Origin of the sequence: Thermanaerothrix solaris (assembly GCF_032334255.1) — a bacterium.
In the GTDB taxonomy this organism is placed as follows: domain Bacteria; phylum Chloroflexota; class Anaerolineae; order Anaerolineales; family Anaerolineaceae; genus Thermanaerothrix; species Thermanaerothrix solaris.
Window position 1 is genome coordinate 518,538 of the sequence record NZ_JAUHMF010000001.1, and the last position, 57,671, is coordinate 576,208.

At 49.7% G+C, this 57,671-nt stretch carries 46 protein-coding genes (2 of these 46 cut by a window edge); 15 read left to right on the forward strand and 31 right to left on the reverse strand.

The window, feature by feature from the left end; all coding sequences use genetic code 11:
- The 3 genes from QYE77_RS02375 to QYE77_RS02385 all read right to left on the reverse strand — a co-directional run.
- A protein-coding gene (locus QYE77_RS02375) for a peptidoglycan DD-metalloendopeptidase family protein (RefSeq protein ID WP_315623745.1) crosses the window boundary here: on the reverse strand, nucleotides 1-143 show its 5' portion. Its footprint begins 1,180 nt before the window's first position; the window shows 143 of its 1,323 coding nt (coding positions 1-143); its start codon is at nucleotides 141-143; its stop codon lies off the left edge, out of view.
- A 73-nt stretch (nucleotides 144-216) separates the two neighbouring features.
- Nucleotides 217-585, reverse strand: coding sequence for a DUF192 domain-containing protein (locus tag QYE77_RS02380; RefSeq protein ID WP_315623747.1), 369 nt, complete (start codon nucleotides 583-585; stop codon nucleotides 217-219).
- Between the two features lie 29 nt (nucleotides 586-614).
- A complete protein-coding gene (locus QYE77_RS02385) occupies nucleotides 615-1,022 on the reverse strand; it encodes a response regulator transcription factor (protein WP_315623748.1) in 408 nt (135 codons plus the stop codon).
- A gap of 206 nt (nucleotides 1,023-1,228) precedes the next feature.
- On the opposite strand from QYE77_RS02385, the gene lhgO reads away from it, so the two are divergent.
- Nucleotides 1,229-2,452, forward strand: a complete 1,224-nt coding sequence (gene lhgO / locus QYE77_RS02390; RefSeq protein ID WP_315623749.1) for an L-2-hydroxyglutarate oxidase — start codon at nucleotides 1,229-1,231, stop codon at nucleotides 2,450-2,452.
- Between the two features lie 8 nt (nucleotides 2,453-2,460).
- Here the strand turns inward: lhgO and QYE77_RS02395 are convergent, their stop codons facing one another.
- The gene (locus QYE77_RS02395) at nucleotides 2,461-3,999 is read right to left on the reverse strand and encodes a M1 family metallopeptidase (RefSeq protein WP_315623750.1); all 1,539 of its coding nucleotides are present in this window, start codon (nucleotides 3,997-3,999) and stop codon (nucleotides 2,461-2,463) included.
- A gap of 162 nt (nucleotides 4,000-4,161) precedes the next feature.
- On the opposite strand from QYE77_RS02395, the gene QYE77_RS02400 reads away from it, so the two are divergent.
- The gene (locus QYE77_RS02400) at nucleotides 4,162-4,806 is read left to right on the forward strand and encodes a 50S ribosomal protein L25 (protein ID WP_315623751.1); all 645 of its coding nucleotides are present in this window, start codon (nucleotides 4,162-4,164) and stop codon (nucleotides 4,804-4,806) included.
- A 41-nt stretch (nucleotides 4,807-4,847) separates the two neighbouring features.
- On the opposite strand, the gene QYE77_RS02405 is transcribed toward QYE77_RS02400, so the two are convergent.
- Genes QYE77_RS02405 through QYE77_RS02425 form a run of 5 tightly spaced genes read right to left on the reverse strand, consistent with a single transcriptional unit; the run spans nucleotide 4,848 to nucleotide 8,956 of the window.
- A complete protein-coding gene (locus QYE77_RS02405; protein ID WP_315623752.1) occupies nucleotides 4,848-5,537 on the reverse strand; it encodes an NUDIX hydrolase in 690 nt (229 codons plus the stop codon).
- A complete protein-coding gene (locus tag QYE77_RS02410) occupies nucleotides 5,515-6,396 on the reverse strand; it encodes a tRNA (adenine-N1)-methyltransferase (RefSeq protein WP_315623753.1) in 882 nt (293 codons plus the stop codon). Before QYE77_RS02410 ends, QYE77_RS02405 begins: the two co-directional genes overlap by 23 nt.
- The gene (locus QYE77_RS02415) at nucleotides 6,393-6,674 is read right to left on the reverse strand and encodes a hypothetical protein (RefSeq protein WP_315623754.1); all 282 of its coding nucleotides are present in this window, start codon (nucleotides 6,672-6,674) and stop codon (nucleotides 6,393-6,395) included. The genes QYE77_RS02410 and QYE77_RS02415 overlap by 4 nt, the downstream gene beginning before the upstream one ends.
- A gap of 10 nt (nucleotides 6,675-6,684) precedes the next feature.
- A complete protein-coding gene (gene mnmA / locus QYE77_RS02420; RefSeq protein ID WP_315623755.1) occupies nucleotides 6,685-7,776 on the reverse strand; it encodes a tRNA 2-thiouridine(34) synthase MnmA in 1,092 nt (363 codons plus the stop codon).
- Nucleotides 7,777-7,783: 7 nt separating this feature from the next.
- Complete coding sequence (locus QYE77_RS02425; RefSeq protein WP_315623756.1) at nucleotides 7,784-8,956, reverse strand: cysteine desulfurase family protein; 1,173 nt, start codon at nucleotides 8,954-8,956, stop codon at nucleotides 7,784-7,786.
- 143 nt (nucleotides 8,957-9,099) lie between these two features.
- Between QYE77_RS02425 and QYE77_RS02430 the strand changes: the two genes are divergently transcribed.
- From QYE77_RS02430 to QYE77_RS02450, 5 genes are read left to right on the forward strand one after another with little or no spacing between them, the layout of a single operon-like run.
- On the forward strand, nucleotides 9,100-10,323 hold the full coding sequence (locus QYE77_RS02430; protein ID WP_315623757.1) for a glycosyltransferase family 4 protein: 1,224 nt from the start codon (nucleotides 9,100-9,102) through the stop codon (nucleotides 10,321-10,323).
- Complete coding sequence (locus QYE77_RS02435) at nucleotides 10,317-12,116, forward strand: glucosyl-3-phosphoglycerate synthase (protein WP_315623758.1); 1,800 nt, start codon at nucleotides 10,317-10,319, stop codon at nucleotides 12,114-12,116. Before QYE77_RS02430 ends, QYE77_RS02435 begins: the two co-directional genes overlap by 7 nt.
- Nucleotides 12,103-12,711: a histidine phosphatase family protein gene (locus tag QYE77_RS02440; RefSeq protein WP_315623759.1), complete on the forward strand. Its 609-nt coding sequence runs from the start codon at nucleotides 12,103-12,105 to the stop codon at nucleotides 12,709-12,711. Before QYE77_RS02435 ends, QYE77_RS02440 begins: the two co-directional genes overlap by 14 nt.
- Nucleotides 12,701-14,422: a sugar phosphorylase gene (locus QYE77_RS02445; RefSeq protein ID WP_315623760.1), complete on the forward strand. Its 1,722-nt coding sequence runs from the start codon at nucleotides 12,701-12,703 to the stop codon at nucleotides 14,420-14,422. Before QYE77_RS02440 ends, QYE77_RS02445 begins: the two co-directional genes overlap by 11 nt.
- 14 nt (nucleotides 14,423-14,436) lie before the next feature.
- Nucleotides 14,437-16,266, forward strand: a complete 1,830-nt coding sequence (locus QYE77_RS02450) for an amylo-alpha-1,6-glucosidase (RefSeq protein ID WP_315623761.1) — start codon at nucleotides 14,437-14,439, stop codon at nucleotides 16,264-16,266.
- Here the strand turns inward: QYE77_RS02450 and QYE77_RS02455 are convergent.
- The 7 genes from QYE77_RS02455 to QYE77_RS02485 all read right to left on the reverse strand — a co-directional run bounded on the left by QYE77_RS02455 (nucleotide 16,241) and on the right by QYE77_RS02485 (nucleotide 31,429).
- A complete protein-coding gene (locus QYE77_RS02455) occupies nucleotides 16,241-18,868 on the reverse strand; it encodes a C25 family cysteine peptidase (protein ID WP_315623762.1) in 2,628 nt (875 codons plus the stop codon). The genes QYE77_RS02450 and QYE77_RS02455 overlap by 26 nt on opposite strands.
- Before the next feature lie 5 nt (nucleotides 18,869-18,873).
- Nucleotides 18,874-24,051 carry a tetratricopeptide repeat protein gene (locus QYE77_RS02460; RefSeq protein ID WP_315623763.1) on the reverse strand — a complete coding sequence of 1,726 codons (5,178 nt, stop codon included), beginning with the start codon at nucleotides 24,049-24,051 and terminating at the stop codon, nucleotides 18,874-18,876.
- Between the two features lie 226 nt (nucleotides 24,052-24,277).
- Nucleotides 24,278-24,607, reverse strand: a complete 330-nt coding sequence (locus QYE77_RS02465; protein ID WP_315623764.1) for a hypothetical protein — start codon at nucleotides 24,605-24,607, stop codon at nucleotides 24,278-24,280.
- A gap of 74 nt (nucleotides 24,608-24,681) precedes the next feature.
- A complete protein-coding gene (locus tag QYE77_RS02470) occupies nucleotides 24,682-25,851 on the reverse strand; it encodes a sigma-54-dependent transcriptional regulator (RefSeq protein WP_315623765.1) in 1,170 nt (389 codons plus the stop codon).
- A gap of 5 nt (nucleotides 25,852-25,856) precedes the next feature.
- Entirely contained in the window at nucleotides 25,857-27,788 is a 1,932-nt protein-coding gene (locus QYE77_RS02475) for an ATP-binding protein (protein WP_315623766.1), read from the reverse strand.
- A gap of 24 nt (nucleotides 27,789-27,812) precedes the next feature.
- Nucleotides 27,813-29,240 carry an RNA polymerase factor sigma-54 gene (locus QYE77_RS02480; protein ID WP_315623767.1) on the reverse strand — a complete coding sequence of 476 codons (1,428 nt, stop codon included), beginning with the start codon at nucleotides 29,238-29,240 and terminating at the stop codon, nucleotides 27,813-27,815.
- 128 nt (nucleotides 29,241-29,368) lie between these two features.
- Nucleotides 29,369-31,429, reverse strand: coding sequence for a cytochrome D1 domain-containing protein (locus tag QYE77_RS02485; protein ID WP_315623768.1), 2,061 nt, complete (start codon nucleotides 31,427-31,429; stop codon nucleotides 29,369-29,371).
- Nucleotides 31,430-31,657: 228 nt separating this feature from the next.
- Here QYE77_RS02485 and trmFO point away from each other — a divergent pair, with 228 nt between their 5' ends.
- From trmFO to QYE77_RS02515, 6 genes are read left to right on the forward strand one after another with little or no spacing between them, the layout of a single operon-like run.
- Nucleotides 31,658-33,034 (forward strand): methylenetetrahydrofolate--tRNA-(uracil(54)-C(5))-methyltransferase (FADH(2)-oxidizing) TrmFO, encoded by a 1,377-nt coding sequence (gene trmFO / locus QYE77_RS02490; RefSeq protein ID WP_315623769.1) that lies wholly within the window; start codon nucleotides 31,658-31,660, stop codon nucleotides 33,032-33,034.
- A 9-nt stretch (nucleotides 33,035-33,043) separates the two neighbouring features.
- A complete protein-coding gene (locus QYE77_RS02495) occupies nucleotides 33,044-33,955 on the forward strand; it encodes a M28 family peptidase (protein WP_315623770.1) in 912 nt (303 codons plus the stop codon).
- Nucleotides 33,956-34,002: 47 nt separating this feature from the next.
- Nucleotides 34,003-35,244 (forward strand): sensor histidine kinase, encoded by a 1,242-nt coding sequence (locus tag QYE77_RS02500; RefSeq protein WP_315623771.1) that lies wholly within the window; start codon nucleotides 34,003-34,005, stop codon nucleotides 35,242-35,244.
- A 7-nt stretch (nucleotides 35,245-35,251) separates the two neighbouring features.
- A complete protein-coding gene (locus QYE77_RS02505; RefSeq protein ID WP_315623772.1) occupies nucleotides 35,252-36,436 on the forward strand; it encodes an LL-diaminopimelate aminotransferase in 1,185 nt (394 codons plus the stop codon).
- A gap of 15 nt (nucleotides 36,437-36,451) precedes the next feature.
- Nucleotides 36,452-37,828: a GTPase HflX gene (gene hflX, locus QYE77_RS02510; RefSeq protein WP_315623773.1), complete on the forward strand. Its 1,377-nt coding sequence runs from the start codon at nucleotides 36,452-36,454 to the stop codon at nucleotides 37,826-37,828.
- Entirely contained in the window at nucleotides 37,800-38,009 is a 210-nt protein-coding gene (locus QYE77_RS02515) for a hypothetical protein (protein WP_315623774.1), read from the forward strand. The genes hflX and QYE77_RS02515 overlap by 29 nt, the downstream gene beginning before the upstream one ends.
- A gap of 71 nt (nucleotides 38,010-38,080) precedes the next feature.
- Here the strand turns inward: QYE77_RS02515 and rpmF are convergent, their stop codons facing one another.
- On the reverse strand, nucleotides 38,081-38,275 hold the full coding sequence (rpmF, locus tag QYE77_RS02520; RefSeq protein WP_315623775.1) for a 50S ribosomal protein L32: 195 nt from the start codon (nucleotides 38,273-38,275) through the stop codon (nucleotides 38,081-38,083).
- 261 nt (nucleotides 38,276-38,536) lie between these two features.
- On the opposite strand from rpmF, the gene QYE77_RS02525 reads away from it, so the two are divergent.
- The gene (locus QYE77_RS02525; protein WP_315623776.1) at nucleotides 38,537-39,928 is read left to right on the forward strand and encodes a GH1 family beta-glucosidase; all 1,392 of its coding nucleotides are present in this window, start codon (nucleotides 38,537-38,539) and stop codon (nucleotides 39,926-39,928) included.
- 80 nt (nucleotides 39,929-40,008) lie between these two features.
- Here QYE77_RS02525 and QYE77_RS02530 read toward each other — a convergent pair whose 3' ends face one another.
- The 6 genes from QYE77_RS02530 to QYE77_RS02555 form a co-directional block, all read right to left on the reverse strand.
- Nucleotides 40,009-41,016 (reverse strand): BMP family protein, encoded by a 1,008-nt coding sequence (locus tag QYE77_RS02530; protein WP_315623777.1) that lies wholly within the window; start codon nucleotides 41,014-41,016, stop codon nucleotides 40,009-40,011.
- 242 nt (nucleotides 41,017-41,258) lie between these two features.
- Nucleotides 41,259-42,224, reverse strand: coding sequence for a 4-hydroxyphenylacetate decarboxylase activase (hpdA, locus tag QYE77_RS02535; protein WP_315623778.1), 966 nt, complete (start codon nucleotides 42,222-42,224; stop codon nucleotides 41,259-41,261).
- Between the two features lie 81 nt (nucleotides 42,225-42,305).
- Nucleotides 42,306-43,610 (reverse strand): MFS transporter, encoded by a 1,305-nt coding sequence (locus tag QYE77_RS02540; protein ID WP_315623779.1) that lies wholly within the window; start codon nucleotides 43,608-43,610, stop codon nucleotides 42,306-42,308.
- Between the two features lie 73 nt (nucleotides 43,611-43,683).
- Nucleotides 43,684-43,950 carry a 4-hydroxyphenylacetate decarboxylase small subunit gene (gene hpdC, locus QYE77_RS02545; protein WP_315623780.1) on the reverse strand — a complete coding sequence of 89 codons (267 nt, stop codon included), beginning with the start codon at nucleotides 43,948-43,950 and terminating at the stop codon, nucleotides 43,684-43,686.
- A 38-nt stretch (nucleotides 43,951-43,988) separates the two neighbouring features.
- The gene (gene hpdB / locus QYE77_RS02550) at nucleotides 43,989-46,727 is read right to left on the reverse strand and encodes a 4-hydroxyphenylacetate decarboxylase large subunit (RefSeq protein WP_315623781.1); all 2,739 of its coding nucleotides are present in this window, start codon (nucleotides 46,725-46,727) and stop codon (nucleotides 43,989-43,991) included.
- Nucleotides 46,728-46,911: 184 nt separating this feature from the next.
- Nucleotides 46,912-47,559: a response regulator transcription factor gene (locus QYE77_RS02555; protein ID WP_315623782.1), complete on the reverse strand. Its 648-nt coding sequence runs from the start codon at nucleotides 47,557-47,559 to the stop codon at nucleotides 46,912-46,914.
- 221 nt (nucleotides 47,560-47,780) lie between these two features.
- Here QYE77_RS02555 and QYE77_RS02560 point away from each other — a divergent pair, with 221 nt between their 5' ends.
- Nucleotides 47,781-49,400 (forward strand): histidine kinase, encoded by a 1,620-nt coding sequence (locus QYE77_RS02560; protein ID WP_315623783.1) that lies wholly within the window; start codon nucleotides 47,781-47,783, stop codon nucleotides 49,398-49,400.
- On the opposite strand, the gene QYE77_RS02565 is transcribed toward QYE77_RS02560, so the two are convergent.
- The 8 genes from QYE77_RS02565 to QYE77_RS02600 all read right to left on the reverse strand — a co-directional run.
- A complete protein-coding gene (locus QYE77_RS02565; protein WP_315623784.1) occupies nucleotides 49,387-51,630 on the reverse strand; it encodes a methyl-accepting chemotaxis protein in 2,244 nt (747 codons plus the stop codon). The two genes, QYE77_RS02560 and QYE77_RS02565, sit on opposite strands and share 14 nt — an antisense overlap.
- 167 nt (nucleotides 51,631-51,797) lie before the next feature.
- Complete coding sequence (locus QYE77_RS02570) at nucleotides 51,798-52,718, reverse strand: branched-chain amino acid transaminase (RefSeq protein WP_315623785.1); 921 nt, start codon at nucleotides 52,716-52,718, stop codon at nucleotides 51,798-51,800.
- Between the two features lie 24 nt (nucleotides 52,719-52,742).
- Nucleotides 52,743-53,804, reverse strand: coding sequence for a 3-isopropylmalate dehydrogenase (gene leuB, locus QYE77_RS02575; protein ID WP_315623786.1), 1,062 nt, complete (start codon nucleotides 53,802-53,804; stop codon nucleotides 52,743-52,745).
- The gene (gene cimA, locus QYE77_RS02580) at nucleotides 53,794-55,371 is read right to left on the reverse strand and encodes a citramalate synthase (protein WP_315623787.1); all 1,578 of its coding nucleotides are present in this window, start codon (nucleotides 55,369-55,371) and stop codon (nucleotides 53,794-53,796) included. Before cimA ends, leuB begins: the two co-directional genes overlap by 11 nt.
- Nucleotides 55,372-55,383: 12 nt before the next feature.
- Nucleotides 55,384-55,974 carry a 3-isopropylmalate dehydratase small subunit gene (gene leuD / locus QYE77_RS02585; protein ID WP_315623788.1) on the reverse strand — a complete coding sequence of 197 codons (591 nt, stop codon included), beginning with the start codon at nucleotides 55,972-55,974 and terminating at the stop codon, nucleotides 55,384-55,386.
- Between the two features lie 12 nt (nucleotides 55,975-55,986).
- Nucleotides 55,987-57,414: a 3-isopropylmalate dehydratase large subunit gene (leuC, locus tag QYE77_RS02590; RefSeq protein ID WP_315623789.1), complete on the reverse strand. Its 1,428-nt coding sequence runs from the start codon at nucleotides 57,412-57,414 to the stop codon at nucleotides 55,987-55,989.
- Entirely contained in the window at nucleotides 57,389-57,604 is a 216-nt protein-coding gene (locus tag QYE77_RS02595) for a hypothetical protein (RefSeq protein WP_315623790.1), read from the reverse strand. Before QYE77_RS02595 ends, leuC begins: the two co-directional genes overlap by 26 nt.
- Before the next feature lie 32 nt (nucleotides 57,605-57,636).
- On the reverse strand, nucleotides 57,637-57,671 hold the end of the coding sequence (locus QYE77_RS02600; RefSeq protein ID WP_315623791.1) for a 2-isopropylmalate synthase. Its footprint extends 1,591 nt past the window's final position; only the last 35 of its 1,626 coding nucleotides appear in the window; its start codon lies beyond the right edge, outside the window; its stop codon occupies nucleotides 57,637-57,639.

Genomic DNA, 57,671 nt, shown 5'->3' on the forward strand with positions numbered 1-57,671 from the left:
CCAGGGATCTTCAGCCTTGTCCCCACACTAATAAAGTCCGGGTTTTCAATTTGATTTACCCGGATGAGATCCTGAGGTGAAACCCCAAAACGGCGGGCGATGGAATTGATGGTATCATTTGGCTGAACAATATATACCGGCAAATCCTCACTTTGTGCCCATGCTATATCACGATAACCCCAAGGATACAGCAGGCTTACCAAGATAAGTACAAAGCTAAAGGAGCGTAATCTCAACCTCATCGTTCACTCGAAAGCAAGTAAGGTAATCGGGGTGGGTTTCTAAAACATACGAAGCCGGTTGCCGCGGCACGTATAATAACGCCCAGGGGTGAGCATGGCAAAGATCCACCACCCGTCGGGCTCGGTTGATCCAAATAACCGCAATATCAAAGCGCATAAATAGCATATGAATTGCCGTCTCCAACCGCCCTTCATGGGGCTCGGCAAGTAGGATCCCCTCATCAGGCGCTAAGTGGGGTCGAAACATCAAACCCCACAATCGTTCCCAATAACTTGAACAGAAGCGCACACGAATGGGATTGGCGAGTGGTTGGGTAAGATTTTGGATCAAAGCCAGGCGCATAAGTATTAAGAACAACCTCGGAGCGCAATTTATACTGATAATTGGTTAGAGACATTATTTAGCACATTTTCAATGCTGTTTACCAACTCCTGTGGATGGAAAGGTTTGGCAATATAATCATCAACTTTGGCAATGTGTAATCCCAGAACCCGATCAATGGGTTGGGCTTTGGCGGTGATCACAATCACTGGGATGTTACGTGTTTGGGCATGATTTTTTAACTGCTGGAATACCTCCCAGCCGTCAATATCTGGCATCATCAGATCCAACAAAATTAAATCTGGCCTTTGCGCAAGGACAACTTCCAAACCAGTACGTCCCCCTTGTGCGCCGATGACCTCATAACCGCGACGACTCAGGATCAACGTGACCAGTTCAATCATTTCCTGGTCGTCTTCGATGTACACGATTCGTCTTCCTTTTTGGTCACCTGTCATACGCTGTCTCCCTCACTTATATTTATTAGTTTACCACACCCCGCTATCAGAAAATCTAATTTTGTAGCAATAAATACCGATGATTGCTTTTTGTCAACGCTAAAACGCGCTATAATCATCTTGCCTGCATTTGTGCCTAAACGACCCTAAATAAGAATATTTTTTGAATTAATTGCCATACCTGACCAAGGAGGAACTCGGCATCCATGACCACACGTTACGACATTGCCATTATTGGCGGTGGAATTGTAGGCATGGCCACTGCCATGGCCCTTACCCAACGCAGTCGCGCCTCACTGATCGTCCTCGAAGCCGAGGACCGGTTCGCTGCCCATCAGACTGGCAATAACAGTGGTGTGATTCACTCTGGAATTTACTATAAACCCGGCTCGTTAAAAGCCCGCAACTGTATTCAGGGCCGCGAAGCCCTTTATCGCTTTTGCGAGCAATATGATATTCCCCATGAACGCTGCGGCAAAATCATCGTTGCCACCCTCCCCGATGAACTTCCACGCTTAGAAGCGCTTTACCAACGTGGATTAGAAAACGGCCTGACCGAAATCCGAAAACTCGGACCCGAGGAGATAAAAGAATACGAGCCTCATTCCACCGGGCTGGCGGCAATTTACGTTCCTTACACCGGCATTGTGGATTACACCCAGGTGACCCAGAAATACGCCGAATTGGCCCAGGCCCAAGGGGCAACCCTTCAGACTCGGGCACGACTGATTGGAGTAAAACAGACAGGAAATGTCATAATCCTTGAAACCACCGCCGGCACTTATGAAACCCGTCACCTTATTAACTGTGCGGGTCTCCACTCCGACCGTGTTGCTCGCATGTGCGGCCTTAAGCCCGAGTTGCAGATTATTCCTTTCCGCGGCGAATATTACGACATTGTGCCAGAACGGCGGTATTTGGTTAAGAATCTGATCTACCCTGTCCCCGACCCGCGCTTTCCCTTCCTTGGAGTCCATTTTACACGCCGCGTTAATGGCAGTGTTGAGGCTGGGCCGAATGCCGTACTGGCCTTCAAGCGCGAAGGCTATCGCATGACGGATGTCTCACTTCGAGATGTTGCAGACTACCTTTTCTTCCCTGGGTTCTGGCGCATGGGATTGAAATATTGGAAAACCGGCTTCGGAGAATTCTATCGCTCCCTTTCCAAGCGCGCCTTTGTCCGTGCTCTCCAACGCCTGCTACCCGAATTACAAGAAACAGATGTAGAACGCGGTGGTGCCGGCGTGCGTGCCCAGGCATTAAATCGCAACGGTGCGCTTCTAGATGATTTTGCTATTTTGGAAACGCCCAATATGATACACGTTCTCAATGCCCCTTCGCCCGCAGCGACCGCCTCGATCAGCATTGGGCAAACCATTGCTGAAACTGCACTGCGAACCTTTGATATTCCCGCCCGCGAAGTTTCTTAGGTCAAAGCCTATTGCGACGCAAAACTGGAAAAATATTGGCGTAGGAGGGGTTCCAAATCGCTCTTCGTTTGCCCTCTAAGAAGATTGAGTAAATCCAAGGGTGAAGCAATTCTGCCATTGTACTGCTGAGCATACTCGCGTAGGGCTGTAAAAAATGCTTCGTCTCCAATCGCCTGGCGCAAGTCTTCAAAGAATTGTGCACCCCGTAGGTAAACTGCGTTACGATAAGCCTGATAACCGGCATAATCATAAATGCTTCGATCTATCCAACCGGCTGGCTGGTAATAGTTGACCCGATAAAACCACCACCATGCCACCAAGTCGGGATAATAATTCTCATAAAAAAGGCGTTCGCTATACGTGCATAAAGCTTCGTCCAGCCATGGATGTAAAGCCTGATCATTCGCCACCTGACCATACCACCATTGATGCGCGGTTTCATGCGCGGCGATCATGGTCAAGTACCCCTGCGGTGTTCCATCGTAAAGGTTGTAAAAACCCTTGCTAAGGAAGTATAGTCCATCATATTCCATTCCATCCAGGAAGTCCGCCTCTACCAAGCTTAACTGAGCCCGAGAATAAGGCGAAAACAGTTTCGAATAAAGTTCTAGCGCTTGTGCCGTGGCCTTGAGCGCAGCCTCACCTGCCAGGGTATTATCTTTGAAGTAATAACTGACTACACGAATATTATTGACGGTGGTCTCATTTATTTGGTAATCGGGACTCAGCGAGAGCACAAAATTACGCGCCCGTTGAAGCCCAAATTGATAACGTCCTTCGGAATCTTTCTCGCCCGCCGCGCTGGCTGCTATCAACCATTCGCGCGAAGAATCTAAAATTTCAAGCACCACCTCATAATCCGACAGAGGATAAACCTGATGCTCACCGAAGTAGCCGGGAGGATGAACCAACCACTCGCCATCCTTAAAGGATGGAATGTAAGGATACCAATCCACCAAATTGATTTGTCGTAAGGTATAACCATAAATTTGAGGTTTAGCAGTGTCTGATGGAGGTGGAATTTCAGGCAAATTGAGGCGATAATGGAGGGTCAATTCGGTCGTTTCGCCCTCAGTCACGGGAGACATTTCTTTGATTTTCCAAACGTTAACCGTCTCTGGCTCAATCGTTAGGCTACGTTCTCCCTGCATAACGGAAAGCCATTCAAACCCTTTCGGATACCTGGCGGCTTCAACAACCAGCGGTAACTCTTCCCGAGGCGCACCGGTATCATTAAACCAACGAATCCTCTCCTCCACTTCCACCGTGTGGCGCTCTGGAAATAAACGAAGCCATAGAAAATAATTTGACACCCCTTCATTCCCTGAACTCGCCAATGTTGGAGTGAGCGTTGCTCCCCCCGTGGGTGTTTCGGTCATTGCAATAGTGGATTGGGATTTGGGAGTAACCGTAGGTGAAGATTGGGTTTCTGTCTTTATCGAGGTCGAAGGTACAAGCGCATCATTGTTCAATTGACAAGCCACTATATTAAGGCATAAACCGAATACAAGGATACTATTTCGAATGACACGCCATGATCGTAGCATGGTGCTCCCTCACTTCCCGCTAAATGAACGTAAACCTTGACGATACCGTCATTGGTGCTTAAAATCACAGCCTGCAAGCCAGTTGACTGGCCTCAATCATACTCCAAATTAGAGCGAAGGTAACCTCAAAAACGAGGTGAGAGGCGCTCGAAGGAAGGGAAAATGGAAAAGGTCGTTTTAAAAGCCACTCGTCGTAACGTGACCGGCAAGAAAGTTGGGGCTTTACGCCGTGCTGGTCAATTGCCCGCTGTCATGTATGGGCATCATTTTGACCCCACCCCTATTACACTTGACCTCCATGAGGCAACGAAAGTGCTCGGCGGGCTCAAACCCTCTGCCCTGGTCACCATTGAACTGGATGGTGCCCAGCACGCAGCCCTAATCCGCGAAAAACAACGTGATTTCATCAAAGGTACTCTTCTTCACGTGGATTTTCAGGTCGTATCTCTAACCGAGAAAATCCGTGCCGACGTCTCGCTTGAATTTGTGGGCGAAGCGCCCGCCGTGCGCGATTTCAACGGCGTACTGATCACCAATCTGGAAGAAGTAAAAGTCTCCTGCTTACCTCAAGACCTGCCCGAAAAAATTGTGGTAGATATCTCCGGATTGGCACGCATCGGTGATGCCATCTACGTTCGCGATTTGGCCTTCCCACCGAACGTGGAATGTTTAGAAGATCCCGATGAGATCGTCGCTGTGATCACGGGTGGTGCGGAAGAAGAGATGGCCGAGGGTGAAGAAGTCGGCTTGGCTGAGCCTGAAGTCATCGAACGCGGCAAGAAGGAAGAAGAGGTTGAGGAAGAATAACAGTCACCTCATCTTTTATGACACAAACCCAAAACTGAATGCTACACCAGCATCCAGTTTTGCTTTTCTTCCGAAGTTCTATCATCAGGCACAATGCCTAATGCCTGGAGCAACAAATAAACAATGCGTGCTGTGATCCCCCATACCTGCTCCCCCCGATAAGGGGCAAAATAAAGAACTTCATGCAATGTTCCTTCCGGTGTGGGTCTCATTTCACGTTCCAGATGATGGGATTGTGCTAACCATACTAGCGGGATGGTAAACACCTTCTCGACTTCTTCCTCCGAGGGATGAATCGTAACCGGCCAGGCCATTTTTCCTACCACAGGATAGATCAAATAATGCGTGACCGAAACCAGGGTGGGTAATTGCCCCAATAAAGTTATATGGTAGGCATCAACTCCAATTTCTTCCCAGGTCTCACGCAGGGCAGCACTTTCAACCGAAGGATCACCGGGCTCAATAGCCCCTCCCGGAAAAGCCACTTGCCCTTTGTGATTTTGAACGCGCGAGGTTCGCTTAGTGAAGAGCAAATGCCACCCATTATCTTTCCGAAGTAGCGGGACTAGGACTGCAGCCGGGCGTAAGTCTGCCCTATGGAACAACGTGGGGACATGACTCTGAATCCAACGGGCCTGAAATTCGGATAGCCGCTCCCGGATTGTGGCATCCGTAAGGTTATTAAGCACATAAATGAAGGCTTCCGGATTATTCGTCTTCTTCCTTGTCATTTTCTTCAAGCGGGATCATACCTGGAACGTCACTACCCACCATTCCCGTGGGTTCTGATATATCCACACTTCCAGGCTGCACGGCTCGCGCAAAGATGAGGAATCCGGTGTGTGCGACCATGCGATCCACCGGACGCAACCGCTCTGGTTCGGGTTTGTAGTGTCGAAGCAAGACTTCACACACCTCGATAAGATCAAATGCCTGTGCTCTTAACGCAGCCACCAAGCGCGTCACTTGATTGGTTGTAGGAAGAATGCTACCGAAGAATCCCCCTGGCTTAAGCGCCTGGCGAGCTTGTTCTACGTAATCTTGTGGATTGGGAACATCGAGGAAAAGCGCATCCACATCTTGCTCATCAAAGCCCTGAGCAATATCTTTGAGTTTAAAGGTAACCCGATTTTCCAACCCCAAGCGCTGTAAATTTTTCAACGCCAAGCGTTGAACATCCTCGCGCACATCATAACTGGTCACTCTACCACCAACGCCTACCGCAAACGCAAAAGCACAGGTCAGAGAGCCTGAGCCGGTGCCCGCTTCAACAATGTGTTGCCCTTCCCCCACGCTCATGTTGATCAGGATTAATCCAATATCCTTAGGATAGAGGATTTGTGTGGTTCGCGGAAGTTCACGGATAAGATCTGCCAGAGAGGGTTGTAACACCAAAAAGGATTCGCCCATATGACTGGTAACCCGCACTCCCCAGGGTTTACCGATAATCTCATCATGTTTAATAATCCCTCGATGACTGTGAAATTCTCCGCCGGGTTCCAGACGTAGAATAAATGTTTTACGTCGCTGACTTACCAAGTACACCAGATCATCCGCCTGGATTTGGGAAGAGCGAAGATTCCAGGTCACGCTTGTCGTCCTCCTTTATGTGAATCAACTCGGGCTAGCCAATAAGCGATGAGCAGGAACAAAATACTGCCTACAGCAGCCCCGGTTAAATTAAGCGGTCCAATCCGGCCCGCATTCCAGGATAATATGCCGGCCATCCAATGACCGACCCAAAAGCCCAGGTTAGCGGCGATCAAATAGACGACCAAATGCACCCAATTTCCTCCTCGCCACAGATGAAACAACGCCCCCAGTAATGTAGCCACACATGCCCCTAGTATCACACTCTGAAAGGTCATGACAAGTACCTCAACGCATGGAAGTGGAAATGATCATACTACCCCCCAAGACGATATCGTCTTGATAAAAGACCGCCCGTTGCCCTGGCGTTATATCCCGTACTGGCTGATCAAATTCCACCCGCACCTGCTGCGGAGTTTCAACTACGACGGTTGCATCAAGGGGGGAAGCGGTATAACGAATCTTAACCTGCGCTCGGAATTGTTCTGCCGGCGGCTCACCCAGAATCCAATTCACTGGCGCAGCATGCAAAACGCGCTTACCCAGATCCTCCTGAGGGCCGACAACCAACAGATTTTGGCGTATATCCTTATCTACCACGTACAAAGGCTGGGAAGTTGCAATACCTAATCCCTTACGCTGTCCTATGGTATAAAACGCCAATCCTTTGTGCTCCCCCAAGACCTCACCCCTCCGATTAACAATCAACCCAGGACGGATTACTTCCGGAGCATGACGCATCAAAAAATCGCGGTAATCCTCACCGGCCAAAAAACATAGATCTTGGCTTTCTGAACGTTCTGCGACAGGCAACCCAAATTTTCTCGCCAAGTCACGAACCTGAGGCTTGGTGAACTCACCGATGGGGAGTAAAGTATGACGCAGTTCTTCTTGTCCTAATACACTAAGAACATAAGATTGATCTTTGGAAGTGTCCAGACCACGCAAAAGCAGAAACTGTCCCCGTTCATCTTGGATGATCCGGGCATAATGGCCGGTTGCCAACCATTCTGCGCCTAAGGATAAGGCTTGTTGTAAAAGCACCCCCCACCGGATGCGCCGATTGCAAACCAAGCAAGGATTAGGTGTCATCCCGGCCATATAACCCTGGATAAACGCTCCCACAACCCACTCACGGAATTTCTCCCTAACATCAATCACGTAAAACGGAATACCCAGTTTTGCGGCAACTCGCCGCGCCATCATCATCGCATCCGGCGTGCAACAGCGGTTTAGGTCTTCTTTCCCGGGTTCACTCCATAAACGTAGCATCATCCCGACAACGTCATATCCCTGCTCAACCAATAAAGCAGCCGCGACCGAGGAATCTACCCCGCCGCTCATTGCCACGACAACCTTGCGTATCCGAGGCGTCTCCATAAACCGATTAACTAACCCTATTGATTACGCGACACTTTTCTACAACCTGAGGCAAAACCTCTAAAAACCGTTCGATATGGTCCTGAGAAGTTCCCCTCCCCAAGGTCACCCGCAGGCCCCCCATGGCCCACTGTGGCGTCAAGCCAATCGCCTGTAATACCTCCGAGGGTTCGGGGTTCCCGGTCTTGCACGCCGAACCTGAAGAACAAGCGAATCCTTCGTGATCCAAGTGCATCAATAACAAATTGGCATCTACATGCTCAAATGCAAATGAGGCATGGTTGGGTAAGCGTTGAGTAGGATGCCCGGTAAGACGTGCACGTGGGATACTCTCAAGCACCCCTTCAATTAGCCGATCTCGCAACGTTCTTAGGCGTTCTGATTCGCGGTCCAAATCTTCCAAAACCAGGCTAAGCGCTTCTGCCATTCCAACAATCAGAGGGATATTTTCTGTACCTGCGCGCAGGCCGTTTTCCTGAGCACCCCCAGTTTGCGTTGGGACAATAGAGGTTCCCCGGCGCAGGTAAAGCGCACCAACGCCCTTTGGCCCATAGAACTTATGCGCACCCAGTGAAAGAGCGGTAACCCCTAAAGACTCCACATCCAAACTCAAATGAGCCACTGCCTGCACAGCATCGGTGTGGAAGGGCACATTCTTCTCGCAGCAAATTTTTGCGATTTCAGCGATCGGATTTATCGTCCCAATCTCGTTGTTGGCATAAATCACCGAAACCAGTGCCGTATCTGCGTTGATTAGAGCGCGCAAATCATCCGGGTCAACTTGCCCATGAGAATCCACCGGGATATATTCAACCTTAAAGCCATATACGTCTTCCAACTGATGTGCTGTAGCGGAAACCGCATGGTGTTCAACCGGCGTGATTAAAATACGCGTGGCTCCGCGCCGTTTTCGTTCCGCCAGTGCAAGTCCTCGCACGGCGAGGTTATCACTTTCAGTACCACCCGAGGTGAAAATTATTTCGCGAGGTTTGGCCCCAAGTGCTTGTGCTATTCGTTCACGCGCTTCTTCCAAAGCCGCCTCGGCTTGTTGTCCTTCAAAATGAACCGATGACGGGTTGCCAAAATTAGGACTAAAGTAAGGTAATATTGCTTTGATAACCCGTTCATCTACAGGCGTGGTTGCTGCATAATCTAAATAGACTCGTTCCTGCCAGACCATTACATTACTCCCACAAAACACTAAAAACAACTCTAACGATCTTTGATTATAGCACGAGAACACGCACCTAATTTTTAGGTTTAGCAAGACCATTTGACAAACACTTGTTGTTCACGATAAACTCTCATTGAGAGGAAATTATCATGCGTGTCACTTTGCTCCATTACGCCGCCCCACCCGTGATCGGCGGTGTGGAAGCCGTGATGGCTCGCCAAGCCAATTACTTCCTCAAAGCTGGTCATCAGGTTGTGATTCTAGCCGGTCGGGGCGAAGCCTGGGACCGGCGTATTCCGGTGCATATTATCCCGTTAGCGGACTCGCGGCATCCGCAAATCCTTGCCATCAAGCAGATACTCGATCAGGGGATTATCCCGGAAAACTTGGACGTGCTGGTAACTGAAATTGAAAAGGCGTTGGAACCTCATCTGCGGGAAACCGATGTCCTTATCGCTCACAATGTTGCCACTCAACATAAAAATTTACCCCTAACAATTGCACTCCAACGCTTGATTCAACGCGGCATACCCCAACGAGCCATTTTATGGCATCACGATTTAGCCTGGACTGCTGCACGCTATCAAGGCGAATTGCATCCGGGTTGGCCATGGGATCTTTTACGTCAAGCCTGGCCAGGCACCATCCAGGTCGTTGTCTCTGAGGCTCGCCGCCTCGAATGGAGTCAATTAAGCGGATTGCCTCTTGAGGCTATCTATGTCATCCCAGCCGGTATCGAACAGGCCGAATTCTTAGGGCTTTCCAACGAATCCAAAACCATCTTCGATCGGTTTGGGTTGGCATCTGCCATGCCCATCCTGCTTTGTCCGGTGCGAATCACCCGTCGCAAGAACTTGGAGCAGGCCCTCCATATCATGAGCGCGTTGCATGAGCAACTTCCGGCATCCAGACTTATCATTACCGGACCACCGGGTGCTCACAACCCTGAAAATTTGGCCTATTATCAAAGCCTGCTCGCCTTGCGAACCACATTAGGGCTTGAAACAGCGGTTCACTTTTTGGCTGAGGATTACCCCGACGGAGTCAGCGATATTGTTATCGCCGATCTCTATCGTTTGGCCGACGCACTTTTACTCACCAGCCGCGAAGAAGGGTTTGGCATTCCCTTGCTAGAAGCGGGATTGAGCCGATTGCCTATTTTCTGTACCGAAATCCCCCCGCTCCGTGCCATCGCCCAAGACGACGCGTTCTATTTCCAACCCGAAACCTTGCCCGAGGTCATCGCCCATGCCATACAGGAGCGCCTAGAGCGTGATCCACTCTACCGGGTGCGATGTCGCGTGCGCCTAAATTTTTCATGGGAAGTCGTCTACCAACGTCAAATTGCCCCACTTTTGGAGGGCTTATGTTAACCCCAAAACGTTTCATTCCCTTTCGGCGCATCGCCATTCCCGTAATAGGGCAAACCCTGCCTCAAAATGCTTTGAACCTGGCCCGTGAACTGGGAGGAGATATTGTACTATATCCACTTACACCCTCTTTCCATGGCGAAAAAGTGAATTCGCCTCGTCAAAAGCGAAAACAGGTAAGCAAATGGCAGGAATCAATCGGTTTAAATGTCCGTATTCAGGTCCTACCCGAATCAGAAGGATGGCCGTCCCTGCGCCAATCCTTGGAATCCAATCTTCCTGACTTATTGCTCCTTGAAATCCCCTATCATTTCCAGGGAACGTTCACCCTTCACGAAGTGCTATCCTCTACACCTTGTAATTTGGCTCTTATACGCGGCCCATGGCCTGAACATTATGGTAATGTGTTACTTCCTCTGCGCGGCGGGCCTCATGCCGAATTAAGTCTCCGCTTGGCGTTGGGGCTCCACGATTTTCGCCTCACCGCTTTACACCTGGTCGGGCCAGAGCGAAGTCAAATTGAAGGGCCATTCCGCGGATTAGCCCGCATCTTGCCTAGTTTTCGCGATCTAACCTATAAAACGGCTGCGTCCGATCAACCTGCCCAGACCATCCTAGAAGAATCGCGGCAAGCCGACCTTCTGATAATTGGTGCTGCCGCCCGTCCGACCCCCGAAACCAGTGGATTGGGATCAACCGCCGAGAATCTCCTCAATCAGGCGGCTTGTTCGGTCGTGGTAGTTAAAAGCGCGCAACCGGTGCCAGAACTGTGGAGTGGACCAGAAAGTGAGCGCATTGGCTACAAAGCCATCTCGGTGCTCGTAGATAAATGGTTTGCCGAGAACACCTTCCATGCGGATGAATTTGCCGACCTGCACGAACTGGTCACTCTCAAAGAAAAACAAAACGTAACCATCAGTCTCGCGCTTCCGGCTCTCAACGAGGAAGAAACGGTTGGGCAAGTCATTTCCTGTGTCAAATCCGCGCTCATGGAACAAGTGCCGCTGTTGGATGAAATCGTGCTTATGGATTCCAACTCCACCGATAGAACGCGGGAAATTGCTGCCGAACTAGGCATTCCGGTATTCATTCATCAAGAAGTGTTGCCCCAATACGGTGCCCGCCGCGGCAAGGGTGAGGCGTTATGGAAAAGCCTCTATGTTACCAAGGGCGACATTATCGTTTGGATTGATACAGATATCGTCAATATTCATCCGCGGTTTGTTTACGGCATCTTGGGACCATTGCTCCACTTCCCCCAAATCCAATTTGTCAAAGGGTTCTACCGTCGCCCTATTCGAGAGGGCGAAAAAATCCAAGCCACAGGAGGAGGCCGGGTCACTGAACTAACTGCCCGTCCTCTGATCAACATGTTCTACCCTGAACTCTCCGGTGTAATCCAACCACTTTCAGGTGAATACGGGGGCCGGCGTCGGGCATTGGAACGCTTACCCTTCTTTTCCGGGTACGGCGTTGAAACCGGACTTCTGATTGATGTCTTCGAGCATTATGGGCTATCCAGCATCGCCCAAGTAGATCTTCAGGAACGCATTCACCACAACCAACCCCTCGAAGCCCTGAGTCGAATGTCCTTTCTGATCCTGCAAGCCTTTATCCGAAAATTGGAGCAGCGTTATCACCTCCCCATTCTGGAAGAGGTGAATAAGTCTATGAAATTCATCCGTTACGAAGAAGGTCGCTATTCCCTTTTAGTCCAAGAAGTGGTTGAACAGGAACGCCCACCCATGATTGAAATCCCCGAATACTTGGAGAAACACCCACATGCCAGACCCTGAATTTTCCTGCCATCCTTCCCAATGTGAAATTTGGGCTATCCGTCACGGTCAAACGGACTGGAATCTAGAAGGACGCTATCAGGGCCAAACCGATATCCCCTTAAATGCAACAGGGGTGAAACAAGCCCAGCATCTAGCCGCTAATTTAGACGGGAAATCCTTCGCTGCCATTTTTACCAGTGATCTCACCCGTGCCTACCAGACGGCCCAAATCATTGCTGAACGCGTTCGATGCCCGATAATAGTAGATAAACGCCTGCGGGAGATCCATCAGGGAGAGTGGGAAGGAATGCACTTTTCTGAAGCCGTTGCTCGGTTTCCTCGTCACTTTGCTCAGCGTGATGAGGAACCCTTGAATGCCCGCCCTCCCGGGGGTGAGAGTGTTTTGGAAGTTGCCCAGCGCATGATGGCCGTTGCTAACGAAATTGCTCAGCGCTTTCCCGGTCAACGTGTGCTGCTGGTCTCACATGGTCTTGCTATCGCCACATTAATTGTTCAGGCGTTTCATTACCCTTTCGAGCGTGTTTTCTCGTTAATTCCTGAGAACGCCTCAATTAGCATCCTTTGCTGGCCACCTCATAATAATGGGCATTAATCCCACCCCTATCCTCGAGCATCTTGAATTCTTGTACGGAAGCGAAGTAGCCTCGAAAACGCTCCCCGAATTGACCGCTCGGTTACAGCGCTTTCACCCCCCGAACATCTCAACCCGCCCTTTGGATCACCGGGATGCCATCCTTATTACGTACGGAGATCAATTCCGTTCCACCACCGCAAATCCCCTAAAGACCCTGCAGACTTTCTGTCGTCGCTTTCTCAACAAGACCATAACAGGCCTGCATCTATTACCTTTCTTCCCTTACTCCTCCGATGATGGCTTCTCGGTTATTGATTTCTACCAGGTTAATCCCAACCTTGGAACTTGGGAAGATATCCAAACCCTGGCTGCAGATTATCTCTTGATGGTGGATTTGGTGCTCAATCACACCTCGGTGCATAACCCGTGGTTTCAAGGTTTTCTACACGGCAATCCCGCATTCCAAGATTTCTATATCACTGTACCACCAGAGATTGACCTCTCGGCGGTTGTACGGCCACGTGCCCTACCTTTACTAACTCCTTTCGAAACGCCTCAAGGAACACTTTGGGTCTGGACGACCTTCAGTGCCGATCAGGTGGATCTCAACTATAAAAATCCCCGCGTACTTCTTCAAATCATAGATGTGTTGTTGACCTATCTAGAACAAGGGGCACGTATCATACGTTTGGATGCCGTCGCTTACGTCTGGAAGGAAATTGGTACGCCTTGCATCCATCTCCCCCAAACCCACCGGTTAGTACAACTATTTCGCACAATCGTGGATCAAGTTGCTCCTTGGGCATTATTAATCACCGAAACCAATGTCCCCCACGCCGAAAACGTGTCGTATTTCGGGGATGGTTATAACGAAGCCCACCTGGTCTACAATTTTGCATTACCTCCCCTCATACTGCACACAATTTACTCGGGGAACGCGACTGCTCTCAGCCAATGGGCAGCTTCGGCTTTTCAACTCCCCTCGTCCGATGTCACTTACTTCAATTTTCTTGCTTCGCATGATGGCATTGGCATTAACCCTGTGCGTGGCATTCTAAGCCCGCAAGAGATAGAGCAGATTATCGCAACGGTAAAAAATCGAGGTGGCCTAGTTTCCTATAAAAGCAATCCAGACGGAAGTTTGAGCCCATATGAACTTAATATTACCCTCTATGACGCCCTTGCTGATCCCACCTCTGAAGAAATTTCCTTACAGCGTTTTTTGCTTGCCCATGCCATCCTGATAGCACTGCGTGGTGTGCCAGGAATTTACATTCACAGCCTACTTGGTTCATCAAACTGGATCGAAGGTGTGCATGCGTTGGGCTACAACCGCGCCATCAATCGTCAAAAATTTATCCTTTCTGAAATCGAGGCAGACCTGTACCGTCCTGATTCACGGCGAGCCCGGGTGCTGAACGGCATATTAACTCTTATACGAGCCCGGCAGAAAAGCCCTGCCTTTGATCCATATAGCGATCAAACTATTCTCGATCTTTCTTCTGCTGTTTTCTGTGCGCTGCGGCAAACTCCAGATTCGCTTTACACCGTTCTTTGCCTGCATAATGTAACCGCTCAAACTCAGCACATACACATTCCTCTTTCTCACCTTTTCTCAACCGCCTCAAAAGGGGTAGAATTACTCACTCAGCGCGAGATAGACATCACCGACTCTTTAGAGATGGTTTTACCACCATACGGAGTCACATGGTTGGAAATAACCCACTGATGTTGGAATTTGGTATGGAAAAATTTCAGGCTGCTCCTCCTGATTCGTTTTGCGCCCTCTTAAAGGATCGTATTGACCTTATAAACATTCCCTTTACCGAACGTGGATCTCGTTTAATGGTGCTTCGTAATGAGCATTCGTTGGCTATTCGCCTTGCTGAACGGTGGCTGAAGATTGATCCACGTCTTTCGGGTTATCGTTTTCGCCCCCCACTAATTGAAAATCTTGTCATCTGTGATGAAAATGAACAACCACTCCCATTTACCGAGGTCATTACCTATCCCCACCTCATCGAGATCCATACCCCCAAGGGAGAATTCGTCCTTACATTTGTAGATCCGGAATCTTTGTTATTAACATTACCTCCCGAAAAATTTGGGCTTCGCTTTACCGTTCATGTCAATCATGGTCAAACCGATCGCCGCGGAGGGGTTCTTCATATGTTGGGGGACATCCGGCGTAACATTGCCTACACCACCGATCGTCCCCTCGCTAAGAATCAAATCACGCTCCAACACCCCTATGAAATTAATGTCACATTGCTCTTTGAAGCCGGTCCTTCCAGCGCAATGTTGTTCAATATTACCCCCCGTTTGGGTTTCAACCGCTATGTTCCTGACCCCCAACGCACCCTGAATGAAGCTCTCCAGCGCTGGGAAGAATGGTTCCGCGCTGTGCCACCTGTAGAAGGCATTTACAAAGCACAGTATTACTACGCCTGGTGGATTATGCGAGCGGGATTGATTTCCACCCGCTTTTACACCACCCGTGAGGCTATGGTGCCCTCAAAACCCTTTTACGTGGGCATCTGGCAATGGGATGCTTTTTTCCATGCCCTTGCTTATCGGCATATCAATTCCCGGCTTGCCCAAGACCAATTTCGCGTTCTGATTGACCATCAGCGCGAGGATGGGATGTTACCGGATGCGGTGCACGATGAGGGCACGATAACCCACCTGGATTTCCCGGTAGATGCAGATGTCACAAAACCCCCTATCCTAGGATGGGCAGCCTGGAAACTCTATGAGAGCACCCATGATCAACAATTCCTAAAAGAAATTTATGACGCCATTGTGCACTGGAACACATGGTGGTTTAGTCAAAATGATGCAGATGGCGATGGGCTATGCGAATACCATCATCCCTATTCCTCAGGCTTGGATGATAGCCCGTTGTGGGACGAGGGCATGCCGGTCACCTCTCCCGATCTGAACACTTACCTTTACCTTCAACTTGAAGCCCTGGCCAAAATTGCCAACGTCCTTAACTTGGACCAGGATGCTCGTCATTGGCAATCTCAAGCTCGTTCCTTACTTCTTCGCATGATCGAAAGGCTCTGGGATGCTCAGGCCGGTCTCTTCTGGCCTTACCGCGAGGGGAAACCAGTACGGATCTTAACTCCCTTTAGCCTTTTTCCGCTTTTAACCGGCAACTTACCTGCCCTGATTAAGACAGCGTTAGTCCAGCACTTGACCGATTCCACAGAATTTTGGCCAGCCTTCCCGGTACCCACCGTTGCATTGAGCGATCCTCACTACGACCCCAATCAAATGTGGCGCGGACCGACCTGGATCAATGTTAACTACTTGCTCATCGAGGGGCTCGAACGTAGTGGATACCCCAAACTTGCTCGTGACCTCCGCCAACGCACTTTAGATCTGGTCAATCGCAACCGCGATATTGTCGAGTATTACCATCCCGAGACTGGCAATGCCTGTGATAAAGCCGCTCATGTTTTTGGTTGGTCGGCGGCATTGTTTATAGACCTGGTTCTGCAGGAGCAAAGTAATATCCCTGAGAACCCTGACACCACTACACTCAGCGAGATACCGAGACCTTCATAATCTTGCCTTGCTTTACAGAAACCCGCGCGAAGTGGTGATGTATTCTTCCACCTGCCGCGAGGCTATTTTGAAACACCAGAACCATAGCCCCCGAAGCATCGTTTAGTGCAGATTTTTGGCCTGAACGTGCAGAACGGTCCTTTCTTTCGCTCTCTGGAGGTCGCGAAAAATTAACTCGCCATTCCGCCTGACCAAGCCCAGGTAAGTAAGGCTCGAGAATCTTTTTCGCCTCTGCCACCAGGCTAGCATCTACGGTTTCAGAGAGGGCTTTACCATCCGGCTGATCGGACAGCACCGCAACCTTGGGGCGCTGGGGATAATGGATTAACCGCTTAGGTGTCTTTAGCAAATCTGAACCATACGTTAAGGGATCACCATAAAGGGTAAAGGAGATCAAGGTCTTTTGATCTTCGCCGTCTAAAAATCCCTGTCGGCGAACCATTTCTCGCGCCAATGCAATTTTTGCCATTGTCAACGCTTCGCCAGCAGAATAACCCGCCCGCAACCCGTTCCAAAAATAGTAACCAAGCAAATCTGCACCGACCAGCGGGCTCTGCACCGCCCCATAAGAGATGCTCGTTGATCCGACCAGGGCGAGTGTGCCAATTTCCAAAAAGCGCAGGGCCATCGAATCTTGTTCATTTTTTCCTAATATATATCCCCCGTAACATGCCTCGGTAAAGACAATCCGAGGCGCTTTACCGTTTTTAACTAAGTCAGCCGGTGTCAGAGCGATCGGATAATCCGGTCCAGAAGTAAGATCATGGGGATCTTTCTGACCATACCATTCTGGACTGTCCATTAATCCATGTAAATTATAGTAACCCAGAACAGCGCGGGTGATTATTTTTTGATCTACACGCTCACGTTGATAAGGGGGAGAAACCCAAAAGATTTTCCGGCGCCCTATCGGTCGAAACGTCGCTAACGCAGCCCGTCGCCATACGGCTGCAGAATAACCCAAGCCATGTTTTTTGGAGACCTTCCAAAAAGAAAACCAACGTTCCCACCAGTTAGAATTACGTCGGCGCTCGCGATGATATCGCTGCATGCTCCGCAATGCCTGCAGAATTAATCCCGGATCAGGATCACATCCACCTGGCAACCGCCCTATCGCCCACTCGGGGATAAAATAGTTGCTATCCCGTGTGGCGTAGGGATTATCCGAAAGCACCTCCACATCCACATCGTCGGTTGGATTAGGCAACCGATGAAACGGCACAATCTCATCACCGCCGACAATAAGCACCGCCCCAATACGCCCTCCGCGTTTGGCTAAGGCTTCATCTAAATCCGCAAGGGCTAATTTGAACGACCAGGCATCTCCTTGAGTCATGGGTTTAATACCGAATGGTTTTACCGATTCGGGGTCATCGGGAAGAAAAACCATCGCCCCCCATCCAAACTCACGGGTGACCGCTTCGGTCAGGCTGTGCATTTGAGAAATTATGGCTTCGGTGGCTTGTTCACCATAATAGCGTTTTAACCCTAAACGTGATGAAAAGACCACGTAAATAGGAAACCGACCATCGGCTTTCGCATAATCGGGACGATGGATTCGTTTTGCCAACACCTCAAGTTCATTCTCTATCTCTTGCAACCAAGGATTTTTTGCAACCGACGATGTGCGAGCATTAGCATCTGCAGGACCTCTGGCATGGTTTACATCATCAGATGCTCCGTTGGATCCTCTTGACGATAAAAATGGGGGAACCTCAGAAAAAAGAGCAGCGTCTCCTTGGGTTACGACGGTATCTTCACTTTGATCACTCTGTTCCTTTGGAGCATTCAATTGATTCCACCCCAACCTTGCCGAGACTTCGGCTGGTACAGGCAGCTCAAATCTTAAGGCCAATCGTTCAGGCCAAATTTGACGGAAAGGATGCTCGTCCCCTAACCATCTTTGAACAACCTGACCTGCCACATCCATAGTCACACATCGGTGCAGCAAATTTGCCCCTTCCGCTTCATCGCCTAACGCCAATTTTCCCAACCCTAAAGCCAGCATGAATCCCAAACATTCCGGCCAGCGTTGACGATAAAGATGTCCAAAACGCACCAGGCTCACCCAGTCTTGCAAATAATACAAAATGCGAACATGAGTCAAACAAACCAACACCTGGTCCTGGGCTTGGATCAAAGCCCGATAGATGTTATTCTCTGCCTCGTTATACTGTCGCATGTTCATGGCAGAACGAGCCTGTCGCAACCGCTCCGCCCACTCCGGGATCGTTTCTAAAGGTTCTGTAGTGAGGTTCAGGACAAAAAAAGCAGTTCGTATGGATTGAGAATCGAAAGGGGTCTCCTCTCTGTCTACAACCAATTCGGCAAGGGCTTGGTACCCTTCATTGAACTCCGGATCCACTTGCAATACCCTTTCCAAAATCACCCGTCCTTGCCCACTCAACCCATCTAAGATAAAACTCTTCGCCAGCCAATAATTCATGAGTAGGTCACCTGGATATATGTTTAGCCAGGCCATCGCTGCCTGACGCGCAAAGCGAAACGAACGTTCTTCAACCGCTATCTTAATCACGTTCAACCAATGCTCACGTTCCCAAATACGTGAGGATGAAGATAATTCTGGTTTAAACTGGGTCATGTTTATTATGCCTCCTGGACGTGATGAACCAAATTCAACGCCACCAGAGCCCCCAATTGACGCTTAATGATGGCATTATCGGGCGCCAATTGGGCTGCTCGGCGAAGCATGGCTTCTGCCGCGGCGTAATCCTTATAATCTCTCAGCGCCAGACCATATTCGTGATAAACACGGTAATCCTGGGGGGCAAGCCGGAGAGCTTGTTGAAAAACCTCAAATGCCTTGTAGGCTTCGCGACGTTGCAAATAAACTCTGGCCATGTTCAGATAGGAATCCAGATGAGCAGGGTTAATCCGTATCGCTTCACCCAAATGATAAAGTGCCTTGTCAAGTTGGCCTTTCTGAGCACAAATTCTGCCCATCAAATCATGCAAATTTCCCTGTTCTGGGGCATTTTGTAAACCCCTGAGCGCGTATTGTTCGGCCTGATCCGCTTCACCCATCATCCAATAAGCGTGAGCTGCCATATCCAACATCGTCGGATGGTTCGGCTCTTGATCTAAAACGCGTTGAACGATTGGTAAGGCTTGAGGTAACCCATCTATTTCACTAATCAGGCGGGCTTTTTCGGCCAATAAGATCGAATTTTCCCCCCTTTCAAGAATCGTCTGGTCTAAATAAGCCAGGGCCTCATCCTTGCCCAACCTCCGCTCCAGATACGCCACCCGCAATAACACCGCCTCGGGGTCATTCCCTTCTTGCTCCACCAAAATTCGGCTCATTGCCTCGGCAAGTTCCCAGTTTTCTGACGCTAAAGCTGCCTTTATCCCGAGTTTTAATAATAGGCTATGAGCGGGAAACTTTTCCAAGAATTTTTGCACTAATTCATTGACTCGCTCTGCTTCCCCCATGGTGAGCATTACTTGTAAATAGGGAATAATGACGTTGAGGTCTTCAGGAGAAACCTGAAGTGCCTTTTCTAAATGTCCTAACGCCAAGGATTCTTGATGAACTTTGACATACAATTTAGCCAGAGTTATACGCGCTTCCACTTCATCGGGTCGTTCTTTCACCAAACGTTCCAAATATACGATAGCCCGTCGCTGGTCTTCAATATCAACCGCCAATTGTGCTGCTTCCTTCAACCAACGCCATTCTTCTGGCCAAAGGTTCAGGGCATGATCAAAGGCTTCTAGCGCAATTTCGGGACTATTGGCGACCCGGGCGCTTCGTGCCAACGCCGCCATCAAGGGTGGAAAATCGGTTAATACTTCCAGCGCCTTCAGGGCCCATGACACCCCTTTCTCAGGCGCCCACGTTCCCAGGAAAGTAGCCGCATAAAATCCTACCCATGGGTCATCCTCGAACCGTTCAACTACTTTTGCTGCCCCGGGTAAATTCTTCAATTCCGCTAGCGCGGTCAGCAAGACTATCGCACGCTCGGAATTAAGGGGAAGCCCTATCAATGCGCGAATATTGGCGTATGAAGGAGCAAAAGCGCACTCACCCAATATGTGCCATTCCTTTACTGCTTCTATTTGGGTAAGGGAACTCAATATGTTTAGTGTCTGTTCAAATAACAGGGAGGAATTTAGGGTATCGTCAGGTCGGTGTTGCGAGATATCAAGCGCATCGGCCCACCGAATCGCCATCTTCGCCGCCAGATACCCTTTGGCTAATCGCCAATGCACCAGAGGAATCCGGGAATATTGCTCAGCATTAGCCTTTAATGCGTCTATCCCATCATCCCAATCCAATACGGACAATGCTGCCTCACCCAGCCACCCCCACTCTAACCCCATCTCAGCCACATCCAGTTGTCCGATCCTGGCAGTCTGAAATACCGGTTTCAATTGATAATAAATGTCTTGGGCCTCGCGCCATCGTCCCAAAGCGGCAAGGTGGCGTATATGAAGCGCCAACACTCGAGGATGATTAGGATTATATGTCAGGCTTTTCTCTAGCCAGTTTTGAGCTCCATCCCAATCGCCCTCATCAAGTCGAATCTCGCCGCAAAGAACAGCCAAAAGGACTAACCACTCTTGATCTCCTTCGGTACCTAATGTCAAGTCGTTGAATGCAGCCTCAGCCAGAGCCTCGGCCTCCCCAAAGCGCAGGATCGCTTGACCCAGCAGTGCCGCCCAGGCCCGATAGGCAGCTTTTTGTGGCTCAAGATTTACCGCTTGTACGGAATGGACATAAGCCCCCTCTACGTCTCCTGAGTCAAAGGCAAGTCGCGCATAACGGAAATGTGAAGACCCCCAAGAATACTCAATCCCACAACGAAGGAGCATTTCCCTTGTCCAGTCATCTTGGATTAAAGTGTCAAGATTTTCAACGTGTGGCTTATGCCGAAAAACATCCTCTAAAACCGTCAGGGCCTCCGCCGTTTGAGACTCTTGCACTAACCAATGGGCATGAACCAATTTAATCGGTATCCACTCAGGGTTTTGCGCCTGACATTGCGAGAGGATCGAACGCGCCGTTTCTCGCTCCCCGGCCAAATGATACAGTAACGCAACCTGCAACTTCCGTTCTATATCCAGTGCCGGATCGCCATCACCGTGTCGGCTCAAGGTGCGAGCAGCCAGTAAATAGTCCCCACACGCATATAAACGCCGGCTAAGAGGTGGAACAACTTCAGGCTCTAGGTTGGGCTGCGAAGCAAGGTTCACCAAAATTTGGATGGCTTGTTCGGCTTGACCAAATTGCTCCAAAGCATCAGCTAAACGCAACCAGTGGAGTGAGGATTGAGGTGCAAGTGTTGTGGCCTGCTCAAGACCTCTTACCAATCCCTCAGTCCATTGGTCCCGTTCTGCGTAGGAAATTATCCACTCAATCGTTTCCCAGTGATCAGAGAAGCGGTTAAGAAGGTCGCGGGCACTCTCCCGGGCGGCAGCGGTAAGCCCCAATTGAGAGAGAGCCTCAATACGCAACGCATGCAATCGAGGCCATTCCGGACAAAGGTTAATGGCGTCTTCTATTGCTGCTAACGCCACCTCGGGTTGTCCTTGCAAAAGCGCGCAGAGCGCAAGGCCACCTAGAAGAACGGCTTGTTTATTGGAATCAAATGAGATTGGGGCATTTTCCAAACTCTTAAATATCTCATAAGCCATTTCTGGCATCTTCAAAGCCAGATAAACACACCCAAGCAGCAATTGGGCTTCGTGATGCTCGGGCTGCTGAGCCAGAAAATACTGAAGCCAGTGACGGGCTTGTTCTAGTTCTTCGGACGTGGCCCGGTGTTCAAGACTTAAAAGATCTGCTTCTTCACGCCAAAACGTTTTTAGATAAAACCAAATCCAATCCGGCTTTACGTCGCGATGATGTAAAAGTGGAACCATCAACGCCCTAACTTGCCGAGGATCTGTACCTAAGTAATATTGGAGATAAGCATTGATAAAGAGGAATTGGGGATCATTTGGCCACCGAGACAAGGCACGAGTCAAAATGCTCTGCCCTTCCTCAAAATACCCCAACTTCATTAGCGTTTCGATCAATGCTGTATTAATCTCATAAATATTGGGTGAGGAGGCATAGGCGCGACGCAGGTAGATCAACGCTTCAGAAATCCCGCCTTGTTCTAAAAGTGCCTTTCCCAGCGCAAAATGGATCTCTGATGAAGAGGGTAGAATAATCGCAGCGCTCCTCAAGGTTTCAATCGCTTTGGATGACTCACCTTGGGATTGATAAAATTCCGCCAATTTTACCCACGGGTAAGGTTCGTGGGGACTGAGAAGAGTCGCTTGTGTAAGGACGCGTGCGGCTTCTTCTTGCTCTCCATTAAGCATCAGGACAACCCCAAGATGGGCATAAGCCATGCCGTTATCAGGGAATTTTTCTAGAACTTGTTGACAAATGGTTAGAGCCTCCTGGTAAGATCCCGCCAGGATGGCACAATTGATCCATGCCATTTGATCTTCGCAGTCAGGCGCTGAGCCAGAATTCGCCACAATATACCGCCACTCCTCCAATGCTTGCGACCAAGCCGAAAGGTGTTCATAAGCCTTAGCCAGTTTTCGCCGCAGAGGTAACGATGTGGGAAAGAGAACAACTCCTTGAAGACCGTAAACGACCGCCTGATGATAATACCCTGCTTGGTCGCATAGATCACACATTAGAAGCAAGACCTCTTCCGAGGGTGCTGTAATTTCCAAAAATCGCTGTCCCACTATAATTCCGATCTCAGCCAAGCCCAATGTTCGCAATGCACGAAGAAGAGGGCTTGGATCTATTTTCCCTAGCCAGATCATGATTTTTTGAAGGTGGGTTGCGTCTTGATCCTCCAACCATGTGCGCAACCGCTCCTCCACAATCGCACGCTGTTCCGGGGTCAGCCTCTTATTTTCATTTGCCAACTGAAAAATTTCATACCAAATAGGTGGAGTCTCCCCACCCTTGCTTACCCAAGATGACCGAGACTGTGGAAGGAATACCAATGCGTCTTCCCATCCCCACGTTGAAAAACAGTCCTGTAATTCCTCTGAGCATATTAATTTATCTGCTTGTGAAAGGTCCTCCCCCCCAGGTGTTACTGCAATTTGTTGTAGGGCTACACCCGCCCTCCAGTATTCAAGGAGGGACTGCAATTTTCGATACTGCTCAAGACTACGCGCTGGCATCCCAACCAGATTGAACAACAATGCCATAGCATGCAACCAGAAGGCACGTTCTTTCAGGTCAATCCATCCAGATAAAGTAGGATCATCACCTTCGCTAATGGATTCCAGCGTCACTTTTGAGTTCACAATAACGTGACCAGCAGCAGTTCTGGCTAATTCTTCGCGTCCTCTTTGTAGGATAAACCACGGCCATTGCACCTGCTGGGACAAAGGCTGGCCGCAAATTAAAGGCTGTAAATAATCCCATTGCTCTTCATCAGAAAGCGGTTGACTCAGGATGGTGTGTAAGTTGAGGTGATAACACAAAGGCTCAGGGAGATGGGCTAAAAATTCAAGTAATGAGCGGGGGGACTCCAAATACGCCCACAGACAAACTAGAGGCGTGTTCCATCGCTCGGGGTCTAGTTCAAATTGTGCATTTGAAAAAACTTGTTCCCAGGGGGACTCCTGGTGACGACGCCATAATTCCAGGGCAATCAAAGCCGCTTCTCGCAAGGTTTGCGGCCTATAACCTCGTTCGAGCCGCCCCAAAAGCGCCACTCCCTCACGTTTTAGCGATTCTTCCTGTGATAACTGCTTAAGGGTTCCATTGTCTGCAACCTGATAGATGGGCCGAAGCATTGCGAGCGCCAATCTTCCCGGCATCCAATCCATACGGGTATTTCGTTGATCTCCAGCAATACCCCCAATTAAACTAGCCTCTTGAAGGCTTTTCCATAATAGCGGATCCTGTTTTAAGGCACGCAGCACTAGCCTTTGTTCGGACTCCTTTAGAGACGCACGTATTGACTCCAAGAGCGACTTCATGGCGACCCTGCCTGTTTGAAAAAATGGATGACTCAAAAGGCTACACAATGCGCGTGACCAATAGATAAGACGCCAGCATTAACAACATTCCCACTAGCATCAGAAAGACACCAATCCCTGCCGTGGTGTGTACCAACTGATTTAGCGATTCGATTAGTGTAGCCGCATTCCCAACCAAGCCGGCAATTTCCTCGCTGACCCCCTTTTGGATCATTTTGGCTGTTTGGGTTGCCAGGCGCTGAATATCATTTCCCAATACACGCGAGGCCAATGTGATTAATCCAACCAAAAAACACACGACCCCTAATACAAGCAGGAGGCCTGCCAATGTAAAGAAGAAATCGTTTTTAGTCATTTCAAAAAGCATCATTCCCATCCTCCTGTCTAACCAGACCTGATGATGGGAATGATGCAAGAAACGTGCCAGGCAGCCGATACGACTTACTAAGGCTGAATCACATCCGCAGGCAAATCACCTAAGTCTATGACATGTCCATTACAAAACAGCATGGCTCGCTCAATGGCGTGATTCAGTTCACGGATATTACCGGGCCAGTCGTAACGAATCAATGCCTCCATCGCAGATGGGGTGACATCCTGCACATTCATACCAAGTTTAGCGTTATGATGTCGGATAAAGTAGCCTACCAACTCAGGAATGTCCTCTTTTCGCTCCCTCAAAGGTGGGAGATGCAAATCCACCACTTTTAGCCGATAGTACAGATCTTGGCGAAATTGTTGCAACCGTATCATCTCTTGAAGGTTGCGATTCGAAGCGGCAATGATTTGCACATCCACTTTAATCATTGTAGTTCCCCCCACCCGCCGTATGGCTTGTTCCTCTATGGCCCGTAAAAGTTTTGCCTGCATGTCCAACGACATCGAAGAAATCTCATCCATGAACAACACCCCGCCATCAGCCACTTCGATAAGACCATGTTTGCGCTTCTCTGCCCCGGTAAAGGCTCCGGCTTCATGACCGAAGAGCTCCGATTCAATCATTGTGGGTTGAATAGCGGCACAATTAATGGCAATATACGGCTTTGAGGCGCGAGGGCCATTCTGATGAATAAAACGCGCCAGAACATCTTTGCCTGTTCCGGTCTCACCTGTAATGAGCACTGAAACTTGTGCCTGAGCCGCTTTGCGTGCCTGCAGAATGACCCTCTGCATGGCGGGACTTTTTCCGATAATAAAATTGACTCCCCGTGTTTGGGTTTCCCGCCAATGCGCGAGTTCGCGCCGCATATAAACGACCTCGCTGGCGCGCTTGACCGAGTCAGCCAGTTGCGAGAGTTGAAATGGCTTGGTTACGAAATCGCTCGCTCCATTCCGCATTGCCTCCACCGCCATTTCGATATCTCCATAAGCCGTAATCACAATCATCGGCGGACGGAAAGGCAGCCGGTGGCTTTCAAGAAGCAAGTCTGGGCCATAACCATCGGGCAATTGAACATCCACAATAAAAATATCCCCCTCCCCCCGTTCTAAGCAAGCGCGGGCTTCCGCTAATGTGCTAAAACCAAGAGTTTCATATCCTAATGAGTTCAAATGCTCTAAGATGTTTAGTCGCGCGTTATCCTCATCTTCGACGACGACAACCGTGATTGCCATTACGCCTAACCCTCTTCTTCTGGAATTGCCGGCAAGTAGACGTGAAAAACCGTACCGCCGGGGAATGAACTGACCTTAATAGTACCATGGTGAGCGGTAATGATCCGCTTGGTAATGGGCAAACCCAATCCCGTACCGTGAGGTTTGGTCGTCACAAAGGGCTGAAAGATGCGATCGCGAATTTCCTCCGGTATCCCAGGTCCATTATCGGTAACCGTAATCTCTACCTGAGGGCGTAGCGTTTCCGAGTAATTACGCTTTACCCGCACCGACAACACACCGCCCTCTTGACTCATCGCATCCATCGCATTGCTTATTAGGTTCATGAACACTTGCTCCAACGCTCGCCAGTCACCCAAGACCTTTGGAACATTGTCATCTACCTGCACAATGGGCATGATCTTCAGCCGCGCCATCCGCGGACGCCATCGTTCTACCAAGCGGCTCACGACTTCCCCGATGTTTACAGGCTCCTGTTTGGGTTCATAGGGCTTGGAAAGGCTCTTCAAGGCTTCCATTTGGTGAGCCAGGCGATTGCAATCAGCTTCCATACGGGCGATTAAGTCTCGATGTGGACTATCCTCACCTAATCGGGTGGCGAGCAATTGCAATCCGGTAGATATCCCGTTAAGTGGATTGAGAACTTCATGTGCAAACACCCCCATAAATTCGCCTAAGAACGCTCGCTGTTCTAATTGGCGAGTTTGGGCACGGATTTGCTCATTCTCGCTGATGTCGTTAATTAAAACCACCACTGCCTGGACCTTGCCATCCCGCTCAACTGGTAGGATCTTGAGATCGGCAGGAAACGATTGGCCATTTCGCCGATGCAAAGTGATTCCAGGAAGCGATGGGAAGCTCTTACCATGGCTAGCGCTGATCAGGGCCGGCATTAAGCGATCTGGGCTAATTAAAATATTCTCTACTGCATGCCCAATAACCTCGTTTCGGGTATATCCGAACATCATTTCTGCGGTCGTGTTGAGATCTTCAACCAACAATGCAGTATCGAGAACAACAACGCCCTCGTGACTGTTTTCAACAATCGTTGACCGGATTTGTTCTTGGTGTTGATAAACTGCTTTTTCTACATGCAAGGACTCACTGAGCAGAAAGTGTTGAATAAGTACATCAATATAACCTGCAACCATTGTTGCTACTTCCAATAAAAATGGAGGTGGCGATTTCTCCCAATCTGCCACCACAAGCAGCCCCACCATCGCTTGCTCAAGGCCAATCGGAGCACTGACCACATAACTCAAATTCCGCATACGAGCAATACGATGGGTCTCAGTTATGATTCGCTTACCCGGTATCCAAACCGTGCTTGTCGCCAAACGGATCAAATCGGTTGTAGGCAAAGTTTCCGGGAACAACGATTCGTTACCCACATACGCCATACGTTGAAGAGCCGGAAAGCGACTGTCCGCCCGATAGACCCCTACGTATCCCACTTCAAAAAGGCGAGCCAGCAAATTCGCCGCCTCCCAAACGCCCCGATCAAGGTTGGGTAAACGAAAGAGGCGCGGCAATTCCCCAAATGCCTCTAATACCTGAAGCCACCATCGCTGCATTGAGATTGATGGATCTTCGCTGGGTGAAATACGCACAACGGCCCAAGGTTCTGGAAGGCCGAGGGGTACCCACCGACCTACTACACTAAGCACATTACCGTTCTTCGATTGAAGGGTGAGGTTAACGTCAGTGGCATCGGCATAATCCGTGATGTTTTCTCCCCCCAAGATGTCTTCGGGAGATTGCTTTAGAAGTTCGCTAAGATAATAACCACTCAATTCACAGAACCGCGGCGTTGCATATAAGATGCGATTCTGACGGGTATCAAAGAGCATGATGGGCTCGCGAGATAGATCCAAAAGCAGGATGAGGCTACGGAAAAGGTTACTCTTAGTGTTTCGCCCAATAGGATAAAACGTCATCAGTGCTTCCACCGCGAATCTTTATTATGGAGTAGAAGAGCGTAGAGAGGATCGGCGCAAATGGGCCGGTAATATACCTTCCATCATACGATATTTCGCCACAGTCCGTCGCGCCACCTTAAACCCCTGCTGCCTCAATCGCTCAGCTAATTCAGCGTCGCTTAGAGGCGACGATTCGCTGGCAATGATTTCACGCAACGCACTTCTGACATTGCTATTCCGGTCAAAGAAAGACGCCAACGGCACGATACGCTTATTAGGCAATTGCACATTCTTCTGTGCCACGGCTCTGGAGATGGTTGACTCGTGAAGGCCGAGTTCGCGTGCAATCTGATTGCGCGTTATCGGTCGTAAATAACGCTCTCCTCGCAGAATATAATCGCGTTGTAACTCAACAACACGGCGCATCAATCGCAGTAACGTGTGGTTTCGCTGTTGTAGGCATTTGATGAAAAGCGATGCTCGCTCCAAGTCATTGCGTAATTCCTCGCGTGTTTCGCCTTCCGCCTGGAACAATGCCTGCCGATAAATAGGATTGATCCGTAAAGTTCCCCTCAACGGTAAGATAATCTCAACCACAAGTGGCCCCTGTGGATCATCATTGAGATGTGAAATAATCACATCTGGTGTCAACGTGCGCTGGGATACTTCAGACGGGGTGCGAATATCCCCCCAATGCCCTCGCGCAGGGTAGGGATTTAGATTCTCGCTTATAAAACGAGCCGCCTCTTTTACCACACTGAGGGGTAGGTGTAGTTTGCGTGCCAATTCAGCATAATGACGTTTCCCCAACTCATCAAGTCCATCTTGAATTAGTTGAGCCACGGCCTCTGGAACTGCTTGATTTTCACCCAAAACCTCCAACTGCACCAACATGGCTTCTTGAGGGGTAAACGAACCAACCCCTATCGGATCTACTCGCTGAATAGCCCTCCGCACCCGCTCCACCCGTGAGATAGGAACATGAAAATAGTTTGCCACCTCTTCCAAATCTACGCTAAGTAAACCATCTTCATCCAAATGCATGACGAGGTGAGCCGCAATAAGTTGGTCTTCATGCGAAAGATCAAAGATAACTTGGCGGAGCACATAATTGGGCAAGCTAAGAGGCTCAGAGAAGAACCGTTCTTCGGGCAAATCATTATTCTCTTCATCTGCGTGCTCACCGGAGAAAGAAGGCAAGAAATCATCACGCGACGAAATAAAAACCACAATCTCATCCGGATGGTTTTCGCGCGGTTTACTACATATCGGGCAAGCGCTTTCGTTCGGTCGTAGCAGACGCTGGCACATTGGACAGCGTCGCTCTTCGGTCAATTCCAGCGCAGGGTTGGCCAATTCGGCCTGGATCTTCTGCCACAATTCTTCCACAGACTGATGCAACAGCGACATCGTCTGTGTCAAGTGCGCGGTGATGATCGTACGGGTTGATGTTTGCTGAATCTGATACATTGCAAATCTCTATATCTTACACAAGTATATGCACAAGTGATTCGAGTTGCAAGTTTTATGCCTGGTTCAAAATAATAAAAGCCCCCGCTTGCAAGACAAACGGGGGCAACGAACTTGCCCTCAAGGGTTCAATATATGTCGTTAACGGTGTTGAAGACGTTAAATTTTCCTGTGGGTGTGATCAGATTAGGTATCCGAGCCTTTTCTTGGAGTGTGCGATCATCATAAATGACAATCTCACCTGTCTGACCTGGCTTATCTGCCGTCCCCCATACGCTCACCCAAACTTCGCTTCCCTGACGATTGTATTCAAAGTGGGTCGCACGACCATAATTTGCCACTTCCCAGCATTTATAGGGCTTAGAAGGATCTGCTTTCGCCACAACACAGATGGTGCGTGCCAACTGAGGATCGGAATTGAGAGTCATATCAACCCAAATCCAGGGGCTAGTGGGATGTGTCTTAATAAACAAACTCCCTGCCCCGGGCAAGGTGATTTCACGCACCGCTTTCCAAGCATAATCTGGATGCCCTAACGGGTCGGTGCCAATGGATGTAATTGCCGCATCGCCCAAATGCCCTGTGCTCCATACCGGACCAAACTGCGGATCTACCCAATTAGCCCCCCGTCCAGGATGCGGCACCGCTGGGGTATCTACTAAGGCCACCAACTTACCCTCAAGTGCATCCACCACGGCCACCTTATTGGACTGATTGGCCGCGACCAGAAAGTATCGCTTGGTCGCATCCCATCCCCCGTCATGCAGATAGCGCGCGGCCTCAATCATTTTGATCGTGGGATTACGCGGATCGCTGTAATTCACCAACCAAATTTGCCCGATTTCCTTTACATTAACGATCCATTCAGGCTTGAAATGGGATGCCACGATGCTGGCGACTCGGGGTTCGGGATGAAATTCCTCCGTATCCACAGTGTATCCCCGAGTACTCACAATCTTAAAGGGCTCAAGTGTTTGCCCATCCAGGATCACGAAGTGCGGTGGCCAATAACACCCAACAATGGCATAGCGGTCGGTAAAGTCTCCCAACTCCCCTTTGTACTTACTAACCTCGACGGACCGAGCATCATAGCATGTTTGGACCTCGGCGACTTTTTGGGGGATCTCAGACCACAAATCTATCACAGATAGACGTCCGTCGCGCCCAATCACATAGACATAACGACCCGTGGCCGACATACGTGAAATATGCACCGCATAGCCAGTATCAATTTTCGTCACAACTTCATAAGTGTCACCATCAATAACAGCCACCTGACCAGCATCGCGTAACGTGACCACGAAGTAATTTTGCCAATCCCGCCCGGTCTGAGGTTGAGATGGTCGCTGGTCTGGGGGAACCATAACTTTCCAGGTTTGTTTCATCTGATCGAGCGACATCTCTGGTGGGGAAGGGGGCTCCATTTGCAAGAATTTAGCCATAATTTCGGTTTGCTCTGGCGTAAAGAACCCTTGTTTTCCCCAGTCTGGCATGCCTCGGGGTGTACCATTGAAAATAATAGTGGCTAAAGCCAGCGTTCCCTTGGGTTGAGTCACATCCGGGGTAAGTGCAGGTCCTGTAGCGCCCTTACGCAGTGTGCCATGGCAACCCGCACAACGCTCAAAATAGACCTGTTTTGCCCATGAAAACTCCTCATCGCTCAGCAAAGAAGCCGAGATGGAAACTGGGGTTGTCTCAATTGGTGTCGCATGCACGGTCTCTTCAGGGCGATGGTAGAGATATTGCACTATGGCTTCTATCTCTGCGGGGGTTAAGAGCGTGCTCAAATTCGCTGGCATTAACCCTTTTTGACAAGGGGCACCATTGCAATCCGAAGGCACATAAGCATCTGGATCTACTATGGCTTCGCGTAAATAATCCACAACATTATGAGCCCTACCTTGGTACTCTCCTGACTTAAGACGTTTCTCGGCTACCTCCGCAATTTGGGACAAATCTGGGCCAAGGGTGCCCTCAGCACCCGGAACACCAGGAATAACGTGACAGGCACCACAACCACCTTTTTTGAACCCCTCTAAAGCCAAATTAGCGAATGCCTCTTCGGTAGTCGGCGAGGCAATTTCAACGGAGGAAGTAGGTAGAGACGGCGTTGAGGGTTTACCACCACAAGCCGCTAGCCCTACCGCAACCAACATCATTGCCATCCACAAAAACCCTTTCCGCTTCATAGTTGCTCCTTGAGAGTATAAAATAGGAAAACAGAGTTGAATTATTAAGAGGAGATCCGCCCCATTACTCAGAATAGAAGAATTGGGCGCTTTTAATATTGCGCTAGAGCAAAGAGCTCACAATATTTTTTCACCATTCACCAGAGGTCGCCTTGACACAATCCCTTATCCTGGATACTATCAACTCGTAACATACCCATATCTTAACTAGTTAGATGAGAGCAAACCATGAGCGTAATTCATGTTATCGGTGGTGGTTTGGCAGGAAGCGAGGCCGCCTGGCAAGCTGCAGAATTGGGGGCTGAGGTCATCCTTTATGAAATGCGTCCTCTAACCACCACTGGCGCGCACCGAACCGACAAACTGGCCGAATTGATTTGCTCCAATTCACTTGGCTCGCGTCTCCTCGACCGTGCTTCCGGTCTCCTCAAAGAAGAATTACGCCTTTTACGTTCATTGCTGCTGGAGTGCGCTGAAGCCACCGCTGTTCCCGCCGGCGCTGCACTGGCAGTTGATCGGGATGCTTTTGCGGAACTGGTCACTCGTATATTGAGCCAGCACCCGCGCATTCGGATCGTGCGTCAGGAAGTTACGCAAATTCCCGAGGGCGTGGTGATCATCGCTTCCGGACCATTAACATCGCCGGCATTGAGTGTTGAAATTCAACGTCTTACTGGCGAGAACTATTTATTTTTCTATGATGCTATTTCCCCAATTGTGACCGCCGAGTCTATTAATATGAATATTGCCTTTAGGGCATCGCGTTATGGGCGCGGTCTTCAAGACGAAGGTGATTACATTAATTGCCCCATGAACAAAGCCAAATATAAGGCCTTTGTAGATGCGCTTGTTCACGCCGAACGCATTCCTCTGCGTGAATTTGAAAGGGCTATTGAGCATGGAGTCAAGGCGGGAGCAGATAAATTTTTTGAGGGGTGTTTACCCATCGAAGTTTTAGCCACGCGGGGCGAAAAAGCCCTGGCTTTTGGACCTTTGCGCCCGGTTGGATTAATTGATCCGCGCACCGGCAAGCAGCCTTACGCCGTGGTGCAACTTCGCCAAGATAATCTGATGGGAACTCTCTATAGCCTGGTAGGCTTCCAGACCAATCTTACCTACCCTGAACAAAAACGTGTCTTCCACATGATCCCCGGGCTCGAAAACGCGGAGTTTGTGCGCTATGGTCAAATGCACCGCAATACCTACATTGCATCACCACGGCTTTTATTGCCCACACTCCAACTACGTCATCGTAAGAACATCTTATTTGCTGGACAGATCACTGGAGTGGAGGGATATATGGGCAACATCGCTACCGGCCTGCTGGCAGGATGGAATGCAGTACGTATTTTAAGAGGGGAAGAGCCAGTAGCCTTGCCCCTAACGACCATGCTAGGCGCCTTATGCCGATATATCACCGAAGCGCGTCTGGAGGATTTTCAACCCATGAAGGCTAATTTTGGACTTTTACCCGAACTATCCGACTCGCCCCATGGGAAACAAGAAAAGCACCAACGCTTGGCTATGCGGGCTTTGGAGGATTTGAACACCTGGCTCCGCCGATATCCGGAACGTCAACAGGTTAAACTCCCCAAACTACAATAAAGGTCAACCATGCCGAAAAAATCACCCCGCTTTCGTCTGTTCCTAACCGTCCTGTTGATCGCAGGGATACTGGTGATTGGGCGATTAATCCTTAATATCACCCAACCACCGCTGGTTTTTAATGCCCAGCGCGCTTATCGGGATGTGCAGGACCAGGTTGCGTTAGGGGCACGTACACCGGGTAGTCCCGCCTACATTGCCCTACAAGACTATATTGTCAAAACTCTCCAAACCAACGACTGGATGGTTGAAACCCAGTCAGGAAATTATGCGGGAAAAACTCTCGTCAATCTTATTGGCAAACGAGGCAATCAACGTCCCTGGATCATCTTAGGCGCCCATTATGATTCCCGTCTACTGGCCGATAGGGATCCAAACTCAGAATTACGCAATCAGCCTGTTCCAGGCGCCAATGACGGAGCATCAGGGGTGGCCATTCTGCTCGAACTGGCACGCACATTACCTAGGGATCCGGATAAGGAAATTTGGTTAGTCTTTTTTGACGCCGAAGATCAGGGGGAAATTTCCGGATGGGAATGGATTATGGGTTCACGCTATTTCGTTTCTCAATTAGAACGTCATCCGGATGCAGTGGTAATTGTAGACATGGTTGGGGATACTAACCTGCGCATCCCCAAGGAACGCAATTCCAACCCCCAACTCACCCAGGAAATCTGGTCAATCGCTCACGAATTGGGCTATCAGGAATACTTTATAGATGCGGAGGGCTTGGCCATTTTGGATGATCACGTTCCATTTCTCGAACTATCCATCCCGGCAGTAGATGTGATTGATTTTGATTATCCCTATTGGCATACCACGCACGATTTGCCGGATAAAGTTTCGCCTTATAGCCTTGAAATCGTTGGGCGTACCTTGTATCATTGGATTACTTACCCTCGATCAACAGCCCCTTATTAAACGATCAGTAGTTGGCAAAAGCACCCTGCTCGCTTAAACTTATAAACATGGAAAAACTCAAAGAATTGTGGGCATTTGTTCAGGCTGATTGGATCGAGCACACCGTTCGGTTGGTGGGCGAAAATACCCCCACCCGAGAAAACCTGCATCTCCAAATTCAGGACTTCGCTCAAGCACTCCACAACGTCCTTGATGAAGGTGCATACCACAAGTTAGATCCCATCTTGGAGCGCTGGGCATCGTCTTTGACCCAAACCGACCTTGAGAGCAGTACCAGTGACCTAATGCGGTTTATGGGTATTTTAATGACCTCAGCGTTTGAAACGATCAAACAGCATCTAAAACCCCCTGAGGCACTAATCCTCATCGGAGGACTGCTCCCATGTTTCAATTATGCTTATGAACGACTTGCACACCACGAGATAGAAGTGAAGACCTCTTATATTTCCAATCGCCTGAGTCAGGTTCAACAGCGACTCGAACGACTCGATAAAAGCAAATCCGACTTTATTGCAATTGCGGCTCATGAGCTGAAAACACCGCTTACCCTGGTTGAAGGTTATACCGCCATGTTGCGGGAAGGACTGCGTCAGCGTGCAGCGCTGTCTCATGATGTTACAATACTGATCGAAGGAATCGAGAATGGTGCAAAACGATTACGCAACATCATCGAGGACATGATTGATGTTTCATTGATTGACAACGCACTGCTCTCCCTCAACCTTCAACCTATATGGTTGAGTCACTTGTTCGAGATCCTTGACCGCGAATTGCATACCGCCATAGAGGAAAGACATCAAGCATTAAAAATCCATCATTTCCCCGGATGCACCGAGATGATCTTCGGTGATCCCGAACGGCTACTTCAAGCCTTTCGCAACATCCTGGTCAACGCCATCAAATTTACCCCTGATGGCGGAAAGATTGAGATAAATGGACGGGAATTGCCTGGTTTTATAGAAGTAACCATTCGAGATACTGGCATTGGTATTGACCCCAACGACCAGAGCCTGATCTTTGAGAAGTTTGCCCGGATCGGTAATGTTGCCTTGCACTCCAGCGGTAAAACAAAGTTTAAGGGGGGCGGCCCGGGTTTGGGTCTTCCCATCGCCAAGGGTATTATTGAAGCCCATGGGGGAACGATATGGGTAGAATCTGAGGGCTATGATGAAGTGCGCTGCCCGGGTTCTACCTTTCACGTCCTGCTCCCCAAACATCCACCTCTACTTGAAGGACGCGCCGCCGACTTTCTAGCGGCGTTAACCCCAACCCAATCCTTATCTGAGTAGATAAATTATGAGCGCTTCGTTTATTCAACCTGCACATCGAATTGCTTCGTTCAAACCTTATTTTTTCGCTAGCCTTAACCAGAAAATTGCCGAACTTAAGGCTCGCAACGTAGATATTATCCGTATTGATATGGGTTCCCCAGACCTACCACCAGCCGACTTCATCATCGAAACGCTGGTTGAACATGCACGTCGAACGGATACTCACGGCTATACGCCTAACGGTGGCTTCCCGGCCTTTCGGGAAGCGGTTGCCACCTATTACCGTCGTCGGTTTGGGGTCGAGTTAGACCCGATGAAAGAAACCTTGGCGCTTATCGGTTCCAAAGAAGGGCTCTTTAACTTGGCTCAGGTTATCCTCAACCCTGGCGATGTTGTGTTGGTTCCCGATCCAGCCTACCCGGTTTACGAAGCCGCGAGCCTCATCGCTGGCGCAGAAGTGATTAAACTACCGCTCAAACGCGAGAATAATTTTTTACCCGATCTGGACGAGATTTCCCCCGAGATACTCAAAAAAGCAAAAATTTTATGGCTAAACTACCCCAATAATCCTACCGGTGCCATCGCCCCATTGGCGTATCTCGAACATATCATTCAGTTAGCCCATCGCTATCACTTTATTGTTGCCTTCGACGCCCCATACACAGATATTTGCTTCGGAGGGTATAAAGCCCCCAGCATTTTACAAATCCCGGGCGCCAAAGAGGTTGCCATTGAGTTTAACTCCCTCTCCAAAACCTACAACATGGCCGGTTGGCGGGTTGGCATGGCTGTGGGCAACCCTCAGATAATTCAATATTTGCATACTTACAAGAGCCAAATGGACTCCTCTCACTTCCAGCCTATCTTGCTGGCGGCAATCGCTGCCCTCACTGGCGACCAAAGTTGGATTGAAGAACGCAACCGTATTTACGAACAGCGCCGCGATCTGGTCGTCCAGGCCTTGAAAAAGGCTGGTTTTGAAGTTGAGCCTCCGGCGGCCGCTATTTATGTGTGGGCGCATCTTCCTGCTGGTTATGAAGACAGCACCGCATTCTGCACGCAACTACTGGAAGAAACTGGGGTTAGTATTACCCCTGGTATCGTTTATGGAACTTATGGTGAAGGCTATATTCGGATTTCGTTGGGTGCGCCCACAGAACGACTGCAAGAGGCCATGGCACGCTTGACCTCGTGGCTTCAGAAGGCCTAGTATAATAGTCAAGCCATGAGTCCAAAAATTCCAGAACCCACCGCTTTTCCACGCGAGCGCGCTTTTCTGGTCGGGGTAGAAATTCGGAGCGAGCCTTCCCCTCTCTCCCTGGAAGACTCACTCGCAGAGTTGCGCCTCCTCGTCCAGACGGCCGACCTCGAAGTAGTGGGAGAAACATACCAACGCCTTGATCGGCCGCATCCAGACACCTTAATTGGAAGTGGTAAGGTCGAGGAGATCAAGGTTTTGCTAGAAGAAACTGCGGCAGACGTGGTAATTTTTGATGCCGAACTGACCCCCCGCCACCAACGCGAACTGGAAGAAAGATTCGGTAGTCAAGTCCGCGTATTAGACCGCACCGCACTGATCCTCGACATCTTTGCCCGTCATGCCCATACCCGGGAGGGCATTTTACAGGTTGAACTGGCATTTTACGAATATCGCCTACCGCGATTAACACGCGCTTGGACCAATTTAGCTCAGCAAACAGGCGGCGGTGGCGGCAGAACAGGGAGCCAAGGCGGGGTTGGGCTGCGCGGTCCGGGTGAAACGCAACTCGAGGTAGACCGACGAGAAATCCGTCGTCGCATTGCTTTCCTTAAGCGTGAATTGGAAAAAGTGCGCGCCCATCGTCAGCGCTATCGCCAACAACGCCGCAAATCTCAAATTCCAGTCATTTCATTGGTGGGTTATACCAATGCCGGTAAGTCCACGCTATTAAACCGATTAGCCCGGGCACAGGTGTATGTAGCCGATCAGCTTTTTGCGACCTTAGATCCAACCACCCGCCGGGTGGAACTCCCTGGGGGACACGTAGTGCTCTTCACGGACACAGTTGGGTTCATTCAAAAATTGCCTACTCAACTGATTGCTGCCTTCCGTGCCACTCTGGAAGAGATCACCGAATCAGACTTATTGGTCCATGTGTTAGACGTTACTCATCCCAACGCGGTTGAGCAGTGGAAAGTCGTTCAAGAAACGCTCGAAGAAATTGGTGCCGGTGATATTCCAGTCATTACCGCTCTAAACAAAATTGATCGGTTGCCCGATACCACAGCGATCAAGGCGCTTTCGGATGCTTTTTACCACTCTGTGCCCATCTCTGCTCTTACCGGAGACGGAATCCCAAACCTATTGCGGGCTATTGAGACCACTCTTTACGAAGATTACACTCCGATCACTGTTCATATTCCTTATTCAGAGGGCCACCTCATCTCACTGTTTCACGAACACGGGAAGGTTGAACGCGTCACACACCACGACGGATATGTCACCATGCAGGGTTTATTACCAGGGCGATTCCTGGCTCGTTTTACCCCCTTTACACGAAGTATAAAAACAGTGACCCAGACAGATCACGAAAATGGATCAACGGATTTCCCGGATTCTTGACCGCCTTTCCGAATATCTAGCTGCGCGCAAGGGACTTCTCCCTCTAACCGGTTTGGGGTTCATTCTCTTGAACCTAATCCTCCAATTCTTCACCAATGGATGGATTGCCCAGACCAATCTCTTTTTACATCTTGGCCTTTTTTTAGCCATTCTGGGCTTCTTAATCGCTCGCGCTTTATAAAACTTATTTAATTTAAAAACAAAAACGCGACCATAACATCGGTCGCGTTTTTGGCTCAAACAGCGAGATAACTACTTTTTGGCTTCTTTTTCCATGCTGATAACTTCGCGTCCTTGATAATAACCGCAGTTGGGGCACACCGTGTGAGGCAATCGCAATTCACCACAATTGCTGCATTGCACCAGGTTTGCCGCTTTGAGGGCATCATGGGCACGACGGCGATCGCGTCGCCCCTTAGACAATTTGCGCTTTGGTAGAGGTACCATGGTTTATGCTCCTAATCCTTTACTCACTATATCCAATGACCCGCGAATTATAATGAGGAGACCCTGAAAACGTCAAGATTTAAGAACCAAAATCCCCCTTGTATTTAGCCCCAAAAACCCTATAATTGAATTATGAATTGGGAGCGCTTCTAAGATTTAGGTAATTTACCCCCGAAAGGCCGCCTTTAAACGGCTTTTCAAAACCAAAATATTGGGAGCGCTCCCAATATAGTAACCTCCAACTGACAAAGGACGTTTTCTATGGACACCTCGTATCAAACCTCTTCTTTCACTCAACTCGATATGTCACCTCAAAACATGCAGTTTCCGACCGGTTTTCTTTGGGGAGCAGCCACTTCTGCCTATCAAATTGAAGGCGCCTGGAATGAAGATGGTAAGGGACTTTCAATTTGGGACACTTTCGCTCACACCCCTGGAAACATACGCGATGGCCAGAGTGGCGATGTCGCCTGCGATCATTACCATCGTTGGCGAGAAGATATTGAATTAATGAAAGCCATGGGACTAAAAGCCTATCGTTTCTCTATTTCCTGGCCGCGCATTTTTCCCCAAGGAACTGGGAAATTCAATCCCAATGGGCTAGACTTTTATCAACGCTTAGTGGATGAATTGTTGAAGGCAGAAATTGAACCCTTTGTGACCCTCTACCATTGGGATCTCCCCCAATCCCTCCAAGATCAAGGCGGATGGCCCGCTCGCGATACAGCCAAAGCCTTCGTTCAGTACGCCGATCAGGTTTCTCGAGTATTAGGTGATCGGGTCAAATACTGGATTACTTTCAACGAGCCATTTATTGTGGCTTGGTTAGGTTACTTGATCGGTGAACATGCACCCGGGCACAAGGACAGAGATGAAATGCTTCATGCCGCCCATCATCTTTTACTTGCTCATGGCTGGAGTGTCCCAATCCTTCGCCAAAACTCTCCTCACGCTCAAGTCGGAATTACCCTTGACTTTTACCCTGTAACTCCGGCCTCTTCTCACTTTGCCGACCGATATGCGGCTTGGTTACAAGATGGATATCGCAATCGTTGGTTGCTTGACCCTTTGGTTGCACGCGGATACCCGCCTGAGGTTATCCAGTTCTTCAATTACTCTATGGATTTCATCCAACCAGGTGACTTGGAAGTCATCGCAACCCCCATTGACTTCATGGGGATGAATTATTATAGTCGCCAAATCATTCGAGCCAGAGATCGGGAGAATGAGGATTTCACTCCCATCTTCCTCCCCCCACCCTCCGGGAGCGAACTCACCGAAATGGGATGGGAAGTCTATCCACAGGGTCTTTTCGAATGGCTCACGCGCCTGACCTACGAGTATCGGTTTCCCGCGATCTATGTGACGGAAAACGGTGCAGCCTATCCCGATAACCCCAATGACTCCAAGATTGAGGATGTTCAGCGGATTAATTACTTACGCGAACATTTTACTCAAGCCTGGCAGGCTTTGCAGGTTGGAGTGCCTTTGAAGGGTTATTTTGTCTGGTCGCTCATGGATAACTTTGAATGGTCTCATGGCTATACGAAACGCTTCGGCTTGATCTACGTAGACTTCAAAACTCAGGAACGGCGAATGAAGAGTAGTGCCTACTGGTATCGTCGGGTGATTGCCTCAGGAAAACTTGATTAGAAAACAATCGTAAAAGAAACGATGCGCTCTAAACATGGGGAGCGCATCGTTTCGAATTGCTGGGCTCTAGTTTTTCTGTCCTACTTCACGTCAACCACAATGCTGCCATCTTTGATACCCTGGATGGTGGCTTCCGCTTTGGCCTTGACCTCAGCAGGTACTAATTTGTCATTGTATACCATCTCTAACCCGCCATTTTTGAACGACAGATAATAGACCTTGCCACCTGGCTCACCGGCCTTATTGCTTGCGATCATATCGCGCAGGATGACCTCCCAACGGTAGATCAAGTTAGCCGCTACAGTATCTGGAGCCAGAGAGTCTTGATACCAAGCCGAGGCTAACCAAATAATACCGTTTTGTTTGGCGACATTGATCGCACCAGTTACCGATTGGGAGGTGCCGGTTAGGACATCCGCGCCTGCCCGGACGTGGGTCTCCGCTGCAGCTGCCATCAAGGATACATCCGAGAACGACCCAGTATAACTGATATTAACCTGAATCGTGGGATCAACCGACTTCACACCTGCCTCGAACCCCAAGTTATACAGCCGTGCATCTCCAGCCTCAACCGGTCCTGTGACCCCAACTACCTTGGTTTTAGTCAACATCCCCGCTATCACGCCGTTCACATAACCCCCCTGTTGTGCTTCCGGTTGGTAGGCAAAGATGTTGTTTATCCCTTCTTCTTTATAGGTCTGAGTGGTGGTACCCCAAGCAAACGAGGTCTGGGGAAACTCGGGTGCGATTTGTTGCAGCGACGTCCCATACTGGGCACCATGAGCGATAATGAGGTTATACCCTTGTGATGCGTAATCTCGAATAGCGGCTGAGGCATTCGTAACATCCCAAGCGTCTTCCGACACCGCAATCTCCAGTTTGCTAGGCCCGCCCATTTCCTGTTGTACTTTGAGTAACCCCTCATAAAGCGATTGACTCCATTCCAGGTCTCTGATTGTGCTGGGAAGGATCACCGCCACTTTAAACGGTTTCTCCTCAGCGGGTGGGGTGGCAGTTGCCTGAGCACAGGCTGTGAGCAACAACGAACTTACCACTATCCATAATATGAGCCGTTTTATCGCTTTCATGGAACCTCCTTGAGAGTTTGGGAATAGGGATTTCCGCTGCGTGATCAAATTTCCCTGATCGCAGCGCTGAGATCTTGCCACCCCCTATAAAATTTTACCTCAAATAAGGAACCCCCCTTTATCTCTACGCAATGCACTTTTGTGACTCTTATTCACGTCTTTTTCTTTGATAAAAAAGGGCAGTTACCCCAAATATCGGTCAACTGCCCTGAATCAACATCACCTTGTTTATGACCCGCGCCTTAAAACGGGGTCTCTGACCCGACATAGCAAGCAATTCGCTGATCCAAAAGGAGTTTCTGAAGATGGGCCAATTTCTCTTCGGGAGTGCCTTCGTAATCCCGGTAGGGGTAGATCTCTCCTAATTGTGACCACTTAGAGTCCCCTAACCGATGGAAAGGTAGAATGTTCATCTCCACCAAACCAACTTGGCGAAGGAATTCAGCCGTTTTCAAAATGTTTTCATCATCATCATTGAATCCTGGAATAACGGGCATACGAATAATGAGTCGCCCCGACCAGCCTGAACGCGCTAACAGTGCAATGTTACTCAAAATCAGTTCGTTCGATACCCCTGTTCCAATTTTATGCTTCTCGGGATCCATATGTTTGATATCAATAAAAGCCCAATCCACAAACTTCATCAATTCCAGGAAGGCACCGGATTCGATATAGGCGCTGGTTTCTACCGCCGTATGGATATAGGCATCTCGACACGCCTCTAAAACCGCCCGCATAAAACGTCGTTGCATCAGGGGTTCCCCGCCAGAAAACGTTACCCCACCCTGGCCTCCCCAGTATTGCTGATCGCGCTTTAAAATTCGCATCAATTCCGAGACCGTATACCAACGCCCACAAATTTTCAGGGCTTCAAAGTAGCACACGGCTGCGCAATCAAAATCACGGCAAGACTGACATTTTGACCGATCTAAAATTAATGGGTTTGCCTCTTTGTCTCCGTTTTCAGAGGGATTCTTGCGAATCGCCCCTTCCGGACATGCCGAAATACAGCGTTCGCACCCTTGAGTGAGGTGGGTGCATTTTGTGGCTCGATACATGATTTCCTGCTTAAACTGCTTGCCTTCAGGGTTAGAACACCAAGCGCAGTCCAGCGGACACCCCTTAAGAAAAACAAGCGTCCGGCAGCCCGGGCCATCGTGAACAGAATAGCCTTGAATGTCAAAAATTAATCCTTTTTCTTCGTTCATTTCCTCTCCTATCCCTTTCTGGGCCTGGGAGCAAGACGGTCTCCCAGGCCCAAAATCCCATTTGGCAGTCCTTAACTAGTATTAATCTGCAGGTGCACCCTCAGCCGCCTTGACAACGGCGGACTTGGGTTGAGCAGCCAGCGGCAGGGTGGAAGCCACAATCGCCGAGATCACAAAGGCGGAAAGGGCAAAGATAATCGAATAGCGATAGGTTCCAGACACATCAAAGAGATAACCACCCATAAAGGAACCGACTGCCGGGCCGATCCCCATAACAATGAGGGTGGCGAAGCCCCAAATTTTACCCAACGTCTTTCGTCCATAAACCGAGCCAGCATAACCCGCGCAACCTCCGGGTTCGATGGCCCAGTAGACCGCAAATAAAATACATGCGATCAAACCGGCCGCAATCGTCGCCCCAGGAGTCAGGCTGACCAACAATAGGATGCATGCCGCAATACCGCAGAGAGGAGCAATGATCAACATGGTCTTTCGGGCTTTGCTCTCGATCCCGAACTTGGCAACCAATTTATCCGCTACAACACCCATCAAAGGCATGGTTATAATACCAGCCAGGCCGATGGCCACATAGAGATTGGTTGCCGTTGACAAATCGAGTTTAGCATCCTCAGTCCAGAAGCGCACAACTTGTGTCCAAACCAAAAATTCTGCCACCATGGCGGTTAAGAAAGCCAGGATGGTGCCCCAAATGGCATAATTTCCAAAGGCTTCCTTTAATGACCAGTTATACTCATCTTTGGCCGCAGATGCGCCTGGGGTTAAACCGAACGGTTTCAAGCCATAACCCTCGGGGTTCTTACGAGCAAGGATACCGGCTAAAATCAAGGCTACAAAGACAACTATGGCCAGGATTTCCATGGCTGCTCGCCACCCCGTGCTCAACAGGATGGGTTTTACACCCAGACTTAGAACAACCTGAGCAATGGGCGCGCCGGCAAAGGCAATGCCCCACATGGTGGCATAGGTGCGACCCACATACCATTTACGCACTGAGACGGTTGAGGACACCCACAACATACCGGTTCCAATCCCCGCAAACAGGGCGTAGACCAGTAAATATTGCCAGTAGGCCTGCACCTTGCTGGTTAGTAAGTAACCCAAAGCCGCAAACACAGCTCCGATCAAGTAAGCCGGCCGATTACCCCAACGGTCAATAATCATCCCGCTGAAGAAAGCGGTAATGGCATATACGGTCATCATCAAGGAATAACCCAGGGAAGTCTGGGACGTAGTCCATCCCATGTCCTTTGCCATCGGACCCTGGAGAACCGAGAAGGTTGACCGATAACCGAACAAGCAAAACACCGCTAGGAATGAGGCTGCCACAACCATGTAGCCAATTCGTTTTGCGGATTTCTCGTCCATTTCTTGATCTCCGACTAGAAATAGGATGGGATTGGGGGCGTCACTACGGACGCCCCCTTCTTCCAACTGAAATTTATTTCGTGGCGTACATCTCGCACGTAACGGCGATAAGATCCTTGAACGTCCAGGGCTGGGTCTTTTCAGCCGTGCAAGTGCCGATGGTGTCCTGCCCATTTTCCTTGAAAAACGCGCAGTTCTTGCACTTGGGCAATGCCGTGAAACTCCCGCATACATCCGAGTCAATCAAGACCAACTCATTGGTGCGACGGCAGATGCCCTTAGTGACATCAACTGCCACAAAGTTCCTGCAATCATTGTGCCGTAAAGTTTCCTGGCTCACGTTTGCATCTCCTTCTAGTAATATAAGGTCCAATCCAACTAGACTTCCTCGTACTCCGTGCGGGCGATGACTTCGTCCTGGATCTGCTTGCCCAGTTCGACCCAGTATTGTGTAAAGCCCGCAACACGAATGAGCAAGTCACGGTAATTCTCGGGATGAGCCTGAGCATCCTTCAAAATCTTGGAGTCCACGATGTTGTACTGGATGTGGAACGCACCCCGACGCATGTAGGCCCGCGTCAACTCAAGCAATTTGCGCGATCCTTCAATGCCCTTGACGGCGCTCGGATGGATCTTCAGGTTCATCTGGCTGTTCTGGGATTTCGCATGATCCCACACCGTCGCCGAGTTGAACAACGCATAGGGACCATTGCGATCCGTGCCCGGATATGCCGACATTGAACCATCCGCATAGGTCGTACCCGCCAAGCGCCCATCCGGGGTAGCTAACGTCGCCGCACCTTGCGGGCCATGGGTTGAAACAGAAATCTGGCAGGCATAGAGCGGCTTGGCATACAGCGACTCGAACTTGTGGCACATATCGCAGAACCAATCCTCGTATTCGCGGAGGATGCTGTCCACATAAGGATCATCGTTGCCGTACTTGTTAGCCAGCAAGCAGTCGCTGTGGATCTTATCGTACTTTTCGCCACCCGGTTTCTTCACCTGGGAGAACAAGGAGAACGATCCTACTTCATGGGCGGTCTTGAAGCCAAAGTTCTCCAGGATGGCCTCACGCATCTCGTCCAGGGTGTATTTCTTCTCGTCATACACCAGTTTCTTGAGCGCGGCCAGGGAGTTAACCATGTTGATGGTACCGCAGGATTCAACATTGAATGTCGCGTTGTACCGGTAGCCCAACTGGCCAATATGACGCCCTTTTTCCAGACAATCCGGCTTCAAGAACGAGTTGATGATAGTCATGTTGTTCTTGCGCCAGATATCGTGCTGGATATTGTTGCATTTGCATAAGGCGTCTACGGCCATCTCGTAGTATTGCTTATAGACCTCCCACAGTTCCTCATAGGTCTCCAACTTGCGGTTGTGAGGCGGGAAGATCTGTTCTTTAATCCGGTGGTCATAACCGTTGAAGATCACGCATTCGAGGATCTTGGGGTTAGCGATGAAGTGGACACCCACCGAGGTCGGTTGACCAGCGCCGCCGGGGATCCAATACTTCTTGCCGTTCAGGGTCAACTGATGCCATGAGCACGGCGAGGTTTCCAGACAACCACCAATGGCGATAGCCCGTGCCTCAGGTAGAGTCATGCCCTCGGGACCATATTGGCTCAACAAGAATTGAATGCCAATCTGGTTGTTCATCCATGCAGGATAACCCGTTCCAGTTTTGACGCACTCAATTGCTTTGAGCAAGAAATCTTCCGGTAACTTCTCATCGTAGAGCACCGAAAGAGTAGGTTGAGGCGATTGCAGGCTCATCGCCGAATCAAGGATGAGTTTTTCAAGATCGTTACTGGCCGGATCCCCATCTTTGGTCAGACCACCCATGCTCAGGTTATTAAAGGTGTTACCCGAGAGCACACCGCCGACGACACCCATGGAAGCAAAGCAGTCAATGCAGGTGAACTTCACGCGATGGCATTCCAATAATTCTAGGACTTTCTCCTTGGTAATGCGGCCCGCTTCCATGTCCTGCTCATACCAGGGCCACAGTACCTGGCCCAGACGACCAGGGGACATACCGGAAATGGCATCCTCGTTGAGTACAGCAATGTGAAGGGTGTAAGTTAATTGCAGAGCCTCGCGGAACGTACGCGGCTGGTAGTGGGCAATCCATTCCAGAGTTTCTGCAATTTCCTCGTATTCTTTCTTCTGCACCGGATCATCGGTGACGCTTACTAAGCGGCGTGCTTCTTTTGCATAGTTTAGGATCCACGCCTGCAATCCTTCAATCACATGGATAACCGCGTCATAGTAATACAAACGATCCATGCCGGTAATGCCATCACCATCCGCTTTACCGGCTACCTCGGCTTTGCGCTGCTTGCAAATCTCGATCAAGCCGTCAAAGCCATACTGGAGCGGATAGTAATAATTAATTACTTCGCGTCCCTGAGGCAGGGTGAATCCCGAGTCGAACATGCAGATCAACGATCGCATCAGTTTCTCTTTCAGATCGTACTCGGGCACCATCATTTCATACTTATGCCCCAGGTCTTCTACCGACTTACCCACCCATTGTTTGGCTAATTTCAACAGGGCAGGCACCTCTTCGCTACGAATACCAAACTTACCGGCGATAGAGACCACATTACCGAAGGATTTGGTCACGTTGCCACCGCCGGAACCAAATTTCGACAGTTCACCCGCCGAAGCGCTACCGCGTTTTAAGGCTTCTTGATATAGTTCGTCCTCTTTAGCCACATAAAAGGACTCTGACAGCCAGGGCATTGGGAACGAGCCACGATAATAATGCGCCTTGCCCATTACCAAGAGTTCTCCCGGGTAAATGCTGGGAGTCAGATGGCTAAAGGCGTGCTTCAGAGCCAACGCGCGGCGCACAATTGGAACTTCGTTATCCAGTTCCATGTACTTGCGCGTGTACCAATACGGGAATTCCAAATCCACCGAAGAATAGGTGTTAAAATACAGATCGCGAAGTTTCTTTGCGCGGGGAGTCGGTTCGCGCTTAACTTCGCGATCCACCATCTCTTCAGGCGCCTTCCCGTATTGGAAACTGATGGGGATGCCTTTTTCTTGCAGTATGTCAGCCAGACTCCTGGTGACTTCCTGCACACCTACTGACTTCTCTGACATGTTACACTCCTTTCTTGCGGGATTTTGGAGGAGGTTTTCCGTAAACACTTTAATCAAAACACCCTCCGGGCTCAATCGGGGATTCCTCCGATCCCACCAACCGAAAAAGGGCTGATCTTCCTATCAGCCCTTTTTCCTAATGGGGCATCCCCCATTTGACCGATGTCCGTCTTGACCTAGTTCATCATCCCCGCAAAATGCCATGGCGGATAGCTTTTGCTACCGCCTCAGCACGATCATTCACCTCAAGTTTCTGATAAATGTTACTTACGTGGGTTTTTACCGTATGGCTGCTAATTTTTAGACGCGCAGCAATTTGCTTGTTCGATGCCCCGTTAGCCATCATGCGCAAGATTTCCAATTCGCGATCGGTTAGTGCGGAACTATGTTCTACCTCACCACTCCCGGAAACTTTTTCAAATAACTTGCGGGTAATCTGAGGATGAAGCAGAGATTGTCCGCGATGCACTTCACGAATAGCATTAATTAATTCGTCCCGCGTAACATCCTTAAGCAAATATGCCGAAGCACCAGCCCGAATTCCTTCGAAAATATACTCATCGTTGTCATATACGGTCAATATGATAAATCGAATAGATTCACATTGGGCACGAATTAATCGCATAGCCTGAACACCATCCATACCCGGCATCCGTAAATCTAAGAGCACGATATCGGGTACAATGCGTAAAGCCAAATCCATCGCTTCTTGTCCGTTGCTCGCTTCACCTACAACCTCAAACCCCTCTACACTGGAGAGCATGGCGCTCAAGCCTTGCCGAATGACCGGGTGATCATCAGCGATCAAAATACGCACCTTGGGGTTTTCCACATACCCTCCAAAACTCATAAAATTTTTAGGTAATCTTTATTATAAACCGGCCTTGAAACTTGAAGTAGAATACCTATAATCATATTTTATGGCATTACATTGACAACCATAATAAAAACAAGGAGTCCAATCCTTCGATGTTTACGCCCCTCCACCTTGAATCCCCCCTTGAAGATAGCATTCAAATTGGACAGAAAGCCGCCAATCTAGCGGCTGAGGCATTGGAAGCCTTAGGTAAACAATTAATCCGTCAGAAAGCCAATGATATCGCTAGGCAAATTGAAATTTATCTGTCGTGTCACACTTACCCAACCCTGGAAGCACTGAGCGCCGACGCAAAACTGGCCGCCATTGCGGTTCAAAGGGTTGGTCAAACTGGGTATTCAGCTGTTCACGATACCCAAGGGATCAATCGTTTCCACGTTAATCCAGAATTGATTGGTGCCGATTTACGCTATTTGGCTGGTCGTTTCCAAAATTTTTGGGAAATCATAGAGCAATCTTTAGTTGGGGAATCCGAAGGTTACTACGAATTTAAAGATTATGAAGGCAACATACGCAAGAAATACATGGTGTGCCACCCGATTTGGCCTCCTTCGATTAAACCCCACGGTTTAGTTGTGGCTGTAACGGTTTTCATGGACGAGTTTCTGCAACCCTCCCGCGAGATTCACCGGAGTATCCTCACCCTTTTAAACCATCTTGAAGAACGTACCCGGGCCGAAAAACGCCGTGCCGATCAACTGCGTGCGATCAATGAAGTCGGTCAGAAGATCAGCGCAGTGATGGATGTTGAACAAGTTCTCCCCTCCATCGTAACCTCTCTTCAAGAAATATTCGCCTTTCATAGTATCCGTGTTTACTTAAAACAACCCCAAGCCCGTTTTATGGTCTTGGTTGCTCAGGCGGGTCAAACCAAAGAGAAACCTGTTGGAACTTTGCTCAGCATTGAGGAGGGTATTGAAGGGTATGTTGCCCGCTCTGGACAGCCTCACCTCGAGAATGAAGAATCACCCCACATTAACAAATCCGGGCGAAATACACCCTTTGAAACGCTCTCCCGGATCGTTGTTCCGATCAAGATTGGATGCGATACGCTTGGAATCTTAGATGTCCAAAGTCCACGCCACGGGAGTCTGGACACCCACGACCTCTTTACCGTCCAAACATTGGCTGACCAAATTGCCATCGCATTGGAAAATTCTCGTATGTACCAGGAACTGCGGGAAATGGCCGTGATTGAAGAACGCAATCGCATCGCACGTGAAATTCACGATACTCTTGCCCAAGGATTCGCCGGAATTTTAATGCAAGTAGAAGCCCTGCGCCAAAGCCTGAGTACAGGAGATACACGCTCAATTAACGATCATCTTATGCGCATTCAAAGCATTGCCCGCGAAAACTTGAACGAAGCAAGACGGTCTGTACAATCCCTAAGGCCTCCTGCTATAAGTCAACAAACATTAGAAGAATTGATTCAAAACGAAATTGAGAAGCTAACCCGTGACCTTCTTATCAATGTTCAATTCCACGTCACAGGTAACCCACCCCTAATCCCCACTGACGCCAAGCAAGCTCTCTATCGCATTGCTCAAGAGGCACTATCAAACGTTCGCAAACACTCACATGCCACAACCGTCCAAATCACCTTAGTTTATAGCGAAAGGTCAATCACCTTGTGGGTTCAGGATAATGGAATTGGATTTGACAGCAAGGTCCAGTTTGAACATTCCTTTGGTATTACGTGCATGCGCGAGCGTGCGCGTATGTTTGGAGGAATGGTCAACGTACACAGCGAAAAGGGAAAGGGAACAACCATAGAGGCAGTCATCCCTGTTTAACCCCGACCTTTGCCATCTCCCAGCGCACATCATATTCACAGTAAGGATCGCCATTGTACATACAACGCGTCTTTTTAATATACGGGATACCGCCAGCGGCCTCAATCACTCCTTCCATCCAGCCCACGTGGTTATATGTACATCGCTCACGCGGCTGTTTCTTCCCCATATCCACTTCCATACGTACATGGTTTTCGGCCAGATCGAAAATCCGCACCACAACACCATCTCCCCAATTGTGGCGCAGGCACAGGTCCATGCGGCGGATGATGTAGCCGGGATCGCCGGGTTTAAAATACTTGGCTAAAGCGGCGCCAGGTTGAATATCATATTTAGCCCGATACCGGGTCATTTCGCGCAAAATATCGTCTTTTCCACCAGCGAGTTCCTCTTTTATCGCGTTTGTCAACAAACCCAGAATCTCAGGGGGATACTCGCCCTCAGGATTAATCGTTCCGCGTAAAAGACGCTGAACCTCAGATGGTAAGCGGTTAATCACACGCTCAAGTGCGGGTGCTCCGTACTTTTCTCGAACAAAATCAAGCCGCCCAATTAAAGCACTACCACGGCTGACTTTTCCGCTCACTTGCTGGGTTGTGATTCTGACAATCTGTTGTTGCAGCAAAGTGCTCTGTTCGCTCATGCGTTGGATTGAAGCGGTCACATTGGCAACCTGATCCCGAATCTGTTCCGCAGCCAAAGCCACATCATTCAATTGCTTCAAGGTCTGTTCGCTGGCATGAGCATAAATCTGAACCGCCTGGGTAACTTCAGAAGCACTCGCACTTAATTCTTCTGTAGCCGCTGTATTTTCTTCTACTACTGCTGAAACGGTTTCCATAGCCGTTGTTAATCCCAGTGTGGCCACGTGAATTTCGTCTGCCGCTCGGGCAATATCCTCAATCCGTTGTTCAACTTGCTCAATTCCCTCGAGAATGGTTTCGAGAGCCCCGCGTGCGTCAAGGCTTTGTTGGACTCCCGCGTCTATTTCTGTGCCTTGATCCTGGATCGCCAATCCCATCTCCGAGACAGAGGCCTGAATATTGTGGATCAAGGTCCCAATCTCTTTGGTTGCTTGAACCGACTTTTCGGCCAGTTTACGTACTTCATCCGCCACGACAGCAAATCCCTTACCCTGCTCACCAGCTCGTGCGGCTTCAATTGCAGCATTAAGCGCTAACAGGTTGGTTTGCGCGGCTAATTCCTGCGTGGTTTCCAGAATAATCCCTATCTTGCGCGTATTCTGCCCCACCCATTCAGCCTTCTCTTGAACCCGGCGAGTACTTTCGACAATCCGCTGCATCCGCTCGATACTCTCGCGAATGGTTTTCGAACCATGTTGGGCTGAAGAAGAAACCTCATTGGTTACCTGAACAGCCAACCGCGTGCGTTCTGTAACCCATTGAATATTTTCGGAAATTTTTTGCATTTTTCGGGATGCTTCGGCCACAGCTTGCGCCTGTTCCTGGGCCCCCTTACTTACGCCGTTAATTGCTAATGCCATCTGCTCAACCGCTTGTAAGGTTGCCTGTAAGCGTTCAATTTGTCCAGAGGTCTCTTGAACCACCAGGCGCAGTTTATCACTAATTTCGTGAGTTGCCTGGTTCGTCCTATCTGCCGCGAAGGCAATGTTGCCATATTCACGGCTGATTTGATCTATGTTCTTAGTCATTCCGCTAATGGTCTCTCGAAGTGACCTCACCATCCGTGCCAAGGCCTGCCCAATGGCATCATTTTCGGAACGCGCTCTGAGGTCCAACGTTAAATTTCCGCTTGCAATCTTTTCCGCGATGGAATTAATCTGCAATAAGTACTCGCGAATTTGCTGTTGGGCATTTAGTAGATCTCGAATCTCATCCCAGCCCTGAATCTCTTGGCCTTGCCCCAAATCCCCCTCCGCCAATTGCAGAGCCGAGCGTGCCAACTCGTGAACCGGCAAGACAATGCGTTTTAATGCCAAGAGCAGTAGAAAGTAAGCTGGCGTCACCAACATTGCTGCCAGAACCATTCCGGTTAAGGTCACGCCTTGCCTTCCTAAAATAAACCCCGCTGTTGCCGCAAGAGACGTTATCCCCACCACAATGGCATTGAGGCGAGAAGCTATCCCACGACCAAAGATACGATAAACCACTCCCAAGGTTAGCAACGCTACTATCAAAATCAAGATCACAAACGTCCATCCATTCATCGCCCTAAGCACATTTTCAATTGCAGTCCAAACCATCGCCATTTGCTCGCTCCTTCACATGAACGATCTCGCTTTATCCCCAAATGCAGTTTACACAAGAGCAGAAGATCCTCTCTGTAAAGAAAAAGTTAAATCATGCTAAAACCGCCATTAAACAGATAAGGCGCCGTTATGTTGGCGCCTTATCTCTCTACAAGACCAGTTGAACCCTATTCATTTACATAACTCAGCCACTCTGCAGATCGCGGGTGCTCACCCTGTACAACAGCCCGGAAAACCTTTGCAAGTGCGCGGGTAATTGGACCGGCTTTTCCATTTCCGATAACTCGAAAATCAATTTCGGTCACTGGAACTACCTCAGCCGCCGTGCCACAGACAAAGATTTCATCGGCGATGTAAAGATGATCGCGACTGATCTGGGTCTCAACCACCTGATAACCCAAATCTCTCGCCAGGGTTATTAATGAATCACGGGTGATTCCCTCCAACACCGCCCAAGTACCCGGCGTATAAATCACACCATGACGAACGATAAAAAGGTTTTCACCTGTGCACTCTGCCACATAACCCTGAGGATCAAGCATTACCGCTTCATCAAACCCTAGCCGCACCGATTCGGTTTTCGCCAACACGCTATTGGCATAGTTTCCGGTTACCTTGGCCTTGGTCATCATAACATTAGGGTGGTGGCGCGTGTAAGACGAAACATTCATCCGCACCCCTTTTTCCTCCGCCTCATCGCCGAGGTAGGCGCCCCAAGACCAGGCTGCAATCCCCACACGCGCAACGCCACTATCCAGGTTCAAATCTCGCTTATCACTTTCATGAAAAATCAGAGGTCGAATGTAGCACGCCTGAAATCCATTCGCCCGCACCACGTCCTTGCATGCTTCCCCTAATTGTTCGGCGGTAAATGGGAGTGAGCGGAAGCCCAGGATCTTTGCTGAGTTGACCAGGCGGGTCATATGCTCTTTTAACCGAAAAATCGCTGGTCCGCGTTGTGTGCTATAACAGCGAATACCCTCAAAAACTCCCAAACCGTAATGCAATGCCGTATTGAGAAAGTGCACCGTTGCCTTTTCGTACTCCACAAGTTGACCATCTAACCAAATGTAACGTGACTCAGCCATAATGATTCCTCCATTCCGGGTAGTTTAGTCTAACCGCTCGATGATCGCCTGGGTCATCGCGGTTGTGGTCAATGAGCCACCTAGATCTCGTGTGCGTGCTCCCTCGGTAATGGCTTGATCCACCGCTTTCTCAATTGCTCTCGCTTCCTGCTCCAGCCCTAAGGAATAACGCAATAACATAGCCGCACTCAATATTGTCCCAATGGGATTGGCAATCCCCTGCCCGGCAATATCTGGCGCCGAGCCATGAATGGGTTCATACAGCCCACCATACTGCCCATTTAGCGAGGCTGAAGGGAGCATCCCCATTGAACCAGCCAATACTGCAGCCTCATCGGTAAGAATATCCCCAAACATGTTTTCGGTGACGATAACATCAAAGGACTGGGGAACACTCACCAAACGCATGGCAGCCGTATCCACCAATACATGCTCTAATGTCACATCGGGATAACGCTGAGCCACCCGATTGGCAACCTCTCGCCATAGACGAGACGATTCCAGTACGTTAGCCTTATCCACCGAACTTACTTTTCTACGTCGTTGCCGCGCTAAACGAAACGCCAAATCTACGATTCGCTCAATCTCGTTTTCAGTATACTCCAGGGTATCAACTGCCCGTTGTTGCCCATCAACCCAGTCCCGTTTCTTAGGCTGGCCAAAATACAGCCCACCCGTTAATTCACGGACGACAATCAGATCTACACCTAAAAGCCGATCCGATTTTATAGGAGAAGCCTCAATGAGCGCTGGGTGAACCCGTACCGGGCGCAAATTTGCAAACACCCCTAACCCTTTACGTAAACCCAGTAACCCCTGTTCTGGACGAACCGATGCACGCGGGTCATCCCATTTTGGCCCCCCTACCGCTCCCAGCAATACCGCATCCGCGGAACGACAGGCTTGTAGGGTCTCTTCAGGTAACGGATTGCCGGTCTTATCAATCGCACTCCCCCCAATCAGATATTCTGTAAATACAAATTTATGGTCATAATGCTGCCCAACGGCTTCTAACACCTGCACAGCAGCGCTCACAACCTCTGGACCAATTCCATCTCCGGGTAATAGGACAATGTTAGCCTTCATGTTGTTGTCTCCTGCTCAATTCCCATATTCCGTATTCAATCGAATCGGCCAATGCAAACCATGAAGCTTCGATAATATTGGTTGAAGCGCCGACCGTGCTCCACTGGCTGACCCCGTTGCTGGTGTCAATCAGTACCCGCGTAGTTGCCATAGTGCCGTGGTTACCATCTAAAATGCGCACTTTATAGTCCTTGAGATGAAAATGATCAATCTCGGGATAAAATGGACGCAGGGCCTTTCGCAGTGCTCGATCCAATGCGTTCACCGGCCCATTGCCATCTGCAGCTGTATGGATAACCTCACCGTTCACACGGACTTTGACCGTTGCCTCGGCAATCATCCCACGCCCTTGACGATGTTCAACACTGGCCGTAAAGTCAATTAATTCAAAAGGCGGTTGATAGTCCGGTTGGCGTCGTCGTAGCATCATCACAACTGAAGCCTCAGCGGCTTCAAAGGAAAAGCCTTGGGCTTCCATGGATTTCAGATCCTTCAGGGCTGAGGCTATGTCAAACTTCTTGTCCAAGTCCAGACCATACTCTTCAGCCTTACTGAGTAAATTGCCCCGTCCCGAGAGTTCCGAAACCACCACGCGACTGCGGTTACCTACTAATTCGGGATCAATATGCTGATAAGAGCGGGGAGTACGTCGCATGGCCGCCACATGAATACCGCCTTTGTGAGCAAATGCCGCTCGCCCTACATAGGGCAGATGCTCATCTGGCGCTAGATTGGCAACCTCGGCAACATAATGGGAGAGGTCGGTTAATTTGACCAGATGTCCTTCCGGCAAGGCCTTAAGGCCCATCTTTAATTCCAAATCGGGAATAATGGAGCACAGATTAGCGTTTCCACACCGTTCGCCATAACCGTTTATCGTTCCCTGGACTTGAACACAACCTTCACGCACGGCCACTAAAGAGTTCGCCACCGCACACTCACCATCATTATGAGCGTGGATACCGAGTTGTGCCTCTGGAAAACGCGTCCGTACAGCACGTACAATCTCCCCTACTTCCCAGGGAAGAGTGCCTCCATTTGTATCACACAGTACTAGTGTTTCCGCGCCGCCACGTAAGGCAGCTTCTAATGTTGCCAGGGCATAGTCGGGATCTTCCTTGTATCCATCAAAGAAGTGTTCGGCATCATAAATGACGCCACGCCCATGTTGCACAAGATAGGCGACACTTTCCTCGATCATCCGTAGGTTGTTTTGGGGCGTTGTACGGATCACCTCATGCACATGGAGAAGCGAAGATTTACCTACCACGGTGCAATAGGGTGTTTGGGCTTCGAGCAAGGCACGAATATTTTCATCCTCATCTGCACGCTTTTCTGCCGCACAGGTCATACCAAAAGCTGCAATCTTGGCATGACGCCACTCCATATTTACAGCACGCCGAAAGAACTCAGCATCTTTGGGGTTTGATCCGGGCCAGCCCCCTTCGATAAACGCCACGCCCAGATCATCTAAACGCCGCGCTATATTCAACTTGTCGTCAATGGAAAAAGAAATATCGGTCCGCTGTGAGCCATCGCGTAAGGTCGTGTCATAGATCTGGATCATGGCTACTACTCCCTACCCACTAAGTCGTCTGGCCTCAAATGCAGCAATTTCTTGCTCAAGGCTTAACAAATACCCAAGTTCATCTACACCTCGTAGCAGGCAATCTTTAGCAAAAGGATCAACCGGAAAATGGGTTTCCCCACCCGCCCAGGACAAAGTTTGAGTTTCAAGATCTATGGTTACGGTCTGGGAAGGATCACGCCCTAAAAGACGGACGAGTTCCTGATGAACTTCGGGTGGCACTGTTACCGGTAGTAAGCCATTTTTCAGCGCGTTATTACGAAAGATATCCGCAAATGAGGTAGAAATAACAGCGCGAAATCCCCATCCTAGCAAAGCCCAAGCTGCGTGTTCGCGCGAAGATCCGCACCCAAAGTTGTCACCCGCCAATAAAATCTGCGCCTCCTGGTTTTCGGGATAATTTAGAACGAATGCGGGATCCGGTTGTCCATCAGGCAAATACCGCCAATCTGCAAAGAGACTTGCCCCTAAACCGGTTCGATCCGTGGTTTTCAAGAAGCGAGCGGGTATGATCTGATCAGTGTCAATATTATCAACGGGTAAAACCACAACCCGAGAGGACAACTTAGTAAAGGGTTCCATCAATAACCTCCACTAAAGCAACGTGCGCGGGTCAGTAATGACACCAAAAATCGCCGTAGCCGCGGCGGTTAGGGGGCTAGCCAAAAACGTGCGTCCTCCCCGCCCCTGACGGCCTTCGAAGTTGCGGTTGCTAGTACTCACCGCGTACTGGCCTGGCTCAAGCGCATCACCGTTCATGGCAATACACATCGAGCATCCCGGCTCCCGCCATTCAGCGCCTGCTTCTTTGAAGATGCGGTCCAAGCCCTCTGCCTCCGCGGCCCGTTTAACCTGTTGGGACCCCGGCACGACCAAGACGCGCACATTCGAAGCCACCTTCCGTCCTTTAAGCAAGCTTGCTGCCTGACGTAAATCGGATAGCCGCCCATTGGTACAAGACCCGATGAAGACCACATCCACCGGGTGACCCAACAAAGGCTGGCCGGGACGCAATCCCATATAGGCTAACGCTTTTTCCAACGTCGCCCGCTGTGCCGCATCCTTCACCGCTGCCGGATCCGGAACCCGTCCGCCGATAGGCATTCCCATTCCGGGATTCGTGCCGTAGGTGATCATCGGCTCCAAACGACCCACGTCCAGCGTAACCACCTTGTCGTAAACCGCACCTTCGTCACTGGGCAAGGTACGCCAATAGGCCACTGCCTTTTCCCAGGCCTCACCCTTAGGAGCAAATGGTCGCCCCGCCAGATATTCGAAGGTTACCTCATCGGGGGCAACCATGCCCGCCCTTGCCCCGGCTTCGATGGACATATTGCATAGTGTCATCCGTTCTTCCATCGAGAGCGCGCGCACCGCCGGCCCGGCATATTCCAGCACATGCCCTGTTCCCCCGCCAGTACCAATTTGGGCGATCAAGCCCAAAATCATATCCTTCGCCGTCACCCCTTTAGCAGGTTGACCTTCCATATACACTAAGCACGTCTTAGGACGGCGTTGAAGTAGACACTGGGTCGCTAAAACATGCTCCACCTCGCTCGTACCAATGCCAAACGCCAAAGCCCCAAACGCCCCGTGAGTAGAGGTATGACTATCACCACATACAATGGTCATCCCTGGCTGAGTCAACCCTAATTCGGGACCAACCACATGGACGATTCCTTGATAAGGGCTGTCCAAGCCCATCAATTGAACGCCAAATTCACGACAATTTTCTTCCAATTGGCGAATCTGTTTCCGACTTTGCTCATCTGCAAAAGCCAGTCTTCCCTCGGGTCGTCCATCAAGTGGGGGCAATGTTGGCACACCATGATCCACTGTCGCATAGGCGCGTTCGGGTCGTCGCACCCGTAACCCCTTCTGGCGAAGACCGCTAAAGGCTTGGGGCGAGGTTACTTCATGAACGAGATGCAGATCCACATACAGCACCGCCGGAGATTGCGGGGGTTCGACAACAACATGACTTTCCCAAATTTTCTCAAACAACGTTTTCGGGGTCATCATAGGCTACCACGCTTGATGATTGGGATTGTTCAAAAGCTGTTCCGTTCATATCCGCCATGGAATTCAGCGGATGGGGGGGATTGAGATAAGCACTCATATCCCACCGCCCCGGTATGGTGCGGGGCATATCAAACCAATGGCTGTACCCCGTGGGTCCGGGATTTTCAGAAGTTGTACGTCGCGGATTCATGTTACTCCTCCTTTGGCAATTGAGAATTCTGTTTAACTTACAACCTCGGCAGATGGTTTTTCCACTG

Excerpts from the sequence above, each read along its gene's own strand:
- QYE77_RS02380 (WP_315623747.1), bottom strand. The coding sequence starts at position 585 with ATGCGCCTGGCTTTGATCCAAAATCTTACCCAACCACTCGCCAATCCC.
- QYE77_RS02385 (WP_315623748.1), bottom strand. The coding sequence starts at position 1,022 with ATGACAGGTGACCAAAAAGGAAGACGAATCGTGTACATCGAAGACGAC.
- lhgO (WP_315623749.1), top strand. The coding sequence starts at position 1,229 with ATGACCACACGTTACGACATTGCCATTATTGGCGGTGGAATTGTAGGC.
- QYE77_RS02395 (WP_315623750.1), bottom strand. The coding sequence starts at position 3,999 with ATGCTACGATCATGGCGTGTCATTCGAAATAGTATCCTTGTATTCGGT.
- QYE77_RS02400 (WP_315623751.1), top strand. The coding sequence starts at position 4,162 with ATGGAAAAGGTCGTTTTAAAAGCCACTCGTCGTAACGTGACCGGCAAG.
- QYE77_RS02405 (WP_315623752.1), bottom strand. The coding sequence starts at position 5,537 with ATGACAAGGAAGAAGACGAATAATCCGGAAGCCTTCATTTATGTGCTT.
- QYE77_RS02415 (WP_315623754.1), bottom strand. The coding sequence starts at position 6,674 with ATGACCTTTCAGAGTGTGATACTAGGGGCATGTGTGGCTACATTACTG.
- mnmA (WP_315623755.1), bottom strand. The coding sequence starts at position 7,776 with ATGGAGACGCCTCGGATACGCAAGGTTGTCGTGGCAATGAGCGGCGGG.
- QYE77_RS02425 (WP_315623756.1), bottom strand. The coding sequence starts at position 8,956 with ATGGTCTGGCAGGAACGAGTCTATTTAGATTATGCAGCAACCACGCCT.
- QYE77_RS02430 (WP_315623757.1), top strand. The coding sequence starts at position 9,100 with ATGCGTGTCACTTTGCTCCATTACGCCGCCCCACCCGTGATCGGCGGT.
- QYE77_RS02435 (WP_315623758.1), top strand. The coding sequence starts at position 10,317 with ATGTTAACCCCAAAACGTTTCATTCCCTTTCGGCGCATCGCCATTCCC.
- QYE77_RS02440 (WP_315623759.1), top strand. The coding sequence starts at position 12,103 with ATGCCAGACCCTGAATTTTCCTGCCATCCTTCCCAATGTGAAATTTGG.
- QYE77_RS02445 (WP_315623760.1), top strand. The coding sequence starts at position 12,701 with ATGGGCATTAATCCCACCCCTATCCTCGAGCATCTTGAATTCTTGTAC.
- QYE77_RS02450 (WP_315623761.1), top strand. The coding sequence starts at position 14,437 with ATGGAAAAATTTCAGGCTGCTCCTCCTGATTCGTTTTGCGCCCTCTTA.
- QYE77_RS02455 (WP_315623762.1), bottom strand. The coding sequence starts at position 18,868 with ATGACCCAGTTTAAACCAGAATTATCTTCATCCTCACGTATTTGGGAA.
- QYE77_RS02460 (WP_315623763.1), bottom strand. The coding sequence starts at position 24,051 with ATGCTTCGGCCCATCTATCAGGTTGCAGACAATGGAACCCTTAAGCAG.
- QYE77_RS02465 (WP_315623764.1), bottom strand. The coding sequence starts at position 24,607 with ATGATGCTTTTTGAAATGACTAAAAACGATTTCTTCTTTACATTGGCA.
- QYE77_RS02470 (WP_315623765.1), bottom strand. The coding sequence starts at position 25,851 with ATGGCAATCACGGTTGTCGTCGTCGAAGATGAGGATAACGCGCGACTA.
- QYE77_RS02475 (WP_315623766.1), bottom strand. The coding sequence starts at position 27,788 with ATGACGTTTTATCCTATTGGGCGAAACACTAAGAGTAACCTTTTCCGT.
- QYE77_RS02480 (WP_315623767.1), bottom strand. The coding sequence starts at position 29,240 with ATGTATCAGATTCAGCAAACATCAACCCGTACGATCATCACCGCGCAC.
- QYE77_RS02485 (WP_315623768.1), bottom strand. The coding sequence starts at position 31,429 with ATGAAGCGGAAAGGGTTTTTGTGGATGGCAATGATGTTGGTTGCGGTA.
- trmFO (WP_315623769.1), top strand. The coding sequence starts at position 31,658 with ATGAGCGTAATTCATGTTATCGGTGGTGGTTTGGCAGGAAGCGAGGCC.
- QYE77_RS02495 (WP_315623770.1), top strand. The coding sequence starts at position 33,044 with ATGCCGAAAAAATCACCCCGCTTTCGTCTGTTCCTAACCGTCCTGTTG.
- QYE77_RS02500 (WP_315623771.1), top strand. The coding sequence starts at position 34,003 with ATGGAAAAACTCAAAGAATTGTGGGCATTTGTTCAGGCTGATTGGATC.
- QYE77_RS02505 (WP_315623772.1), top strand. The coding sequence starts at position 35,252 with ATGAGCGCTTCGTTTATTCAACCTGCACATCGAATTGCTTCGTTCAAA.
- hflX (WP_315623773.1), top strand. The coding sequence starts at position 36,452 with ATGAGTCCAAAAATTCCAGAACCCACCGCTTTTCCACGCGAGCGCGCT.
- QYE77_RS02515 (WP_315623774.1), top strand. The coding sequence starts at position 37,800 with ATGGATCAACGGATTTCCCGGATTCTTGACCGCCTTTCCGAATATCTA.
- rpmF (WP_315623775.1), bottom strand. The coding sequence starts at position 38,275 with ATGGTACCTCTACCAAAGCGCAAATTGTCTAAGGGGCGACGCGATCGC.
- QYE77_RS02525 (WP_315623776.1), top strand. The coding sequence starts at position 38,537 with ATGGACACCTCGTATCAAACCTCTTCTTTCACTCAACTCGATATGTCA.
- QYE77_RS02530 (WP_315623777.1), bottom strand. The coding sequence starts at position 41,016 with ATGAAAGCGATAAAACGGCTCATATTATGGATAGTGGTAAGTTCGTTG.
- hpdA (WP_315623778.1), bottom strand. The coding sequence starts at position 42,224 with ATGAACGAAGAAAAAGGATTAATTTTTGACATTCAAGGCTATTCTGTT.
- QYE77_RS02540 (WP_315623779.1), bottom strand. The coding sequence starts at position 43,610 with ATGGACGAGAAATCCGCAAAACGAATTGGCTACATGGTTGTGGCAGCC.
- hpdB (WP_315623781.1), bottom strand. The coding sequence starts at position 46,727 with ATGTCAGAGAAGTCAGTAGGTGTGCAGGAAGTCACCAGGAGTCTGGCT.
- QYE77_RS02565 (WP_315623784.1), bottom strand. The coding sequence starts at position 51,630 with ATGGCGATGGTTTGGACTGCAATTGAAAATGTGCTTAGGGCGATGAAT.
- QYE77_RS02570 (WP_315623785.1), bottom strand. The coding sequence starts at position 52,718 with ATGGCTGAGTCACGTTACATTTGGTTAGATGGTCAACTTGTGGAGTAC.
- leuB (WP_315623786.1), bottom strand. The coding sequence starts at position 53,804 with ATGAAGGCTAACATTGTCCTATTACCCGGAGATGGAATTGGTCCAGAG.
- cimA (WP_315623787.1), bottom strand. The coding sequence starts at position 55,371 with ATGATCCAGATCTATGACACGACCTTACGCGATGGCTCACAGCGGACC.
- leuD (WP_315623788.1), bottom strand. The coding sequence starts at position 55,974 with ATGGAACCCTTTACTAAGTTGTCCTCTCGGGTTGTGGTTTTACCCGTT.
- leuC (WP_315623789.1), bottom strand. The coding sequence starts at position 57,414 with ATGATGACCCCGAAAACGTTGTTTGAGAAAATTTGGGAAAGTCATGTT.
- QYE77_RS02595 (WP_315623790.1), bottom strand. The coding sequence starts at position 57,604 with ATGAATCCGCGACGTACAACTTCTGAAAATCCCGGACCCACGGGGTAC.